The sequence below is a fragment of the Clostridium sp. AF20-7 genome (assembly GCF_003479275.1).
Lineage (GTDB): Bacteria > Bacillota > Clostridia > Lachnospirales > Lachnospiraceae > Otoolea > Otoolea fessa.
This window is the reverse complement of record NZ_QUGF01000011.1, coordinates 1-57,671: the sequence shown is the minus strand read 5'-3', so window position 1 is coordinate 57,671 and position 57,671 is coordinate 1. Positions and strand designations below refer to the sequence as shown.

General features: G+C 47.6%; 55 protein-coding genes and 1 tRNA gene (1 of these 56 running past the window's edge). 40 read left to right on the top strand and 16 right to left on the bottom strand.

The window, feature by feature from the left end:
- The 6 genes from DWX68_RS12370 to DWX68_RS12345 all read left to right on the top strand — a co-directional run.
- Positions 1–684, top strand: partial view of a tripartite tricarboxylate transporter substrate binding protein gene (locus DWX68_RS12370; RefSeq protein WP_118467039.1) — the 3' portion only. It extends 321 nt beyond the left edge of the window; the window shows 684 of its 1,005 coding nt (coding positions 322–1,005); the start codon falls outside the window, past its left edge; it ends in the stop codon at positions 682–684.
- A gap of 9 nt (positions 685–693) precedes the next feature.
- The gene (locus DWX68_RS12365) at positions 694–1,143 is read left to right on the top strand and encodes a tripartite tricarboxylate transporter TctB family protein (RefSeq protein ID WP_118467041.1); all 450 of its coding nucleotides are present in this window, start codon (positions 694–696) and stop codon (positions 1,141–1,143) included.
- Positions 1,144–1,154: 11 nt separating this feature from the next.
- Positions 1,155–2,657: a tripartite tricarboxylate transporter permease gene (locus DWX68_RS12360; protein WP_118467043.1), complete on the top strand. Its 1,503-nt coding sequence runs from the start codon at positions 1,155–1,157 to the stop codon at positions 2,655–2,657.
- A gap of 309 nt (positions 2,658–2,966) precedes the next feature.
- Complete coding sequence (locus DWX68_RS12355) at positions 2,967–3,797, top strand: RraA family protein (RefSeq protein ID WP_118629689.1); 831 nt, start codon at positions 2,967–2,969, stop codon at positions 3,795–3,797.
- Positions 3,798–3,838: 41 nt separating this feature from the next.
- Positions 3,839–4,630, top strand: coding sequence for an RraA family protein (locus DWX68_RS12350; RefSeq protein WP_118467048.1), 792 nt, complete (start codon positions 3,839–3,841; stop codon positions 4,628–4,630).
- Positions 4,631–4,880: 250 nt separating this feature from the next.
- Positions 4,881–6,263 carry an MATE family efflux transporter gene (locus tag DWX68_RS12345; RefSeq protein ID WP_118629687.1) on the top strand — a complete coding sequence of 461 codons (1,383 nt, stop codon included), beginning with the start codon at positions 4,881–4,883 and terminating at the stop codon, positions 6,261–6,263.
- Here DWX68_RS12345 and DWX68_RS12340 read toward each other — a convergent pair.
- The 4 genes from DWX68_RS12340 to DWX68_RS12320 form a co-directional block, all read right to left on the bottom strand.
- Complete coding sequence (locus DWX68_RS12340) at positions 6,238–6,516, bottom strand: DUF4160 domain-containing protein (RefSeq protein ID WP_118467052.1); 279 nt, start codon at positions 6,514–6,516, stop codon at positions 6,238–6,240. The genes DWX68_RS12345 and DWX68_RS12340 overlap by 26 nt on opposite strands.
- Positions 6,500–6,790 (bottom strand): hypothetical protein, encoded by a 291-nt coding sequence (locus DWX68_RS12335; protein WP_118467054.1) that lies wholly within the window; start codon positions 6,788–6,790, stop codon positions 6,500–6,502. The genes DWX68_RS12340 and DWX68_RS12335 overlap by 17 nt, the downstream gene beginning before the upstream one ends.
- Positions 6,791–7,270: 480 nt before the next feature.
- Positions 7,271–8,119, bottom strand: a complete 849-nt coding sequence (locus tag DWX68_RS12325) for an aminotransferase class IV (protein ID WP_118467058.1) — start codon at positions 8,117–8,119, stop codon at positions 7,271–7,273.
- A gap of 117 nt (positions 8,120–8,236) precedes the next feature.
- Positions 8,237–9,379: a hypothetical protein gene (locus tag DWX68_RS12320; RefSeq protein WP_117795991.1), complete on the bottom strand. Its 1,143-nt coding sequence runs from the start codon at positions 9,377–9,379 to the stop codon at positions 8,237–8,239.
- Between the two features lie 212 nt (positions 9,380–9,591).
- Between DWX68_RS12320 and DWX68_RS12315 the strand changes: the two genes are divergently transcribed.
- Positions 9,592–10,503 carry a LysR family transcriptional regulator gene (locus DWX68_RS12315; protein ID WP_118467060.1) on the top strand — a complete coding sequence of 304 codons (912 nt, stop codon included), beginning with the start codon at positions 9,592–9,594 and terminating at the stop codon, positions 10,501–10,503.
- Positions 10,504–10,713: 210 nt separating this feature from the next.
- Here DWX68_RS12315 and DWX68_RS12310 read toward each other — a convergent pair whose 3' ends face one another.
- Entirely contained in the window at positions 10,714–11,058 is a 345-nt protein-coding gene (locus DWX68_RS12310; protein WP_107001261.1) for a cupin domain-containing protein, read from the bottom strand.
- 143 nt (positions 11,059–11,201) lie between these two features.
- Positions 11,202–11,999, bottom strand: a complete 798-nt coding sequence (locus DWX68_RS12305) for a 4Fe-4S binding protein (RefSeq protein WP_118524002.1) — start codon at positions 11,997–11,999, stop codon at positions 11,202–11,204.
- A gap of 354 nt (positions 12,000–12,353) precedes the next feature.
- Between DWX68_RS12305 and DWX68_RS12300 the strand changes: the two genes are divergently transcribed.
- The 8 genes from DWX68_RS12300 (at position 12,354) to holA (ending at position 21,257) form a co-directional block, all read left to right on the top strand.
- Positions 12,354–13,529, top strand: a complete 1,176-nt coding sequence (locus DWX68_RS12300) for an aminotransferase class I/II-fold pyridoxal phosphate-dependent enzyme (RefSeq protein WP_118523986.1) — start codon at positions 12,354–12,356, stop codon at positions 13,527–13,529.
- Positions 13,530–13,574: 45 nt separating this feature from the next.
- Entirely contained in the window at positions 13,575–14,153 is a 579-nt protein-coding gene (locus DWX68_RS12295; RefSeq protein ID WP_243022830.1) for a VanZ family protein, read from the top strand.
- Between the two features lie 3 nt (positions 14,154–14,156).
- Positions 14,157–14,924, top strand: a complete 768-nt coding sequence (gene truA, locus DWX68_RS12290; RefSeq protein ID WP_243027758.1) for a tRNA pseudouridine(38-40) synthase TruA — start codon at positions 14,157–14,159, stop codon at positions 14,922–14,924.
- Positions 14,925–15,044: 120 nt separating this feature from the next.
- A complete protein-coding gene (locus DWX68_RS12285) occupies positions 15,045–15,635 on the top strand; it encodes a sigma-70 family RNA polymerase sigma factor (RefSeq protein ID WP_117795989.1) in 591 nt (196 codons plus the stop codon).
- Positions 15,632–17,086, top strand: a complete 1,455-nt coding sequence (locus DWX68_RS12280; protein ID WP_117795988.1) for a hypothetical protein — start codon at positions 15,632–15,634, stop codon at positions 17,084–17,086. The genes DWX68_RS12285 and DWX68_RS12280 overlap by 4 nt, the downstream gene beginning before the upstream one ends.
- A gap of 286 nt (positions 17,087–17,372) precedes the next feature.
- Positions 17,373–17,445, top strand: a tRNA-Gln gene (locus tag DWX68_RS12275).
- A gap of 255 nt (positions 17,446–17,700) precedes the next feature.
- Positions 17,701–20,061, top strand: coding sequence for a ferrous iron transport protein B (feoB, locus tag DWX68_RS12270; protein WP_117795987.1), 2,361 nt, complete (start codon positions 17,701–17,703; stop codon positions 20,059–20,061).
- 212 nt (positions 20,062–20,273) lie between these two features.
- Entirely contained in the window at positions 20,274–21,257 is a 984-nt protein-coding gene (gene holA, locus DWX68_RS12265; RefSeq protein WP_107001255.1) for a DNA polymerase III subunit delta, read from the top strand.
- A gap of 160 nt (positions 21,258–21,417) precedes the next feature.
- On the opposite strand, the gene rpsT is transcribed toward holA, so the two are convergent.
- On the bottom strand, positions 21,418–21,681 hold the full coding sequence (gene rpsT / locus DWX68_RS12260; protein WP_022358531.1) for a 30S ribosomal protein S20: 264 nt from the start codon (positions 21,679–21,681) through the stop codon (positions 21,418–21,420).
- 517 nt (positions 21,682–22,198) lie between these two features.
- On the opposite strand from rpsT, the gene DWX68_RS12255 reads away from it, so the two are divergent.
- Complete coding sequence (locus DWX68_RS12255) at positions 22,199–22,693, top strand: DUF2798 domain-containing protein (RefSeq protein ID WP_118629683.1); 495 nt, start codon at positions 22,199–22,201, stop codon at positions 22,691–22,693.
- Positions 22,694–22,748: 55 nt separating this feature from the next.
- On the opposite strand, the gene DWX68_RS12250 is transcribed toward DWX68_RS12255, so the two are convergent.
- A complete protein-coding gene (locus DWX68_RS12250) occupies positions 22,749–23,225 on the bottom strand; it encodes a GHKL domain-containing protein (RefSeq protein ID WP_182431258.1) in 477 nt (158 codons plus the stop codon).
- 495 nt (positions 23,226–23,720) lie between these two features.
- On the opposite strand from DWX68_RS12250, the gene DWX68_RS12245 reads away from it, so the two are divergent.
- The 8 genes from DWX68_RS12245 to ytvI all read left to right on the top strand — a co-directional run bounded on the left by DWX68_RS12245 (position 23,721) and on the right by ytvI (position 31,642).
- Entirely contained in the window at positions 23,721–24,236 is a 516-nt protein-coding gene (locus DWX68_RS12245) for a hypothetical protein (protein ID WP_243023758.1), read from the top strand.
- Positions 24,233–25,168, top strand: a complete 936-nt coding sequence (locus tag DWX68_RS12240) for an ABC transporter permease (RefSeq protein ID WP_117795983.1) — start codon at positions 24,233–24,235, stop codon at positions 25,166–25,168. Before DWX68_RS12245 ends, DWX68_RS12240 begins: the two co-directional genes overlap by 4 nt.
- A 98-nt stretch (positions 25,169–25,266) precedes the next feature.
- Positions 25,267–26,142 carry a diadenylate cyclase CdaA gene (gene cdaA, locus DWX68_RS12235; protein WP_107001251.1) on the top strand — a complete coding sequence of 292 codons (876 nt, stop codon included), beginning with the start codon at positions 25,267–25,269 and terminating at the stop codon, positions 26,140–26,142.
- A complete protein-coding gene (locus DWX68_RS12230) occupies positions 26,120–27,496 on the top strand; it encodes a CdaR family protein (RefSeq protein ID WP_118570472.1) in 1,377 nt (458 codons plus the stop codon). Before cdaA ends, DWX68_RS12230 begins: the two co-directional genes overlap by 23 nt.
- A gap of 43 nt (positions 27,497–27,539) precedes the next feature.
- Complete coding sequence (locus DWX68_RS12225) at positions 27,540–27,803, top strand: HPr family phosphocarrier protein (RefSeq protein ID WP_107001249.1); 264 nt, start codon at positions 27,540–27,542, stop codon at positions 27,801–27,803.
- A gap of 53 nt (positions 27,804–27,856) precedes the next feature.
- Entirely contained in the window at positions 27,857–29,158 is a 1,302-nt protein-coding gene (locus DWX68_RS12220) for an O-antigen polymerase (protein ID WP_118629681.1), read from the top strand.
- 139 nt (positions 29,159–29,297) lie between these two features.
- A complete protein-coding gene (locus tag DWX68_RS12215; protein WP_107001247.1) occupies positions 29,298–30,488 on the top strand; it encodes a pyridoxal phosphate-dependent aminotransferase in 1,191 nt (396 codons plus the stop codon).
- A 56-nt stretch (positions 30,489–30,544) separates the two neighbouring features.
- Positions 30,545–31,642: a sporulation integral membrane protein YtvI gene (ytvI, locus tag DWX68_RS12210; RefSeq protein ID WP_243027755.1), complete on the top strand. Its 1,098-nt coding sequence runs from the start codon at positions 30,545–30,547 to the stop codon at positions 31,640–31,642.
- A 19-nt stretch (positions 31,643–31,661) separates the two neighbouring features.
- Here the strand turns inward: ytvI and DWX68_RS12205 are convergent, their stop codons facing one another.
- Positions 31,662–32,603, bottom strand: coding sequence for an AraC family transcriptional regulator (locus DWX68_RS12205; RefSeq protein WP_118629677.1), 942 nt, complete (start codon positions 32,601–32,603; stop codon positions 31,662–31,664).
- 304 nt (positions 32,604–32,907) lie between these two features.
- Between DWX68_RS12205 and dapF (DWX68_RS12200) the strand changes: the two genes are divergently transcribed.
- The 8 genes from dapF (DWX68_RS12200) to rlmD all read left to right on the top strand — a co-directional run bounded on the left by dapF (DWX68_RS12200) (position 32,908) and on the right by rlmD (position 41,643).
- Positions 32,908–33,768 (top strand): diaminopimelate epimerase, encoded by an 861-nt coding sequence (gene dapF, locus DWX68_RS12200; protein ID WP_022358537.1) that lies wholly within the window; start codon positions 32,908–32,910, stop codon positions 33,766–33,768.
- A 220-nt stretch (positions 33,769–33,988) separates the two neighbouring features.
- Positions 33,989–35,308, top strand: a complete 1,320-nt coding sequence (locus DWX68_RS12195) for a glutamine synthetase family protein (RefSeq protein ID WP_118629675.1) — start codon at positions 33,989–33,991, stop codon at positions 35,306–35,308.
- Positions 35,309–35,339: 31 nt separating this feature from the next.
- On the top strand, positions 35,340–35,894 hold the full coding sequence (locus DWX68_RS12190; RefSeq protein ID WP_118471876.1) for an ANTAR domain-containing protein: 555 nt from the start codon (positions 35,340–35,342) through the stop codon (positions 35,892–35,894).
- A 46-nt stretch (positions 35,895–35,940) separates the two neighbouring features.
- Positions 35,941–36,741 carry a diaminopimelate epimerase gene (gene dapF / locus DWX68_RS12185; RefSeq protein WP_107001241.1) on the top strand — a complete coding sequence of 267 codons (801 nt, stop codon included), beginning with the start codon at positions 35,941–35,943 and terminating at the stop codon, positions 36,739–36,741.
- Between the two features lie 72 nt (positions 36,742–36,813).
- Positions 36,814–37,614, top strand: a complete 801-nt coding sequence (locus DWX68_RS12180) for an N-acetylmuramoyl-L-alanine amidase (RefSeq protein WP_118629673.1) — start codon at positions 36,814–36,816, stop codon at positions 37,612–37,614.
- Between the two features lie 170 nt (positions 37,615–37,784).
- Positions 37,785–38,417 (top strand): cytidylate kinase-like family protein, encoded by a 633-nt coding sequence (locus DWX68_RS12175; RefSeq protein WP_022358543.1) that lies wholly within the window; start codon positions 37,785–37,787, stop codon positions 38,415–38,417.
- A gap of 131 nt (positions 38,418–38,548) precedes the next feature.
- Complete coding sequence (locus DWX68_RS12170; protein WP_118629671.1) at positions 38,549–39,925, top strand: MATE family efflux transporter; 1,377 nt, start codon at positions 38,549–38,551, stop codon at positions 39,923–39,925.
- Positions 39,926–39,963: 38 nt separating this feature from the next.
- Positions 39,964–41,643, top strand: coding sequence for a 23S rRNA (uracil(1939)-C(5))-methyltransferase RlmD (gene rlmD, locus DWX68_RS12165; protein WP_118629669.1), 1,680 nt, complete (start codon positions 39,964–39,966; stop codon positions 41,641–41,643).
- 89 nt (positions 41,644–41,732) lie between these two features.
- Here the strand turns inward: rlmD and DWX68_RS12160 are convergent, their stop codons facing one another.
- From DWX68_RS12160 to DWX68_RS12130, 7 genes are all read right to left on the bottom strand, one after another.
- Positions 41,733–44,378 (bottom strand): ABC transporter permease, encoded by a 2,646-nt coding sequence (locus DWX68_RS12160; RefSeq protein WP_118629667.1) that lies wholly within the window; start codon positions 44,376–44,378, stop codon positions 41,733–41,735.
- Between the two features lie 15 nt (positions 44,379–44,393).
- Positions 44,394–45,065, bottom strand: a complete 672-nt coding sequence (locus DWX68_RS12155; RefSeq protein WP_118629665.1) for an ABC transporter ATP-binding protein — start codon at positions 45,063–45,065, stop codon at positions 44,394–44,396.
- A 135-nt stretch (positions 45,066–45,200) separates the two neighbouring features.
- Complete coding sequence (locus DWX68_RS12150; protein WP_118629663.1) at positions 45,201–46,100, bottom strand: HAMP domain-containing sensor histidine kinase; 900 nt, start codon at positions 46,098–46,100, stop codon at positions 45,201–45,203.
- Positions 46,093–46,770 carry a response regulator transcription factor gene (locus DWX68_RS12145; RefSeq protein WP_118629661.1) on the bottom strand — a complete coding sequence of 226 codons (678 nt, stop codon included), beginning with the start codon at positions 46,768–46,770 and terminating at the stop codon, positions 46,093–46,095. Before DWX68_RS12145 ends, DWX68_RS12150 begins: the two co-directional genes overlap by 8 nt.
- 16 nt (positions 46,771–46,786) lie before the next feature.
- Complete coding sequence (locus DWX68_RS12140; protein WP_118629659.1) at positions 46,787–47,959, bottom strand: hypothetical protein; 1,173 nt, start codon at positions 47,957–47,959, stop codon at positions 46,787–46,789.
- Between the two features lie 61 nt (positions 47,960–48,020).
- Positions 48,021–48,497 (bottom strand): NUDIX domain-containing protein, encoded by a 477-nt coding sequence (locus DWX68_RS12135; protein ID WP_118629657.1) that lies wholly within the window; start codon positions 48,495–48,497, stop codon positions 48,021–48,023.
- 20 nt (positions 48,498–48,517) lie between these two features.
- Positions 48,518–49,621 (bottom strand): DUF6076 domain-containing protein, encoded by a 1,104-nt coding sequence (locus DWX68_RS12130; protein ID WP_118629655.1) that lies wholly within the window; start codon positions 49,619–49,621, stop codon positions 48,518–48,520.
- A gap of 222 nt (positions 49,622–49,843) precedes the next feature.
- Between DWX68_RS12130 and DWX68_RS12125 the strand changes: the two genes are divergently transcribed.
- The 8 genes from DWX68_RS12125 to DWX68_RS12090 all read left to right on the top strand — a co-directional run bounded on the left by DWX68_RS12125 (position 49,844) and on the right by DWX68_RS12090 (position 57,256).
- On the top strand, positions 49,844–50,464 hold the full coding sequence (locus DWX68_RS12125) for a CHC2 zinc finger domain-containing protein (protein WP_118629653.1): 621 nt from the start codon (positions 49,844–49,846) through the stop codon (positions 50,462–50,464).
- Entirely contained in the window at positions 50,439–51,830 is a 1,392-nt protein-coding gene (locus DWX68_RS12120; RefSeq protein ID WP_118629651.1) for a phage/plasmid primase, P4 family, read from the top strand. Before DWX68_RS12125 ends, DWX68_RS12120 begins: the two co-directional genes overlap by 26 nt.
- Before the next feature lie 377 nt (positions 51,831–52,207).
- Positions 52,208–53,497, top strand: a complete 1,290-nt coding sequence (locus DWX68_RS12115; protein ID WP_118629649.1) for a plasmid recombination protein — start codon at positions 52,208–52,210, stop codon at positions 53,495–53,497.
- A gap of 15 nt (positions 53,498–53,512) precedes the next feature.
- A complete protein-coding gene (locus DWX68_RS12110) occupies positions 53,513–53,698 on the top strand; it encodes a hypothetical protein (RefSeq protein ID WP_117526568.1) in 186 nt (61 codons plus the stop codon).
- Positions 53,699–53,787: 89 nt separating this feature from the next.
- Positions 53,788–54,018, top strand: coding sequence for a helix-turn-helix transcriptional regulator (locus DWX68_RS12105; protein WP_015540908.1), 231 nt, complete (start codon positions 53,788–53,790; stop codon positions 54,016–54,018).
- Positions 53,999–55,675: a recombinase family protein gene (locus DWX68_RS12100; RefSeq protein ID WP_279220433.1), complete on the top strand. Its 1,677-nt coding sequence runs from the start codon at positions 53,999–54,001 to the stop codon at positions 55,673–55,675. Before DWX68_RS12105 ends, DWX68_RS12100 begins: the two co-directional genes overlap by 20 nt.
- A 150-nt stretch (positions 55,676–55,825) precedes the next feature.
- On the top strand, positions 55,826–56,521 hold the full coding sequence (locus tag DWX68_RS12095; protein WP_107001159.1) for a hypothetical protein: 696 nt from the start codon (positions 55,826–55,828) through the stop codon (positions 56,519–56,521).
- Between the two features lie 21 nt (positions 56,522–56,542).
- Positions 56,543–57,256, top strand: a complete 714-nt coding sequence (locus DWX68_RS12090) for a hypothetical protein (protein WP_118629645.1) — start codon at positions 56,543–56,545, stop codon at positions 57,254–57,256.
- Positions 57,257–57,671 lie beyond the last annotated feature (415 nt).

Sequence of the window (57,671 nt, the reverse complement as noted above, 5' to 3'; positions counted from 1 at the left end):
CTGCCGACACCTACTCTTTACAAACCAGCAGCGGGAGAGACTGAATATACGGTGGAAGATTTACAGCCGGTTTCGGAAGTGTTCAGCGCTCCGATGTACTTAATTGTAAAGAACGATTCGCCGTATGAAAATGCAGAGCAGCTGATTGACTTTATCAAAGAAAATCCGGGCAAGTTTTCGTATGCAAATGCAGGTAACGGAGGAATTGCCCAGCTTGCATTTAGCGTTTTTCTTCATGGCGAGGGGTTAGATGCAACGAGCGTACCGTCTGCAGGCGGTTCGGCTGACAATTACACAGCTGTTATGGGCGGTCATGTAGATTCTTATTCAGGAAATGAGAGCGAACTTTTAGGAAGAGACGATGTGCGCCCGGTTATCAACCTTGGAAGTAAATCCAATAATCCGGAATATGCCGACATACCAACCTTAGAAGAACTGGGATATAAAGGATATTGCACAGATACATATTCAGGCTTCTATTTCAGCAAGGATGTAGCACCGGAAATTGTAGAGACGTTTGATGCGGCAGTTAAGAAAGTATTAGAGGATCCGGAGGTAATTGCAGAAGCAAAAAAGCAGTCCCTGACCTTGTCTTATGCAGATTCGGAAACATTTGCGGCTGAGATCAGCCAGTCAAAAGAAGCGATCATTCCGGTTCTGGAAGAACTTGGCTTTAAGAAATAGGAGGACGCGATGAATCGAAAAAATTGTGTTTCTGGTATTTTTTGGACACTTTTTTTCCTTTTCTTTCTTTATCTGGATGTACAGATGGGAGAAAATGCATCGTATTGGCCGGGGATCATTGCGAAACTTGGCATTGCCCTCTCCCTTTTGTCAACGCTGGTATCAGGAATGAAATGGAAATCGGAAAAAGATGAGAAATTATTTCCGTTCACCGGCGCACAGTTAAAACGTCTGGGGATTGCATTGGCGCTTTTAATTATCTGGGTTGTATGCATCCGTATTCTGGGCTTTTTAACTTCCTCTGTGATTGTGATGGCGGCAACGGGGCTGATATTTGAACTGGCGCTTTCGTCGAAAACAGTGGTGCGTGATTTGATTGTAACAGTTATTTTTGCAGTAGGAATGTACGCACTGTTTACAGCACTTGGTATTACCTTCCCGAAGGGCATATTGATATAGGAGGACGGAAGATGGCAGATATTCTTACATATTTTGGAATGGCATTTACCGGGATCAATTTGCTGCTGGCACTTTTGGGAACGGTAATTGGAATCGTAATCGGTGCACTTCCAGGCTTTACTCCGACCATGGGTATTGCGGTGCTGATACCGGTTACATACACATTAGAGCCGACAGCAGGTCTGGTTTTTCTGGGCGCACTGTACTGCGGTTCTATGTTTGGAGGCTCGATCTCGGCGATTCTTATCAATACGCCGGGAACCTCGGCGGCCGCTGCGACAGCGATGGATGGTTATCCGATGACACAGTCTGGCCGGGCACACGAAGCACTGACAGAGGCAGCGGTTGCCTCTTTCTGGGGCGGCTGTATCAGTCTGATTGCACTTATTTTCCTAGCGCCGCCTCTGGCAAAATTTGCGTTTGAGTTTGGTCCACAGGAACGCTTTATGATGGCGGTGTTCGGGCTTACGATTATTGCATCTTTATCCGTAAAAAATGTTCTGAAGGGTCTTATGATGGGCTGCGCGGGACTTCTGGTTGCTTGCATTGGCATGGATCCGGTTCTGGGGCGGGCACGTTTTACCTTTGGACAGACGTTTTTAATGGGTGGAATCAATATGATTCCAGCAGTTATCGGTCTGTTTTCGGTTTCTCAGGTTCTGGGAAATCTGAAGAATCCGATTGAAATCGCGGACAAATCATCGATTGCACAGTTCAAATCAGCGCGGGTACGGCTGCTTGATTTAGTCCGGTATCCGGTTACATATATCCGTTCGGCAGTTCTGGGAATTATTATCGGAATTATTCCGGGTACAGGCGGAGATGTGGCTTCCTATGTTGCACACAATGTTGGTAAAATGTTTACCAAGGAGGAAAACTTCGGAAATGGAGCAAGAGAGGGCGTGGCGTGCTGTGAATCTGCAAATAATGCGGTAACAGGCGGAACCCTGATTCCAACTCTGACGCTGGGCGTACCGGGCAATGCGACAACGGCAATTCTGTTGGGTGCGCTGACAGTTCATGGACTGATTCCAGGATACGGGCTCTTTACAACCCAGAAAAGCATTACATATCCATTTATTGCGGCACTTTTTATTGCTAATGTGATTATGATGCTGATTGGCCTGTTTGGTGCAAAACATTTTGCGCTGGTTACATTGACCCCGAAAAATATACTTTCAGTCTGTGTTTTGATGCTGAGTATTATGGGATCCTACGCAATCCGCGGAAACGTGGGCGACGTCTTCGTAATGCTGGTATTCGGCGTAGCAGGCTTCTTTATGAGGGCATATCAGTATAATGTTGTTCCGATTGTACTGGGACTGATTTTAGGACCGATTGCGGAAGAAGGACTTTCTCAGGCATTGACCCTAAATCAGAATTCATTATCACTGGTTTTAGGTTCCTTGTTTACGAGACCGATTTGTGTCGTATTGATGATATTTATGGTTATTTCCGTTGCATATCCATTTTATACAGAATGGAAAGCGGAGAAGAAAAAAGAAACGAAATAAAGAGATAGAAAAAATGCTGTTGTGCGGGAAAGCTGCATGACAGCATTTTTTTGCAAGAAACAAAAAGAAGTCCAATGACACATAGTTTCTTAATAAGAAATAATAAAGCATAGATAGAAAACAAAATGTACAAAAAGTGAAAAATTATTTGTGCATGACGACAAAACGTGTCGAAATAGAAAAAATGGATTGACAATAAAAGATTGGTGTAGTATTGTTTAATTACAAATTGAGAACAAGGTTTTCTAATGGCGAACAGATAACCGAAACAAAAATAAATCTGGTAAAACCAGTGAAGGGAGAACAAAAATGGATTTAGATCAGGTAAAATCTTACAATGAGGATGTAGCAAAACTTCGCGAGCAGAGAGATGCAGATTATGCAGAATATGAGAAAGCTGGAAGAATCTGGGGACTGGTTCCAAGAGAGAGAATTACCAAGATTAAATTCCCGCGTGTTAAGAAAGAGATTATCGATCGTTATTATGCACTGGAAGATATGTCCACAACCGTTTCGGATATTCTGGATGGATATGGAATCGACGGAGCTATCCCAACTTCCTATTTAAAATCGGTCATCCCGGGTTCCAAGATTGTGGGACCGGCTGTTACGATTCGAAATATTCCGGTTCGTAAGACTCCGACACAGGGCGCACATGACCATGATTTCATTGCAATGTCTACCCGTGATATTTATTATATCGGCGAGCCGGGCGATGTTCTGGTATCTGACTTCGGCGGAAACCTGGAAGTATCCAATATGGGCGGACAGAGTTGTACTGTTGGTAAAAGCTGCGGATTTGCAGGAAACATCGTAAATGGCTGCTGCCGTGATGTAAGCTCCATCCGTGAGATGGGATATCCGGTATTCAGCTGCGGTACAACCCAGGTGACCGGAAAGTATCGTATGGAGTGCGTAGAGATGAATGGACCGATTACCCTGTGCGGCAAATTGGTTGAGCCGGGCGATCTGATGGTTGCAGATGATTCTGGTGTCTGCATTGTACCGGCAGAGCTGGCAGAGGCAGTTATCGAGGAAGCAGAGAAGATTGCAGCATCTGAGGAAAGAATGCGTCAGTTAATCGAGGAGAAGAAACCGATCAGCGAACTTCGCCCACTGTTCAGAGCACGTTACAAATAAATCGAAGCGTGTAGGGCGAAGTAAGAAAAGGAGAAATAGTTATGATGGATCCGAAGGTAGAAGCGGAGTATGAGGAATATAAAGCGGCTGGAAGAATCTGGGGAGTCATTGATAAGGAAAATATCAAAAAAATCAAATTTCCACGGGTTCCAAAAGAAATCGTAGATGGTTTTAAGACACTGGAAGACGATCTGACCGGTACAGTCAGCGATATTCTGGATGCACTGGGATATAATAAAGTGATTCCGGGAAGCTATTTAAAACCGATTGAACCGGGACATATGATTGTCGGAACAGCAGTGACACTTCGCAGTATTCCGATTGAGAAAACAACTACACAGGGTTTGATAGACCATGATTTTATCAAAATGGCATCGAGAGAGGTAAATTATCTGGCAGAGCCGGGTGATGTCCTGGTCGGAGATGCCGGTGGAATGACCGATATGAGCAGCATGGGAGGACAATCCTTCGTATCTGCAAAAGCACGTGGTCTGGAAGGTGTTGTAATCGATGGCGCGGTACGCGATGTGGGTGAAATTCGAAAATATGGCGTTCCTACCTGGTGCCGTGGCGTGACACCAAAGACTGGAAAATGCCGTATCGAAGCGATGGAGATCAATGGACCGGTTGTCCTGAACCGCATTCAAATTAATCCGGGTGATTTGATTATCGCAGATGATTCCGGTATCTGTGCGGTTCCGCCGCAGCACGCAGAATTTGTCCTGAAAAAGTGTCAGGAGATTCTCCCGGATGAGGAAATCATGCGTGAGTTGATTGAAAAAGATGCTCCGATTGCGGAAATCAAAAAATTGTTCCGGAAACGATATGTATAAGTAAGTTTGAATAATCGTGAAAACTATATAGTACGCTTAACAGAAAGTACGACTTCCTCATGCTAGGAAAGATGTTAAGTGTATTATATAGTTTTTTCGTCATTTAAGAAATGTTGCATTTACATACTATTTGGGGACATTTTTTAAATTTTAAATTGAACGTATTTAACATATTTTTCACAAAATACTATCATTATGGTAACGTAGATCTCAGCGTATAGATTTCAGCAAAGGAAAAGGATACAAACGTATGGAACGAGACAGCACACAGGAACAATATGAAGAAATGACGCAGACGCCGGTTCCGAAACTGGTACTGCGGCTGGCGGTTCCCACCACCATCAGTATGCTGGTAACTAGCATTTACAATATGGCAGACACTCTGTTTGTCAGCCAGCTTGGAACGAGTGTCAGCAGTGCGACCGGAGTGGTATTTGCATTAATGGCAGTAATCAATGCGTTTGGATTCATGTTTGGACATGGTGCGGGCAGCAATATCAGCCGGAAATTAGGGGCGCATGATGTGGAGAGTGCCCGTGTGTTTGCTTCCACCAGCTTCTTTTTAGCGTTCTTAGCCGGAGGTTGCATTGGAATATTAGGACTTTTATTTCATGTTCCATTTATGCGGCTTTTGGGAAGCACAGATTCTATTTTGCCTTATGCGCTTGAGTACAGCACATGGATTCTCATTTCTGCACCGGCGATGGCTTCCAGCTGTGTGATGAACAACATTCTTCGTTATGAAGGGAAAGCTTTTTTCGCCATGCTGGGGCTGGCATCCGGCGGTATTCTCAATATTTTTGGTGATATGTTTCTGATTTTTGAACTAAATCTGGGAGTGCGCGGTGCCGGTATCTCTACGGCTGTTTCGCAGTACATCAGCATGGCAATCTTGATCAGCCCGTTCTTTAGAAAAAAGGTACAGAGCCGGATTCATATCCGCTATATGACCCGGAGACTTTCCGATGTGACCAACATTATCGCAACCGGTTTTCCAAGCCTGATGCGTCAGGGACTTAACAGTATTTCTGTGATGATTTTAAACCAGTGTTCGGCTCCTTACGGTGATGCCGCCATCGCTGCCATGAGCATTGTGACCCGGGTCATCATGTTCCTGTTCTGTATTGCACTTGGCATCGGTCAGGGTTTTCAGCCTGTCAGCGCCTTCAATTACGGCGCGAAAAAATACAGCCGTGTGCGTGAAGCATTCTGGTTCAGCATCCGAAGCAACCTTGCTGTTATGAGTGTTTCTGCTTTGTTTGGAATAGTATTTGCTGCTCCTATTGTAAAAATGTTCCGCGATGATCCGGCGGTTATTTCCATCGGAATCACCGCGCTGCGTATCCAGTGTATTGCCCTGTTTTTCATGCCATTTTCCCTCCGTGGAAATATGCTGTTCCAGAGCATCGGACAGAGTGGAAAAGCAACTTTTTTGTCCATGATTCGAAGCGGTCTCGTCTTTATTCCGGTTTTGTGGATTCTCAGTTATCTGATTGGGCTTTTTGGAATTCAGACGTCACAGACGATTGCGGATGGGATAGCTGCGGCGATTACCATTCCGATGGTGGTGAGGTTCCTTCGGCGGATGCCGGAGGATGGGGAAGAATTTAGCAATAAAAGCGGATTTCTCTAAAAGTTGAATACCACAAATCAATAACCGATTTATTCCGGGCTTCGATGATCTGCATGATGATTCGGAGTTGTTTGTCTGGAATTTTCGAATTATTGTGGCACAAAAGACATTTTCCGGACTTTGTAATCCATATTTTGGTAGCATTGGGAGAAGGAACGCCCTTAGCAATATGAACGTGGACTGGTTCGAGCGGATTGTTTTCATTGACCCAGAAATAAACCGTATATCCAGCAATTTTAAAAACCTGCGGCATGATCAAGACCTCCTTCGATTCCACCTTCTCTTGCCAGCTGCAAAATGATGTGGGCGACGGATTCCAGAAGCTCCTGAAAATAATGGATATCTTCCTGAGAGAATCCCTGAATGTTTTCCCAGCGGTATTCCGGAAGCCAGCAGGTGGCGGAATAAAAGCCGCCCTGAACTGGTTTTTCGATTCGAACTTCGACTTCTTCTTTTCCTGAATTTTCCAGTATTTCGGAATGGACAATTTCTGTATTGTCATTTAAGGTCATAAAAGGGTATAACATTTTAAAAACGCCTCCTATATTTTTATATATTGCAAGTGATTCTATGTTGAGTTTGATTTTGTGAATTTTCAGCTATATGGTTGAACTTCACAGAATTTAAATGTTGCAGATTTTAGTGATTCTTTAACAAATCATTGATTTTGATGCTCAGACCCGGATAGATCCCAACCGGAATATCAGAATCAAACGAGTAAAGACAAGGGTCACTATCACGGTCATAATAGTAAACCACAACTTTTTCCTTTGCAGGATCGATAATCCAGTATTCCCGGACACCTGACTGGGAATAGATTCCATTCTACAGTTCGATTTCTATTACTGTTAAAGTAGCATATGAAAATAAAAATTGCAAGATACTTCGGTAATCTAAGATGAGGCGGCACTAAGATTTCAGACGGACAGCGGGAAAAATATGAAAAGAATTAAAAAAGAGCTGCCACGTTTTGAGTGACAGCCCTTGATTGGCAAATTTATGGATTTTTACCGTACCTTCGTATCTTCCGCATAAAACTCCGCATAAGCATCCTGCAAAGTCTTCAGCGTCTTCGGATCTTTTCCTCCGATTGGTTTTCCATCGAGTTCAACGGCCTGGATGCAGAGCCCACCGGAGCTGCTGACGATGATTTCGTCGGCGTCTGCCAGTTCCTGCATGGTAAATGGTGCCTCGCTGGTCGGGATGCCGTTTTTCTCAGCTAACATCAGCAGGTGTTTTAACGTGATGCCCGGAAGAATCAGATTATCTCTCGGTGGGGTGCAGAGAACGCCGTCCTTGATGATTAAGATATTGCTGTGGGCGCATTCGGTGACGCGTTCGCCGCGGTGGAAGACCGTTTCCTGGCAGCCCTGTTCGATGCAGCGCTGGTAAGCGATGACACTTGGAATCAGGTTCAGCGTCTTGATGTTGCAGTGCAGGAAACGGGTGTCCTCCATCGAGATCAGGCGGAAAGTCTTATCAAATGGAATCAGGTCGCACGGAACAGTAAAAATCATCAGATTTGGTTTTACGGTAGCAGGTGGAAACTGATGTCCACGATAGGTAGTTCCGCGGGAACACTGCCAGTACAGCATACCGTGGTCAATCTCATTGGCATCGATGCATTTCTGCAGCTCGGCACGCAGTTCTTCGCGCGACATTTCAAACGGGATTTCCAGCAGCTTGCAGCTGTTGTAGAAACGGTCGAGGTGGTCGTCTGCGGCAAAAATGTTGTTGTTTGCAAAGGTGGTGGCATCGTAGCAGCCATCTCCAAAATAAACGGCGCGGTCCAACATCGGGATTTTCATTTCCTCGAGGGGGCCGATTTCTCCATTGTAATATCCGACATATTTCATTGCATATACTTCCTTTCTATGTTGATTCGAAAATACCTCGTCAAGTGTTTACATTATACCACATCCGCCTATAAGATGAAATCTCCCACAGGCGGATGTGTTCTTATCATTACATATTTATTTGTCTTTATGTTTAATAATCTTATATCCGCCTACCAGCAGCGTCGGCAGCAGGTAGAAGAGGATAAATCCGTAAGACAGGTACGAATAGCCCTGCTCGATCAAGGTGACAACGCCGACGCGGGATAATACGAGTGCAGCGATCAGCGTGATGACCGTAATCAGACCGCGGTTTGTATCGGACAGCTTGGCAGCGCCCTTTTCCTCCATGGCAACGTCGAAACGGTCGATGATCATGTGGATGCAGCCAGTTGCCGTCTCAACCAGCGTCCAGCCCATAACGAGACTGAACAGTGCCATCAGTGCCGGTCCGCCGTTGACTGCCTTGATCATTTCCATCCACGGGGTTGTGACATCCGCGCCGACGATGGAGGTGTCACCGTAGAAGCACATCATCGCAAAGTAAGACAAAAACCACGGAATAACCATCAGAAGACCGGCGATCAGACCGGAAATAAAGGTTTCTTTCCGTTTGGTCTGGCGTGTCAGGGAGAACATGCCCATCGGGATGGAATTGATGTTGTAGGCAACATACAGGATACCGGTGTAAATGCACAGCGGAACAGTGACAGAGCCGTCGTAGGTGCTGGTGTCCATCGTGCTGAATACATGGGAAATGTTGCTGCCCTTGTTGACGAGTACCAGAATTGTAAACAGAATATAGCCGCCATACAGTAAAATAGTACCGATCGATTCAAATTTCTCGATCACCTTGGAACCCTTAAAGTTCAGGAGTCCGCAGATCAGAACGATCACAACGGAGCCGAGAATATTCGGAAGTCCGACCTGCTCGAAAATACTTCCAGTTGCGGCTGCCATAACGGCAATCAGCAGAATCGCGATGAGGACAGTTAAAATATCCATCATCGGCCAGAGCGGTCCAATGACCTGCTTGATATAGTTTTTATAATCGTAAACCTTGTAGATCCGGCAGATCTCAAAGGTCAGGAAGGCAAACAGGGCAAAACCGATGCCGATCGTCAGTCCGGAGATCCAGCCCATCGCTCCGAATTTTGCACCGTAAGAATAAATCTCACGTCCGGTTGCATAGCCGCCGCCAATCAGAACCGATTGCAGCAGGACGCCCGGCAGAATGTACTTGGCGTATGTGCCTTCGTAGAAATTTTTGAATTGTTTCATACCTTTCACTCACTTTCTTTTGTTGACTATTAAAAATTATAAAGGATGAATGAAAAACTTGCCAATAGAAAGAACAGATATTATAATAAGGGAAACTTATAACAAAACAGGAAAAGCCAGATCGAAAGCCCGTAAATTGGACGGCGTGATTCATTTTTCTGCTCGATCGAAAAGACGCGATTACATATAGGATATAGAAATGGGGAAATGAGATGAATTTAAAACAAATGGAATATTTTGTGGCGGCGGCGGAGCAGCTGAATTTTACGCGGGCGGCGAAAAAATGTTTTATTTCGCAGACAGCGATGACGCTGCAGATTCAGTCGTTGGAGGAGAAGATCGGGGTGCCGCTTTTTGTGCGGGACAAGCACCATGTCGAGCTGACGGCGGCGGGAAAGGTATATCTGAACGAGGCGCGGGCGATTCTGGTCCGCGCCGAGGAGGCGGCGAAGCTCGCGCGGACGGCAGCGGAAGGCGTAGCTGGGGAGCTGACGATCGGATTTATCCGGGGATATGAGCAGAGCCGTTTTTCGGAGACGCTCAGAAGTTTTCATGAGGCGTACCCGAATATTTCGATTCATCTGCTGCGGGAAAATATGAGCGCGCTCTATGAGCTGTTAGATAATGGAACCTGCGATCTTGCTTTTAATCTGTCTTTGTACACGCAGAATTACGAGGATTTAAAGCACCGGTTTCTCAAACGGTTTCCGATGATGGCGGTTCTTTATCCGGGACATACGCTGGCGGGAGAGAGCCATCTGATGTACCGTGACCTGGCGCGGGAAGACTTTATCATCATGCAGCCGCAGGGGCGTTCCAACGATGAGGCGGAAGAAGTATTGATTTGTTACAATAAGGGCGGTTTTATACCGAATATCGTGGCGCGTGAACGGGAGGTACAGACGGTGCTTCTGGAGGTGTCAGCGGGATTTGGCGTGGCGATTCTCCCGGAATATGCCGTCCGCCATTATCGGAATGCGCGGAATCTGGTGGTGGTTCCGCTTCTCCGCGCGGACGGCAGTCCGGAAGAACTTGATTTTGAGATCGCATGGCGTCAGAGCAATCCGAATCCGGCGATTGAAAAACTGCTGCAGTGGGTGGAGACACATGAGTATGTGGAATAATGAAAGCTGGAAGCTGCTGTTCATATCTGTTGAAGGGAGATTAACTGGAAAAATGAACACAACCATGTGCTTATAAAATGAAAAACAGGCATATCGCAGAGAAAAGGATGAAAATCATGCATGGATTCCTGCGGTATGCCTGTTTTGGAATAAATGGATAAGGGCTGCTATCAGTCGGGCTGCATGGTAAAAAGAGTTTGAGCGCAGTCTTTATTTAAATGGGAAAACAACCGTCAACATCCATTTAAATGCTTCCGGTGCATAAACGGCGTGCGGCTTTTTCGCCGGCATGACGAGAACTTCGCCTGCGTGAACCAGGTGCTCGACGCCATCGACCGTGAAGCGGCCGGTGCCTTCCAGAACGGTCACCATCGCATCTCCGGTGGAATCATGGGTGGAGATTTCTTCGCCTTTTGCAAATGCAAACAGAGTAACGCTGACAGCTTCGTTCTGTGCCAGAGTCTTGCTGACGATCTGACCGTCTTCTGCGTTTACCAGGCCGGCTAAAGACTGCACTTTTTCGTGAGTAATGTTTTTGATGTATGGGTATTCCATAATGAACCTCCTTAATAAAATCTCGTTTAGATATATAAATTTTCGTATTCTTTTGAGTCTGATTGAGTCCATTCGGCAGGTGTGTATGGAGAGCGGAACCTGCACGAAATGGTTGGGTAGGTCAATCGGGGGAATGGCAGATATTAATCTAAAATCCGCCCATCGATCGAAATGGTTGTTACCTGCCATGGAATGAATTTTCCGCTTGCCTGCAAGGCATTTTTAACTGCCTGTTCAATGCCTCCGCAGCATGGAACCTCCATGCGGACAACGGTCACGCTCTTGATATCGTTGCTGCGGATAATTTCGGTCAGTTTTTCGGAGTAATCGATGCTGTCCAGTTTCGGACATCCGATCAAGGTTATTTTACCATGGATAAAGTCCTGATGGAAGCGGCTGTATGCGTAAGCGGTGCAGTCGGCAGCGACCAGGAGCTTTGCCCCATCGAAATACGGTGCATGGATCGGAGCTAATTTAATCTGAACCGGCCAGTTTTGAAGGGCGCTCACCCGGATGGATGCTGAATCAGAAGGATTAAAAGTCTCGGCGCTATCTGCATGAGTATCGTCATGTTCAGAAGGAGCGCTTTCAGTGCGCTTCAGGAAACGGCTCATGGATCCTGGACATCCGCTGAATGCAGGGCGGGCGGAAGCGTTTGCAGAAGCAGCAGTATTTGCATTTTCCAGCACCTGTTTTGCCTTGCGGGCAGCCATATGAACCTGGACGGCCGCTTCATCGTAAGCCGCTGCTTCGCGCTCGACAAAAGAGATGGCACCGGTCGGACAGGCTGGCAGGCAGTCTCCCAGACCGTCACAGTAATCATCTTTTAAAAGAGCTGCCTTTCCATCAACCATGCCGATGGCGCCCTCGTGACAGGCAGAAGCGCAGAGCCCGCAGCCGTTGCATTTTTTTTGATCAATTTCAATAATTCTTCGTATCATGATAAAAACCTCGTCTTTCTTAACTTTCATGTATGAATTTCCTGTCCGTGAGGATAAAAGCACGGAACAATTACTGTTTCAATTACGAGATTAAGTATAATTGTTTTGCTGAGAAAAGTCGGTTGTTTTTACAACGTTTTTAGAAAAGCTACGGCAAATTCCGTTGTTGGACACGCCTTTACTTTCCTATATGCTTGTACTATAATTAATACTTATATAGCCAGATAAAAAGAATGGCGGAGAAAGGCTGAGAACCAGAAAAATCAAAGATAGAACGATGGAGAATGACAGAGTCAGGGGCTGTTGACTCAGCTGGTGGATAGAAGAACTTCTGAAAGCGAGGAAAAACATAAGATGAAATTTGCAAATAGAATGGACCGGTTTGGCGAGGGCGTATTCTCCATGCTGGCACAGATGAAGAAGAAAAAGCTGGAAGAGGGAGAGACGATCGTAGATCTGAGTATCGGCGCGCCGAATATTGCACCAGCACCTCATATTTTAAAAGCGCTCAGCGATGCCTGCCTGGTGCCGGAGAATTACCTGTATGCAATTCAGGATCAGCAGGCGCTCTTGCAGGCAGTGTCTGACTGGTATGAGCGCCGCTATGGGGTGAAACTGGATCCGGAGACGGAGATCTGCTCTCTGCTTGGTTCCCAGGAGGGACTGGCGCACATCGCACTTTCGATCGTGGACGAGGGCGATGTGGTTCTGGTGCCGGATCCGTGCTATCCGGTCTTTGCGGATGGTCCGTCGCTGGCGGGGGCAGAGCTTTACTATATGCCGCAGCGGGAAGAAAATCACTACATCATTGATTTGAAAGAAATTCCGGAGGAAGTGGCACAGAGAGCGAAATTTATGATTGTCTCCTACCCGAACAATCCGACGGCAGTGCTGGCACCGGACAGTTTCTATGAAGAATTGATCGCATTTGCAAAGAAATATGATATTATCGTGCTGCATGACAACGCCTACAGTGAACTGGTATTTGATGGAAGAACCTGCGGAAGCTTTCTGCGTTTCCCAGGAGCGAGAGAAGTCGGAGTGGAATTTAATTCCCTGTCAAAGACCTATGGACTGGCGGGGGCACGTGTCGGCTTCTGCGTGGGAAATAAGGAAGTTGTCAGTCATCTGAAAACGTTGAAATCCAATATGGATTACGGTATGTTCCTGCCGATCCAGAAGGCAGCGATCGCGGCGATTACCGGTGACCAGAGCTGTGTGGCTTCGACCAGAGCTGCTTATGAGAGACGGCGTGACTGTCTGTGTGATGGTCTTGCATCGATCGGATGGAAGATGGAGAAACCGGAGGGAACGATGTTTGTCTGGGCACCGATTCCGGCTGGATTTAGCGATTCGATGGAATTTGTAAAAACGTTATTTGAAAAAACAGGAGTTCTGGTGACACCGGGAAGTGCGTTTGGTCCATCGGGAGAAGGACATGTGCGGATGGCGCTGGTGCAGGATGAAGATGCGATCGCGCTGGCGGTACAGCGGATTGACGCGAGCGGAATCTTAAAATCAGAGCAGTAAAGGCGTAAGCGCATAGAAGAGTCAAGCGAATACAGGGATTGATAGATGAATACAGGAAAAAATATCCGGGAAAAACAGAAAGCACTGGGAATGGCATGGATCTGGCATGTGATCTTAATATTATACATTTTATTTATCTACTCCAATTCCATGCGCCCGGCAGTGCAGTCATCGGCGGAGAGCGGACGGGTTCTCCGGCTTTTGCAGAAGCTGGCAGCAGATACCGGAATAGCCGTACCATGGCTGACCGAGCATATTGTGCGCAAATGTGCTCATTTTATTGAGTATACAGGATTGGGGATTTTGCTGCGGCAGAGTGCTCTCTGTGTGCGTGTGAACGGAGCTATTTTGGAAGAAATGTGGACAGAGGATCCGGCTGATGGGAAAGATAGGACTGGGAGAATGCGTGCGATGGCACCGTGCGGGTCTGTATGGCTGGAAATCCACCGCATCGCTATATTTGCGGTTCCATTTCTGGATGAGACGATTCAGTTGTTTACCGAGGGGCGTTCTGGTCAGATCAGCGATGTGTGGCTGGATATGGCAGGAGCGCTGACCGGAACGTTGCTGTATCTGGCGGCGGGACAGATATATTTACGAATAAAAAAGAATGAAAATGGATAACACATGGAGAAAAATATGCCGGATCGAAATATAAAAATCACCCTGCAGTATGACGGAAGCCGCTATGACGGGTGGCAGAAACAGGAAAATACAGACAAGACAATTCAGGGAAAACTAGAACAGATTCTTGAAAAAATGGCAGGTCAGCCGGTTGAAGTACACGGTTCCGGGCGGACCGATGCAGGTGTCCATGCCTGGGGGCAGACGGCAAATTTTCATCTGCCGTCATCCTGTGATGAAATGAGTGCAGAGGAGATAAAGGCGTATATGAACCGCTATCTCCCGGATGATATCGCTGTTTTATCGGCACAGGAGGCGGGAACGCGTTTTCACAGCCGTTTAAATGCTGTTTCCAAGACGTACTGCTACCGGATTGAGACGGCAGCGAAGAAAAATGTATTTGAGCGCCGATATGTGTACGGTCTGGGGGAACCGCTGGACATAGCGTCTATGAGACGGGCGGCTGCGTATCTGACGGGTGAGCACGATTTTAAAGCATTCTGTTCGTTGAAACGGATGAAAAAATCGACGGTGCGGAATCTCACTGCTATTGAGCTGACCATGCAGGAAAGTGTGTGCGAACTGCATTTTCGTGGCAATGGCTTCCTATATAATATGGTAAGAATCCTGACCGGTACACTGATCGAGGTAGGACTTCATAAGCGGACACCGGAATCAGTGGCGGAGGCGCTTTTTTCCTGTGACCGAGCGCTGGCAGGTTTTACGGCGCCGCCGGAGGGGCTTTTTCTGGAACGGGTCGAGTATGAATAAAGCTGCATTGATTTTTGCCAGCTGCCGTGAGGAGCTGGACAGAAATCAGAAAAAATTCATAACAAATGCAATAAGAACTGGTTTCTTTGCATTAAGTTATATAGAAAGGAAATTTCGTCCATGTTTTTGACGGGGCTTTTAACGACCATGGAAGAGCCGGTCGCCTATGATAAGATGAGCGATGAAAAGCTGCTTCTGCGAGTGGCAGAGGGAGATAAGGCGGCATTTCAGCAGCTTTATCAGAATACGGATAAAACTATATACGGTTTTATTCTATCGATTTTGCGGAATCCGCAGGACTCTGAGGAGGTCATGCAGGAGCTTTATTTAAAGGTCTGGACTTCGGCTGGAAGCTATCAGTCGCAGGGCAAACCGCTGGCGTGGATGTTTACGATCGCTAGAAATCTTTGCTATATGCGCTTCCGTGACCAGAAGCATGAAGCGGATATCGGGCTTTCGGATCTTTCTGAGATGGAGACAGGGGAATTCTGTCCCCAGATAGAGGATGCTGCGGATAAGATGGTATTACACGCAGCACTCAAAATATTAAATGAAGAAGAACGGCAGATTGTACTTCTGCGGACATCAGCGGGGTTAAAACATCGTGAGATCGCGGCAGATTTGGAGATGCCGCTGGCAACGGTGCTTTCCAAGTACAACCGTGCTATGAAAAAACTGAAAAAACACCTGAGAGAGGAGGGAGTACATTGACCGATCACTCTGAAACAGCGTGGGAACAGGATGAGATTGAGTCACATCTGCGATCGGCGATGGATGCCCTGACTCCCAACGTATTCGATAAAATCGATCTCTCGACGCCACAGGAGATCTATGTAAAACCATCCCGCCGTGTACGGATGTACCGCCGGATGCGGACCGTGGCGATGGCAGCAGCCGCCTGCCTGTGTGTGGCTGTGTTAGGAGGCGGTGTTTCATTTTACCAGAATCACCGTGTCGATTCGGTGATTGGCATCGATGTCAATCCGAGTATTGAGCTTTCCGTCAACCGGAACGAGAAAGTATTGCAGGCGAATCCGCTTAATGAGGATGCGGAGACGATCCTGGATGATATGAATTTGAAAAATGTAGACCTTGATATTGCGGTCAACGCATTGATCGGTTCGATGGTCCGGAACGGTTATCTGGATGAACTGGACAATGCGATTCTGGTTACCGTGTCCAATGAGAATGAGGAAAAGGCATCATCTTTGCGTCAGGATGTCGTAGGGGATGTAGAGTCTTCCCTGCAGGAACACGCGGTACAGGCGGTTGTCTATGACCAGCGGATGAAGGTAACCGGGGAGATTCAGGATCTGGCGGAGAAATACAATATTTCTTATGGAAAAGCGTATTTTCTGCGAGAGCTGATTCGGGATAACGACCTGACCGAAAATGATATGAAAAAATTTGCCGGTATGACGATGGAAGAGATTGCGCGGGAGATCGCGGATCGTGCTTATACGGTAGGTTATTCGAAGACGGACAGTACCATTGAGACGGATGCGGCTCTGGTTCGTGAGGTGACATTGCCGCAGACCGAGGAAGAAACCTTAGCGGAGACGACCGTGGAAAGCACCGGTCAGCCGGAAAATGAACCGACGCCGGCAGAACAGCCATCGACTGCAGTACGCCCGGTGGAGACAACCGCCGCAGCAGATGAGGACGAGGAAGAAGTCGATTCGGGAGGCAAGAAAGCGAAGATTGACTATGTAGATTACGAGAGCGGTTCGCTGAACATCGTTTTTAAGGAAAAGGTTAAATGGAAAAATCCGACCGTGTCGGTGGTAGATCCGGACGGTCAGAGCTATTCGGCGAGAATCACGGACACAGGCGGAACCTCCTGTGAGATTCACGTCAAAGGGCTTCCAGCCAATACGGAGTGCACGTTTACGCTCGGCGGAGTGGCAGTGCGGGACGGCGGCTCCTTTGGTACGGTAAAAGGCTATTTCGAGACGCCGGATATTGCGGATGATCTGATTGATGAGGATGACGACGATGCGGATGATGAGACAGTGGAGACAAAGCCGTCCGAGACATCCCGCGCGCCGGAGACGCTGACAGAAGCAGTAAAAGAGAGCACGCACTCGGAGACAGAGTACAGTCAGATGGAGACAAAGCCGACGGAAAAAGAAACGAAGACAGATGCGGAGTCAGCTAATTAAAGCGGAGTGTATGAGGATATATGATTCCTGCTGCCTGAACCATGATATGTCTGGAGTTACCAGAAGTTGGATTCGGGCAGCAGGAATTTTAAGAATCATTAGAATTATTTGCAGGAAGCCTCGTGACGGAAAAATATCCGGGGCATTACGAGACTGTAAAATGTTTCGAACTGGTAAATAATTATAATTGTTCAAAAAAACATAAGTGTTTGAAAAAAATACTTGACGAAACAAAAATTTATGATATAATAATAAATGTGGCTGAGACAGCTATGAAATAAAAGATTGGGCTATCGCCAAATGGTAAGGCAACGGACTCTGACTCCGTCATTTTCAAGGTTCGAATCCTTGTAGCCCAGCTATTTTGAGACAGTGAGGATGATTCATCCTTGCTGTTTTTCTATTATCTTTTCTATTTTTTTTCTGATTGGTAGATTCTTAAAGATTCCAACGATTGACAAATTCCCTAAAGTACAATAGACTTATCTGGAAACATAATTGAGAAAAAGTTTCAATAGTATTTTTCTCTCTATGCTTTGCTTCAAAATCAGGCGGATGTAGAAGTCTGATGACATACAATGAGTTTGACTAATGAAGAGAGATGGAGGCAGAGAATGACATTAAAGGATTTACCAATAGGAAAAACTGCAACCGTTCGGACAGTTGGCGGAGAAGGTGCACTGCGGCATCATTTTCTGGATATGGGATTGATTCCGACTGCATCGGTTACGATGGTAAAATATGCGCCGATGGGCGATCCGGTTGAGGTGCGGATTCATAGCTATGAACTGACGTTGCGCCTGGCGGATGCAGAGAAGATAGAGATTGAGAATGTACGCGAGGCAGGAACCGAAGCAGCGGACAAAAAGGAACATGGGATTCCGATGGCGCGCGCGATCGATCACCCTGGACTCGGAGAAGGTGGAAAATACCATACAAAGGCGGAGGAACACCCATTGCCGGATGGCACCGTTCTGACGTTTGCCCTGGCAGGTAATCAGAACTGTGGCAAAACGACGCTTTTTAACCAGCTGACCGGATCCAATCAGCATGTGGGGAATTTCCCGGGTGTGACGGTGGACCGGAAGGATGGCACGATCCGCGGACATGAAAATACGAAAGTGACCGACCTGCCAGGAATCTATTCCTTATCGCCATATTCGAATGAGGAGCTGGTGACGCGTCAGTTTATTTTGCAGGAGCACCCGAAGGGAATCATCAATATCGTGGATGCGACAAACATTGAGCGCAACCTGTATCTGACCATGCAGCTTCTGGAACTGGATATTCCGATGGTTCTGGCGCTTAATATGATGGACGAGGTGCGCCAGAACGGCGGTTCTGTCCGTGTCAACGAACTGGAGGAAGAACTGGGGATTCCGGTTATCCCGATCTCAGCGGCAAAGAATGAAGGAATCGGAGAGCTGATCGATCATGCGCTTCATGTAACGCATTTTCAGGAGAAACCGGGACGGCAGGATTTCTGTGATGCGGATTATCACGGTGGCGCGGTGCACCGCTGCCTGCATGGTATTATGCATCTGATCGAAGATCACGCGCAGAATGCGGGTATTCCGGTGCGCTTTGCTGCATCGAAGCTGGCAGAAGGCGATGAGGAGATTGAGGCGCGTCTGAATCTGGACACGAATGAAAAAGAGACGCTGGAACATATTATCTGCCAGATGGAGAAGGAACGCGGGCTGGATCGGGCAGCTGCGATTGCGGATATGCGGTTTGGTTTTATCGAAAAAGTCTGCAGGCAGACAGTCGTCAAACCGAGGGAAAGCCGGGAACACCAGCGAAGTGTGAAGATTGACCGTCTTCTTACTGGAACCTACACGGCGATTCCGGCATTTATTGCAATCATGGGTCTGGTATTCTGGCTGACATTTAATGTGATTGGCGCGGTCCTTTCAGATGGTCTGGAACTGGTGATTGGATGGCTGACAGAGCGGGCAGACGCAGCGCTGACAGCGGCAGGTATCAATCCGGTGCTCCATTCCCTGCTGATCGATGGTGTGTGCAATGGTGTCGGAAGTGTTTTGAGCTTTCTGCCGATCATTGTGACGCTGTTTTTCTTCCTGTCGCTTTTAGAGGACAGCGGTTATATGGCACGTGTGGCGTTTGTGATGGATAAACTGCTTCGAAAGATCGGTCTTTCCGGACGGAGCATCGTGCCGATGCTGATTGGCTTTGGCTGCACGGTACCAGGAGTCATGGCAAGCCGGACGCTTTCTTCGGAGCGGGATCGAAAAATGACGATCCTGTTGACTCCGTTTATGAGCTGTTCCGCCAAGATTTCGATTTATGCGTTTTTTACCGCTGTCTTTTTCCCGCATCATGGGGCGATTGTTATGATTGCACTTTATCTGTTGGGAATCCTGATGGGAATTTTGATGGCAATGCTTCTTAAAACAACTTTATTTAAGGGTGAAGCCGTTCCGTTCGTCATGGAGCTTCCGAACTACCGGATGCCGGGGGCGCGCAATGTCGCCCAGCTTCTCTGGGAAAAGGCAAGGGATTTCCTGCAGAAAGCATTCACAGTTATTTTTGTGGCGACGATTTTAATCTGGTTCCTTCAGACATTTGATCTGCACCTGAATGTTGTGTCCAATTCCCAGCAGAGTCTTCTGGCGGTTATTTCTGGTGTGATTGCACCACTGTTTGCGCCGATGGGATTAGGCGACTGGCGTGTCTGCACGGCACTTCTGACCGGATTTATGGCAAAAGAGAGTGTTGTATCAACGCTGTCGGTTCTGTTCGGGACGACTCAGAGCCTGCGTGACATTCTGACCCCTCTTTCAGCGGTCAGTCTGCTGGTTTTCTGCCTGCTCTATACGCCGTGCGTGGCAGCGATTTCATCGGTCAGACGCGAACTGGGCGGAAAATGGGCTTGCTTTGTCGTGGTGGCGCAGTGCGTGATTGCGTGGATTGTAGCGTATGCGGTCTATCTTTTGCTAGGGATGGTAATGTAGGTTTTGACTGAAAGTGAACCAAGGAAAAATTTCAAGCAACAAAAGGAGCTGCTGTTTTATTCTTTTTATGGGTTTACAGTAGACAACATTTTAGAAAAATGTTTATAATAGTAGGAAGTGAAAAAATAGACAGGAAAGTAACCGGATGGACAGTCATTCGAAAAAATGGATCTGTTTTTATCGAATAGAACCAGGAGGCGGGGACGGAGTTAATGCAGACGATCAATGAAGACATCAAAAATGGCACATTTAAGCCGGTTTATCTGCTATACGGCGAAGAGGCGTTTTTGAAGCAGAGTTATAAAAAGAAGCTGCGGGCGGCGATCTCGGGCGATGATACGATGAACTACAATTATTTCGAGGGAAAAGGGCTGGATGTGAACGAGCTGATCAGTCTGGCGGACACGATGCCATTTTTCAGCGAGCGGCGTCTGATTCTGATCGAGGACAGCGGATTTTTCAAGACTTCTTCGGAGGCGCTGGCGGAGTATCTGCCGATGATGCCGGACACGACCTGCATCGTATTTGTGGAGGAGGCGGTCGATAAGAGAAACAAACTCTACAAAAAGGTCAAGGATCTGGGTCACATTGCGGAGATGAAGCGGCAGGACAGCGCGCAGCTCGCCAGATGGGCGGCGACGATCCTGGCGCAGAATGGGCGGAAGATCACGCCGTCCACGATGAATCTCTTTTTGGAGCGCGTCGGCGATGATATGGAAAACATCCGGATGGAGCTGGAAAAACTCATTTCCTACACGATGGGCAGTGAGGTAGTGACGGCAGAGGATGTGAAAGTCATCACGACCGTGCAGATCACGAACAAGATCTTCGACATGGTAGCGGCGATCACGGCGGGAAAGACGAAGCGGGCGATGGATCTGTACGAAGACCTGCTGACACTCAGGGAGCCGCCGATGCGGATCCTGTTCCTGATTGCCAGACAGTTTAACCAGCTTTTGCTGGTGCGAGAATTGCAGGCGTCCGGCGCAGACCGGGGGACGGTTGCCTCGAAATTGAAAGTACCTCCGTTCGTAGCCGGAAAGCTCAGCAGCCAGGCGGCGGCATTTACGAAAGAACAGCTCATTTCCTATGTGCAGACCTGCGTGGATGCCGAGGAGGCAGTCAAGACCGGGCGGATGGGCGACCGGCTGGCGGTGGAGCTGCTGATCAGTCAGCCCAGAAGTTCCGTGCGCTGATTCTAAAGGGCAGTGCCAGCATCAGAATCAGCGGTTCTTCGGCCGGACCCGGCTGGAAAAGAAGCAACAAAAAACCATTATTCTGTCACACCCACAGAATAATGGTTTTTTAATTTGGGTTAATTTTTAATATATAATTCGAAAGATCCGCTCTGGATAATTAAGCCAGAGTATTTACAGCCTTGGAAAGACGGGATACTTTGCGGGAAGCTGTATTCTTGTGGTATACGCCCTTGGAAGTAGCCTTGTCGATCTCGCTGGTAGCAGCTAATAATGCAGCCTGTGCAGCAGCCTTATCTTTTGCAGCAACAGCAGCTTCTACTTTCTTAACAGCAGTTTTAACTTTGGATCTGATAGCCTTGTTTCTTGCAGCTCTTGTCTCTGCAACTAAGATTCTTTTTTTTGCGGATTTAATGTTAGCCAATGTAGTGTACCTCCATCATAAATTCTTTTATTTTGATTCGTAATTCATTTTGTATTTGGTTTGCATTAAAGCCTGGACACGGACAGTTCAATGTAAACATACTATTACATTTTATCGAATAAAGGCAGTATTGTCAATATCTATTTGCCTGTTTTTAGGGAAAAATTCGGAAAAAATGAAAGGGGAGCTGAAAAAGCAGCTCTTGTCAAGTTGCATAAGCGGAATAAAAAATAAAAAAAATTGATCGTTCAATATGATGAAATTGTGAAAAAATAAAAAAAGTGCTTACACGAATGGAAAAAAGACGTTATAATAGCGAACCGTAACCCAAATCGAATATAGTTTGAAAAAACGCAGTGAGATTGCATACAGCAGTAGAGATCGAAACGAGTTTCCGATTTCTGCTGCCTTTTATTTTGTGAAATTTATCACGGACAGCATCTTGTGCGTGGGTGTGTCGGACTGATTTGCCGTTGCATCTGGATAGAAGCAATTATTTTATAGGAGGAGAATGAAAATGCCAAGAAATAAGAGAGAAAGTTTTATCTATTCCGTTATCATGTGTTTCACTATGGTACTCTGGATGAGTATGTACAATGTAACCCTTCATATGGGACATTTATCCTGGGAAACGATCCGCGAAGGATGGATCGGATTCCCGTTTGCATTTGTGTATGCGTTCCTGTTTGACTGGTTCATCGTGTCCGGTCCGGCGAAGGGAATTGCATTCCGTTACTTTGTATCGCCGGAGAGCAGCACACTTCGTAAAGTAATCACGATCTCCTGCTGCATGGTCGTCCCGATGGTATTTGTTATGTCCTTATATGGCGGTCTGGAAGCCTGCGTGAAATCCGGTGCGTGGAGCCAGCTGCTCATCATCTGGCTGACCAATATTCCGAAGAACATCATCATGGCGCTTCCGTTCCAGCTCATCGTAGCAGGTCCGCTGGTGCGCCGCGTGTTCCGTACCGCATTCCCGGAGGGAACCGTGCTGCAGGAACCGGTTATGTAGGGAGATAGCAGAAAATTTATATTATATAAAAAGAGGATATCTGGTTTTTGTATCATTATGGGTTCAGCAATACCGAAGCATAAAATACGCCGTCCCGCCATTCAAACCGTGCATCGCCGTGGTACTGTTCGGCGATCATGCGGATCGATTCGGTTCCGATGCCGCTTCCCGCAGGTTTGGTCGATACCAGTTTTTCATTCATCCAGGTAGGGCTGAATGCGCTGGTGTTGTCCGTGGTGATGGACAGGGTGGAGGTACCCGTCTGCACCGCGGAGAGACGGATGAAAGGCGGCGTGTTTTCAGAGCCGGAACACCCGGTCTCCCAGGAGAAAAAGTTGTAGCCGAAGAGCGCCTGACAGATGTAGAAAGCGGCGGCACGCACGACCAACAGATAATCGATGATAAATAAATATAGAAATAAAATCATTCCGCTCTCGGCGTCTACTATCAGCTTAAATAAAACGCCAAAGCAAGGGAGCGCGAGGTATTGCACCCATACACTGGACAAATCATCTACAATCGCGATTTTCAAAACAAAATCCCTCTTTTCTTCTGATTGTCTGGAAAAAGGCTGCTTACGCATGTTTCGAACCTTTTGATCCTAATATCATAAAGATGTTGGGGTCAAAAGGCATTTTGCCCCCTCTGATACCAGATTGCTCCGCACTATATGCTCCCGCAATCTTCAAAAACATTCGTAATTCGCTCATTTTTCTTGGAAAAATGGCTACTTACTCATGTTTTTGGCGGGTCCCAAGGTCAAAAATTCTCCTGCAAGCAAGCTTGCGTCGAACTTCTGACCTTTTGACCCTGGTATCATCATAAAAGTATCATAACATAAAAAGAAGCAAAAAAGGCATAGTTTTTACATCTTATGAAACAGACTTGATACGCTCTGCTGATCATGCGAAAATGTGTGATCGGCAGAGCTCTTTTTTGATGTCTGACAATCCCTTACAAATTTATGAAAAACCTATGAAAAATCCCCCCGCCCCCTCGCCAAGAGAAAAAAGTTATGTTATAATTTATGGAAGAATGCGTTTTTGGCGCAGCGGTTTCAGAAACGGGACGTATTGAACCGGAAGCCGCGGCATATATAAAAAAGGAACCATGTATGCTCAACGAAGACAAGATAAAATTAATGACCGAACTGGCACTGTTTGAGAAGAAGCATGCTTCCCAGATGAAAACAGTCAATCAGTATTTTAAAAGCGACTATATCAGCCGCAATCTGCTCCGGGGATTTATAAGCTATACATTGTGCAGCATACTTCTCTTTGGAATGTGGATATTATTTAATGTAGAAGTAGTTCTGAGTTCGATAGGAATGGATGAACTGAAGGGACTGGCTTTTCGAGGAGGAGCTTTATACCTCGGGGGGCTTTTTCTGTATGTCGTGCTGACGATCATCGTGTATGGCGGGCGGTATGAGTACGAGGAAAAGATGAACCGGATCTACATAGCGAAACTGAAACATCTGGATAAGCGCTACGATATACACCGGCGCGCCAGAAAAATGGAGAGAGAGAGGAGAGGCAGATGAGAGGACTCCTTGCAGGGAAAGAAGCACTCAAGGCTTTCTATGCGAGATACAGTGCATTTGTGAATGCATTCCTGCGTTTTATAACTGCCTTTGCGGCGGTGTTTCTGATTAACCAGAACATCGGACTGATGCCGAAACTGAGCGGCGGTCTGGTGCCGCTGTTTGCGGGAATTATATGTGCATTTCTCCCATTTGGAGCCATTGCGTTTCTGATTGGGATTTTTTTGCTGGCACAGCTCTTTGCAGCATCGATGGAAGTGGCGCTCATTACCTTGGTGTTCCTTCTGATCGTGGTGCTGCTGTATTACGGATTTCAGCCGGGTGACAGCGCGTACCTGATTGTAACGCCGATCTTGTTTTTTCTGAAGGTGCCGTTTGCAGTCCCGATGATTCTTGGACTGACTGGAAGCCTCGTATCGGTGATTCCGATGAGCTGCGGGATTTTTCTGTACTACGTGATTCTGTATGTGAAGCAGAACGGAAGCTTCCTGGCAGGCAGTGAGCAGACTGAGATCACGCAGATGCTGGCGCAGGTCATCAAAAACCTGCTGGCAAACCCGGCGATGCTTGTCATGATTGCGGCATGCTGCCTGGGGGCGCTGACGGTCTGTGTGCTCAAGAAACTGTCGATCAACTACTCCTGGGGGATCGCGATCGGAGCTGGCCTTATTTTACAGATTCTGGTTGTGTTTATCGGCGATTTCCGCTTTGGCGTTCCGGTGTCCGTGCCGGAGCTGATTGTAGGAATGATTGGTGCGGTTATTGCATCGCTGATCTATCAGCTGTTTGTTTTTTCGGTCGATTACAGCCGGACTGAGTACACGCAGTTTGAGGATGACGATTATTATTACTATGTGAAAGCGGTTCCAAAGATTGCGATCTCGAGGACGGATGTAAAGGTACAGGAAATCAATAAAGTAAAGAGAAGATAGACTATTTTATAAAAGAAACTTGTTGTTAAAAGAAATGCGTGACGGGTCATATGTACGTGACTGGTAACAGAAACGCAGCCCGAAAGGGAGGGAAAAGAATGGCAGAGATACTGGCGGAGATTTATTCGTGGATCTCGTTCGTACCGAAGATAACCTTTAAAAATTTAATAGAGATCGCGATTATAGCAATTCTGGTATATGAAATGCTGATCTGGATCAAAAATACGCGGGCGTGGACGCTTCTGAAGGGTATTGTTTTTATTCTTGCATTCTTTCTGGCAGCTGCGATCCTGGAACTGGATACGATTCTGTGGCTTCTGGAAAAGACGTCGTACATTGCGGTAACGGCGATCATCGTTATTTTCCAGCCGGAGCTGCGGAAAGCACTGGAGCAGATCGGAAGCCAGAACGTGCTGACGACGCTATTTTCAACGGATGATACGAAGAAAAATGAGGATTTCAGCGAAAAGACGATTGCAGAGCTGGTGCGTGCTTGTTTTGAGATGGGAAAAGTCAAGACGGGCGCCCTGATCGTCATCGAGAGGGGCACGCCGCTCGGAGAGATCGAGCGGACGGGCATCGAGGTCGATGGTATCGTGACGAGCCAGCTTCTGATCAATATTTTTGAGCACAACACACCGCTGCACGACGGCGCGGTCGTGATTCGCGGTAACCGTGTGACGGCGGCGACCTGTTATCTGCCGCTCTCGGACAATATGGATATCAGCAAGGCATTGGGAACCAGACACCGTGCGGCAGTCGGAGTCAGTGAGGCGACCGATAGCGTGACGCTGGTTGTATCGGAAGAGACAGGGCGTGTGTCGGTGGCTGTGTCCGGACGGCTTAAGAGTGTCAAGGATGGAGATGAACTGAGAGATATATTGTCAGTTCTGGTAAAACGGGAAACGGAAAACACAGGTCGTTTCAGAATATGGAAGGGAAGACGCAGAAATGAAAGAAAAGCTGACGAATAATCTTGCGATCAAGCTGATTGCCCTGTTCTGTGCTTTCTTTGTGTGGCTGGCGGTCGTGAATGTGGCGAACCCGATCAAGGTATCGACGAGGGAGGTTCCGGTCACGATCACGAACGATCAGGTGCTGGAGCAGGCGGATCTTGCCTATGATGTGGTAGGCAAAAAAACGGCGACGATCAGTTTCAAGATCCGGACGAAGGATGATTATAAGGTAAAGGCGTCGGATTTCAACGCCTATGCGGATTTATCGGAAATGTATGATGTGACGGGTGCGATCCCGATCCGAGTGGAAGTGGTGAACAATGAGGAACTGCTGGAGTCCACGCCGGTTGTGAAGTCCCCGGAGGTCATCAAGATCACGACCGAGGCGCTGCAGACCAAGGCATTTACGCTGAAAGCGTATCCTCAGGGCAAGGCGGCAGAGGGTTACGAGGCGGGTGAGGTGACAATGGTGCCATCCCAGGTGACGGTTAAAGGACCAACCTCCCTGATCGGACAGATCAGCAGCGTGGGTATCCGTTTTAATATTGACGGTGCTGCGGCGGATGTCGGTGGAACAGCAACACCGGAGTATTTTGACGCCAATGGAAATGTGCTGTCAGATTTGGGAGATTCTGTCAAGACGGTTGGCGGAGATGTCTCTTATACGATGCAGATCCTGAAAGTAAAAGAAGTACCGCTTGATTTTGACGTCAGTGGTGAAGTGGCGGATGGATACCGCTATACGGGTCCGAAGACGGATATCAAGTCGGTGTCTGTGGCGGGGCTTAAGACGGATCTGGCATCGGTCAGCACGCTCACGATTCAGGGACCGTCCCTTAATGTGCAGGGCGCGACGAAGAATGTGGAGTGCGAGATCGATCTGGATGATTATCTGCCGTCCGGGCTTACGATCGTGGGACTGGATAGCACGACGATCAACGTGACACTACAGGTCGAGAAGTTGATAGAGAAGACCTTTACGGTCAAACCGGAGGATGTGACTCTAAACGGAAAGAACAGCAGCTACAGCTATACCGTCGAAGATACGAAGATGGAAGTCAAGGTACAGGGACTTGAGGAGGATTTAAGCAGCCTGTCGGCGGCGAAGATGAATATCCGGGTCGATGTATCAGGCATGGGACTGGGCGAGCACACGGCAGCGGCGCAGTTCCAGCTGGGGGACGCGTATAAGATGCTGTCGGCGCCGGCTGTGACAGTGCGGGTCAGCGAACATGGAAGCTCCAGTGCCCAGACGACGGAAAGCACCGAGAGTGACCGTGGAGACACGGGCAGCCAGAGCAGTTCCAACCGGGAGAGCGGGGCAAGCTCGGCAAAAGAAAATGTGGATGCAGAGAGCGGCAATGCTGCATAAAGTATGGTATGCCATCCACAAATGAGGAGAAAGAAGTTAAACAATGGTAAAAGCAAAAATTAAATTAAAAAACCCGACTGGTCTGCATTTGAGACCGGCGGGAATCCTGTGTAATGAGGCGGTAAAATTCGATTGTTCTGTCCAGTTCCAGTTCCGTGGCACCGTGTCCAATGCAAAGAGTGTCCTGAGCGTGCTTGGGGCGTGCATCAAGAGCGGTGATGAGATCGAGTTTATCTGTGATGGAAAAGACGAGGAGGAAGCTCTGTCGGCGATGCTGAAAATAGTTGATGACGGGCTGGGCGAGTAGGGAAAACCGGTGCGGTAAAAGAATGTGTACAGACGTACAGATAGGATGAAACTATGATCGTTTATTTGGTTTGCTATGCGGCTTCGCTGCTTCTGGCGCTTGGCCGCCATTATCTTTTATCCGGCGCAGGGCTTCTGGCGGCGGCGGTGTATCTGTATGCGTCAGACTATATCCGGAGTGGAAATCTTCTGCATCTGCGGGGGATTTTCGCTCTTTCCTTTGTAGGTGGACAGGGACTGGCGTGTATGAAGCTTAGTTATTTAAGTCAGGCATGGAGTGCGGGAACGTGGCTGGGACTTTTGGCGGCGTTTGCGGGCTTTTATCTGGCTTTTTATTATCTGGAAGCATTTTCCGGTGAGGCGTCCGTCCGCGTGGGCGGTCATTCCGGCGCGGTGCAGCGCCGGGGGTTGGAATCTTATGCCGGAACCGTCTTTTTCTGCGCGGTGGCGCTGGCGGCGCTATCGGCAGGCTGTTTCGCGATCGAGGCGGTCTATATGGGCTATATTCCGCTGCTGCTCCGGGGCGTTCCGCATGCTTATTCCTATTTCCATGTGACCGGGCTTCATTATCTAACGGTGTCCTGTGTGCTGGTTCCGGCGCTCTCTGTGATCTATTTTTGCACCGAGGGCGGTCGCAGCCGGGGACGGCTGGTATGTATGCTTCTGGCAGATGCAGCGGCGGTGGCGATTCCGCTTCTGTGCGTGTCGCGCTCCCAGCTTCTGTTTGCGGTACTGCTGGCATTGATTACCTACATACAGATGGAACACCAGCTGAATCCGATTTATGTTGTTTTTGCGCTGGCAGGGCTGATTGTGCTCTACATTCTGCTGACGATCGCGCGCAGCCATGATACTGCCTACTTGAATACGGTTTTTGAGATGAAACGGCACCTGCCGATTTTTGTGACGCAGCCGTATATCTATATTGCAAACAATTACGATAATTTCGACTGTCTGGTCAAGGGACTTGTGAAGCACAGCTGGGGCATGAAGATGCTGGCACCGTTCTGGACGCTGACGGGACTCAAGTTTCTGGTTCCGTCGTTGACGGCATTTCCGTATTATGTGACGAAGGAAGAGCTGACGACGCTGACGATGTTTTATGATGCGTACTACGATTTCGGCATAATTGGCGTGTTCATCTTTTCTGCCATATTAGGAGCGGCGGCGTATCTGCTGATGCGGATGATGCGCCAGGTGCAGAATCCGATTACCTATCTTCTGTACGCACAGTTTGCACTTTACATGCTGTTATCGTTTTTCACAACCTGGTTCAGCAATCCGTCCACATGGTTTTATTTCGCGGTGACAGCGGTTGTGGCCTTTCTGGTATCGCATAAGGTTGCAGGGCGGTAAAAATATATGGATTAAGATATAAAAATGAAATAAAATCTGCTATAATAACAAAAAGACGACAATTCAGTAAGTTAAAGTGCTGCTTGTATACAGATAGAGTTGCCGCATGGATCAGTTTTACAGAAAAGAGGGCAAGCCAATGATTTCAGAAAAAATGATACCGCTTATGAAAAATAACTCCGCCATCCGTATGATGTTTGAAGAGGGCAATAAGCTGGCGGCGAAATATGGACGTGAGAATGTGTTTGATTTCAGCCTTGGAAATCCGAGCGTACCGGCTCCGGCAGAGGTAAATCAGGCAATTCAGGATATCGTAAAGGAAGAAGATTCCCTGTTTGTACACGGATATATGTCCAACGCAGGCTATGAAGATGTGCGCGAGACGATCGCTCAGTCGTTAAACCGCCGGTTCGGCACCTCCTTTCACGCAGGCAACATCCTGATGACGGTCGGTGCGGCAAGTGGTTTGAATGTCATTTTAAAGACCCTGTTAAATCCAGGAGAGCAGGTCATTACCTTTGCACCATACTTTGTAGAGTATGGTTCCTATGTCCGCAACTATGACGGCGAGCTGGTGGTTGTATCTCCGAATACGGTGGATTTCCAGCCGAATCTCGTTGAATTTGAGGAAAAGATCAACGAAAAGACCAAGGCAGTGATCATCAACACCCCGAACAACCCGACCGGCGTTATTTATTCCGAGGAAACACTGCAGAAGATTGCAGCAATTCTGGAAAAGAAACAGAAGGAATTTGGCACATCGATCGTGCTTCTGTCCGATGAGCCGTATCGTGAGCTGGCTTACGACGGCGCGGTTGTACCGTATGTGACAAAATATTACCGCAATACAGTGGTTTGCTACTCTTACAGTAAGTCTCTGTCCCTTCCGGGCGAGCGTATCGGTTATCTGGTAATCCCGTCTGAGATGGATGAGAGCGCAAACGTATTCCAGGCGGCAACGATTGCGAACCGTGTTCTGGGCTGTGTCAATGCGCCATCCCTGATGCAGAGAGTCATCAAGCGCTGCGTAGATGCGAATGTGAATCTGGAAGCTTACGACCGCAACCGTAACCTGCTTTACAACGGATTGAAAGAGTGCGGATTTTCCTGCATCAAGCCGGAGGGCGCGTTCTACCTGTTTGTGAAATCTCCGGTGGAGAATGAGAAGGAATTCTGCGAGGTATGCAAACAGTACAATGTACTGGTAGTACCGGGAAGTTCATTCGCGTGCCCAGGTTATGTGCGCATTGCATACTGCGTATCATATGGACAGATCGAGAGATCGCTTCCGGCATTCAGAAAGATTGCGGAACACTATAATCTGGTATAGCGAAATTGTATCATCGTCTTGGAAAGGAAAAGGATGAGATGAAACGATGTTTTAGAATGATTCTGAATATTGTGATTCCGCTCCTTGGTTTATGTCTGGTCATCTTTTTAGGTCCCAGACTTCTGCATTTTTTCATGCCGTTTGTGGTCGGATGGATTCTGGCACTTTTAGCAAATCCGCTGGTGCGGTTTCTGGAACGGCGCGTGAAGCTGGTGCGGCGCCACGGCTCGATGCTGATCATTATTGCGGCGCTGGCGATCGTGATCGGTCTTTTTTACGGGGCGGGTCTTCTGGTTTACCGGGAAATGGGAAGTTTTCTGGCGGATGCACCGGAAATATATCAGAGTGTGATCGCTGAGATCGGGGATGCATTGCAGAATGGGCGCAAGCTTGCAGAATATTTTCCGCAGAATTTACAACCGCCGCTGCTGGCATTTTCGGATAATCTGGATGGTCTGTTTGGAAAACTGGTATCGCGGGCGGCGGAACCGACCGTGCAGATCGCCGGACATGTGGCGAAGAGTATTCCGAATCTTCTGGTAAATATGGTCATTATTATCCTGTCTTCGTACCTGTTTCTGGCGGACCGGGAGTCCATCATGCGGTGGCTGAAAGAGCATCTTCCGGCATTTGTATTCCGCTATATCGAGTATATGAAACGGGACGCAAAGGGACTGATTGGTGGATATTTTCTGGCACAATTCCGTATCATGTGTGTGGTGGCGCTGATTCTCGCGGCAGGATTTTTGGTGCTGGGTGTCCGCTACGGTGTCCTGTTGGCGTTTTTGACGGCGATTCTGGATTTTCTGCCGATCTTTGGAACGGGAACGGTGCTGTTCCCATGGGCGGTTGTGAAACTGTTTGCGGGGGAGTATGCGTATGCGACCGGGCTTATCCTGCTCTACATCCTGACGCAGGTCGTCCGTCAGATCATCCAGCCGAAGATCGTCGGGGAGTCGATGGGATTGCCGCCTCTGATGACGCTGTTTCTTTTGTATCTGGGATTTAAGCTGCGCGGGCTGACAGGCATGATTCTGGCGGTGCCGGTGGGGCTTGTCTTTATCAATTTTTATAAATATGGGGCGTTTGATTCGATGATCCGGAATTTCAGGATGCTGATGGAGGCGATTCAGAAATTCCGGAGGGAAGAATAGGGGAGGTTTCCTTCTATTTCTATATAGTAAAATTCTCTTGGTAATTTAATCTGGATAAATTATGTGGCGTATCGCGATATTTTTTCTTATATGCCCGGAGGAACGCAGCATAATTGCGGAATCCGGATTGATAGCAGGCTTCTGTGACGGGGGTGCCCCGGCGCAGGAGCTCGTTTGCGTTTTGGAGGCGTTTTTCGGTCAGGTATTCGGTAATGGTGTAGCCGGTTTCCTGGCGGAAGAGACGCATCATGTGGTATTTGCTTATGTAAAAGCGGGCGGCGAGCTGGTCGATCGTATGGTCTTCTTCCGGGTGTTCAGAGAGGTAGCGCATGAGTTCCAGGATTTTTTCGCCGGAAGGGGAGGTCGGAACGTATTCCCGATGGTTTTCGGAGGCGGCGCGATCAAGATGTACCATAAATTCCAGGAATAATAAACGCAGAAGAAGCCCGGAGCCATAGCTGCTGCCACCAAGGGATTCAAAGTTAGCATTGTCTGTGCCATTGTCATTTGTACCACCTGCCTGATAGGCATTTTCCAGTCTTGACAGCGCCTCTAAGAGCGGCGTCATGGTAAGGGAACCGAGGCGCAGAACATCGGACTGCTGTTCTCTGGCAAGCTGGAAACAGAGGTCCAGCGCACAGTCAGCACAGGAGAATGCATCCAGACATTCCGGCGACAGGTAGAGGATGATGCGCTCATATCGGCTTTTGTATGGCACGACCGGCTTGTGCAGGCAGTGCGCGCCGACGAGGACGATGTCGAGCGGGCGGAGGTGGTAGGAACGGCCTTCCACGATGTAGTCCGCTTCGCCGTTTAACAGGATCAGGACTTTGTGGAAATCATGATAGTGGTAGGCAACCGGTGTATCCATCTGCCCGCGCAGGTGGAAGAGGCGGAATTCGTGGTTGAGGTAGCCGCGTTTTTCGTAGGCGGGGGATTCGTGGGTGGTATTTTCTGACATAAGGGGACTCCTTTTTTGAGTGTATTGCAGGTTGATTGTTGCGTGAAATTATATCTTGTATAAATGCATTGAGTTTGTTGTTTTCCTCTGAGATAAATATGTTTTGAAACACAGATATTTCATTTCTTAGTTCATATTATATAGCATTATATGCAATATTTAAAGCATGATTCTTCTATTAAAAGCTGCTATATTTTCCTAAAATTGAAATTAAAGAAAGAGTGGTTTCCAGAACGGAAGTAGAATAGAAATCATTGATGAAAGAATTTTATGGTATTGATTAAAATAGGCAGGAGGTATCGCGATGAAACAGGTTGTGCTTGAAAAATATCACTGTATGGGAAATGATTACCTGGTGTTTGATCCAAATAAGAATGATCTGGAATTGAATGCGGAGAATATCAAGAAGATGTGCAGCCGTCATTTTGGCATCGGCGCGGATGGCATTCTGGCGGGTCCATATCTGGGGGAGAATGATTTTTATGTACGCATCTACAACGCGGACGGAAGCGAGGCGGAGAAGAGCGGAAACGGCATGGGTATTTTTGCAAAATATCTGCGGGACGCGGGATATGTGCAGAAAACGACGATCTCCTGGAAAACGCTGGGAGGCGAGGAGACAGTCTTTTATCTCAACGAGGATGCGACCCGTGTGAAAATTTCGATGGGACATCCGACGTTCTGGAGCGATGAGATTCCGGTGACCGGCGAGCGGCGGGAGATGGTAAACCAGACGATGGTATTTGGAAAGATTCCGTATGTCACGACTTGTCTTTCAATGGGAAATCCGCACTGCGTCATCTGGATGAATGAGATTTCGAAGGAAATGGTGTGCCGGATCGGCGAGCATTCGGAAACATCCGAATATTTCCCGGAAAAGGTCAATACGCAGATTTTAAATGTCCTTGACCGGACGAATATCCAGATTGAGATCTACGAGAGAGGCGTTGGATATACGCTGGCGTCCGGAAGCTGTGCCTGCGCGGCGGCGAGTGCGGCATACCGCCTGGGACTTGCCGATCCGCATATGTACGTCCATATGCCGGGCGGCACGCTGGAAGTGGAAATCAAGGAGGACGGCATGGTTTATATGGTCGGAGAGGTCGGCTATGTGGGACATATCCAGTTGGGAAATGAATTGAGCGAACAGCTGCGGATTAAATAAAAAAGTATTTGACAGAAAAATATCGGACTGCTATATTTTATTTATAAAAATTGTGAAAAGAATGACAGGGGCATTCTCACACAGCAAAACGATCATAAACGTATGCTTGAAATTTTGGGGGCTGTATAGGCAGGAAAATTCTGGGCGTATATGAAAAGAGGGCGAGGGGGCTGACTGGAAACAGGGACAGCTGCCTCGTTTTTTATAGGAGGAAATGGCGATGGGAGAGAATACGAACCGATCCGAACCTTTTTTTGATGAAGATGTTGATTTGGTAAAGCTGCAGTTTACCGATATTTTTGGACAGTGCAAAATGGTCCAGATGACGCGGAGGCAGGCGGAAAAAGCGATGAAAGAGGGGTATGCAATCAACCGGTTTGCGCTCGGCGGCTTACAGAAAGCTGGGATCGAGGGCGCGGCGGCGCCGGAGTATCTGACGGACCAGAGCGAGAGTGTGGAATTGTACTTGAAGCCGGATGCATCAACGTATCAGGTTCTTCCGTGGGATTCCGGGCAGGAAAATGTAGCGCGCGTGATCTGCCAGGTCTGCAATGCGGATGGGACGCCGTCCTGGACGGATTCGCGTCATATTTTACAGGAAGCGGTAAAACGCGCCGAGAAGATGGGACTGGACTTTGATTTTGATTTCCAGTGTGAGTTTTATCTGTTTCACACGGATGATGATGGGAGACCGACGACGGTGACGCATGAGGTTGCCGGGTATTATGACGCGGGGCCGATCGATCTGGCAGAGGGCGTCCGCCGGGACATGGTTCTGAGCCTGGAGGAAGCAGGATTTGCGGTCGAGAGCACGCATCATGGTCTGACTGCCGGACAGCACAGCTTCGTCCTTCCGGCGCGCCGGGGCATTGAGGCAGCAGATTATTTACAGACGTTCAAGGCGGCGGTCAAACGGATTGCGAAACGCCACGGTCTGCATGCGACTTTTATGCCGAAGCCAAACATGAGCGGCGACGGCTCGGGGCTTCATGTGGGCGTGTCGATCTCTTCCAGACGGGGCGCCGAGGCGATGGCGCAGGCGAAGCAGTTTGCGGCAGGCGTGCTTAAAAATCTGAGCGATATGATGATTTTCACGAATCCGACCGTCAATTCATACAAACGTCTGGCGGCGGAGCGGAGCACGGTGTTCCAGCCGGAGTTCCCGGCGGCTGTGTGGGAAAAAGGAAGTGAAAAGGCAGTTCATGTGAAGGAAGACCGGAACGGACGTATTTCCGTGGAAGTGCAGTTCCCGGATCCGTCTGCGAATCCGTATCTGGCGCTGACGGCGATTCTGGCAGCAGGACTGGAAGGAATCGAGAAGGCGCTGGTGCTGGATGAAGAAGCGGGCGATGAGGATGCGCCGCGGTTCACGGAGACATTGGGGATATTGCTCCAGAAGCTGGATCAGAATGAATTTGCACACCGTGTATTTGGGGAAAAGTTCTGCCGGATGTACGGCGAGGGCAAGAAAGAGGAGTGGGAACGCTTCTGTGCCTATGTGACGGATTGGGAAACAGCGGAATATCTGTATCGTTGTTAGGGGGTACGAAATCGCAGTGAGGTGAGACCACGTGGGAAACATCATAGTAGCATTTTCGAAGCCGCAGGACGGACGAAATATTAGAAATATACTCGTAAAACATGGAATACAGGTCACAGCCTCCTGCACATCGGGCGCGCAGGTTTTAGCGTTAACTGATGATTTGCGAAGCGGGATTGTGGTGAGCGGCTACCGGTTTGGTGATATGACCTGCCGGCAGCTTGCCGACCAGCTGCCGCCGGGATTTGATTTGCTTCTCATTGCTTCCCCAAGCCGGTGGAGCGGCGAAGCGATGGGAAAGATTGTCTGCCTGCCGGCGCCGTTTAAAATGGGAGATTTAGTTTCAACGGTCCGCATGATTGAGCAGACGCAGGCGGAAAAAAGACGGCGGATGCGTCGCCAGCCGCCGCAGAAGCGCAGGGAAGAGGATCAGAAAGCGATCGACACCGCAAAGGCGATTTTGATGGAGAGGAACCGGATGACGGAGCCAGAGGCGCACAAATATCTGCAGAAATGCAGCATGGACAGCCAGGTCAGCCTTATTGAGGCGGCACAAATGGTAATCAGTCTTTACAAAATGGCGTAAGATCCTTTAAAATAGGATCAAAAAGGCAGAAGGAGCAGTAAAAACGATGAAATTTACAAAAATGCAAGGACTTGGCAATGATTATGTCTATGTCAACTGTTTTGAAGAAACGGTAAACGATCCGGAGAAGTTGGCGATTGCCGTCAGTGACCGCCATTTTGGAATTGGTTCCGACGGATTGATTCTGATTACTCCATCCGAGGTGGCAGACTGCCGCATGGATATGTACAATCTGGACGGTTCCCGCGGCGCGATGTGCGGCAACGGCATCCGCTGTGTGGGAAAATATGCGTATGACCACCATATCGTAGACAAGCCGCAGATTTCTGTTGAGACATTGTCCGGGATTAAATATCTGGATATGAAGGTCGAAAATGGCAAAGTAACGGCGGTCACCGTCGATATGGGCGAGCCGGAGCAGACTTCCGAGCTTCCGGAGAAGATCGAGGTAGATGGAACGGAATACGAATTTACCGGAATTTCCATGGGAAATCCTCACGCCGTTCTGTTTATGGATGAGATTGATTCCCTGGATCTGGAGACGATCGGACCGAAATTCGAGTTCCATAAGCGTTTCCCGGATCGTACCAACACCGAGTTTGTCAAGGTCATTGACCGCACACATGTAAAAATGCGTGTCTGGGAGCGCGGATCCGGCGAAACGATGGCATGTGGAACGGGTGCCTGCGCGGTTGCCGTTGCATCCATTCTGGCAGGACATACGGAGGATGAGGTTGAGGTCGAGCTGCTGGGCGGCTGCCTGCAGATCCGCTGGGATCGCGAGAAAAACCGCGTGTTCATGACTGGACCGGCGGTGGAAGTGTTTAGCGGGGAGTATGAGGAATAATTAAACAGGAAACTTTGGGACTTCTTTCACATATGGTAGTAGTACAACGATATGTGAGAGGAGTCTTTTCTTTTGGAAGAAAAAAAGAAAGTGATGATAGATGCCGGGCACGGCGGAACGAAAGATCCGGGAGCAGTATTTGAGGATCGGATGGAAAAGGACGATACCCTGCGTCTGGCGCTGGCAGTAGGGAGGATTCTCGAGGAAAATGGGGTGAATGCCGTCTACACGCGGTCAACGGACGTCTATGACACGCCCTACCAGAAAGCAGAGATGGGAAATGAGGCGGGCGCGGATTATTTTGTTTCCCTGCACCGCAATGCGGCGAGTGAGCCGGGAAAAGGTTCGGGCGTCATGACGCTGGTGTACAAGACAGGCAGGGAATCAGAACAGCTGGCGGATTCAATACAGAGAGAGCTGGCGCGCACCGGATATGTGGATCTCGGCGTGATCGAGCGCCCGGATTTGATTGTGCTGCGGAAAACGCAGATGCCGGCGGTTCTGGTTGAAGCCGGATTTATCGACAATCCGGAGGATAACAAGCGGTTTGACGCGCAGTTTGACGAAATTGCGGCGGCGGTTGCATCTGGGATTCTAAATGTAATCGATGACGACATGGATCGCCGTCCGGTGGAAGAGAGCGACTATTATTACCAGATCCAGACGGGGGCGTACCGCATCCGATCGCTGGCAGAGCAGCAGTTAGAAGAACTGCGCCGTATGGGATTCCCTGCATTTCTGGTGTACGATGGGACGTATTTCAAGCTTCGGGTCGGTGCGTTTAAAAATCTCGACAACGCCGTGCGGATGGAACGGGAACTGCGGAAGGCGGGATTTCCGACGGTGCTTTTGTATGAGAGGGAGGTGAAGTAGGGGAGAAAAGCTGAAAAACAGGCACTATCTGAAAATAAGAATAGAATGACTTATTTGATTGATTTTTGCTGTGTTTTTTGTAAAAATGAATGGAAAAAATCCCCTCATTATGGTATGCTGAAGATAGAAAGCAACATGCATTTTCTTGTAGATAAAGGGAGGGGTTTGGTATGTCAGAGAAGAAAAAAATTATCATCACGATTGCGAGGCAGTATGGAAGCGGCGGTGCGGATACGGGCAAAAAGTTGGCGGAAGATCTGGGGATCAGTTTTTATGATAAGAACATTCTCCGTATGAACTCAGATGAGAGCGGTATCAAAGAGAGCTATTTCCATCTGGCAGACGAGAAGGCGGGCAACCGGCTTTTATACAAGATTATCAATACATTGACGCCGGAAAAGGGCGCACCGTCGTTCGGTTCCGATCTCATTTCAGCTGACAATCTGTTCCGCTTCCAGTCGGAAGTGATCCGGAAGCTGGCGGCGGAGGAATCCTGCGTCATCATCGGTCGCTGCGCGGATTACGTGCTGGATGGCACCGAGGGACTGATCCGCGTGTTCCTCTACGCGGATATTAAAGTGCGTGAGGAGCGCGTGCGTGAGCGGAATCTCTACGCGGACAAAGATGTCCTCAAAAATATCCACCGGATCGACCGGGAACGCCGCGATTATAATCGTTATTATGCAGGGCGCGACTGGGAGAAGCCGGAGAATTACGACCTTTTGATTAATACGACGCAGATTGGTGTGGACGGGGCGGTTCAGTTGATTAAGGATTATTTAAAAATGAGGGGGCTTTTGTAAGGGAAAAAGAATGACTTCCACTTGCAATTCAATATAGTATCGTGTAAAATGGCACATACAGCCGGGCGAATACGAGAGTGTTTGGACGGCTGTATGTGCTGTTTTGCTATTATTACAAGTAAGGGGAAAATATGAAATATCAAAATGATATTGACAAAATGAATACGAACCGGAATTTATTTCTGATGTCGCTGCCGATCTTCGTGGAGCTGTTATTGCAGCTTTTGGTCGGAAACGTTGATCAGATGATGGTAAGCCGGGTATCGCAGCCCTCGGTGGCAGCGATTGTCAATGCGAACCAGATCATGAACCTGGTGATTATCGTGCTGAGCATGGCATCGACGGCGGTTACTGTGATTTTGTCCCAGTATCTGGGCGCGCAGGATGAAAAAAATGCATCCCGGACCTGCATGGTCTCGATCGTGCTGATCGGCGGCGTCAGTCTTGCGGCAACGATTCTGGTTTTTGCCGGGCACACGCCGCTTTACCGGGCGATCCATGTGCCGGAGGAGGTTTTTGATGAGGCGTCGCTGTATCTGCTGATTGTCGGCGCATTTATTCTGGTGCAGGGACTTTATCTGACCTTCTCAGCGATGATCCGCGCATTTGCCATGGTAAAGGAAGTCATGATTATATCAGTTATCATGAATGCCATGAATATTGTGGGAAATGCGATTTTAATCAACGGCTGGTTCGGAATGCCGCAGCTTGGGGCGGTCGGGGCGGCGATCTCGACGGATATCAGTAAGTTAGTTGGTCTGGCATTGATGATCGGAATGTTTTTCAAGAGCCACCGCGTCAAAATGGGAATGAGTTATCTGCGTCCATTTCCGGTGCAGATTTTAAAAAATCTCTGCCTGTTGGCAATTCCGACGGGGGTCGAAAGTTTTTCGTACAATCTCTCCCAGATGATGATTCTGGGAATTGTTAATTCCTTTGGCACGCTGGTTACTGTAACCAAGGGATATTGTACGATTTTTGCCAATATTGATTATGTTTATGCGATGGCGATCGCGACGGCAACCCAGATTGTGCTGGGCTACCTGATCGGAGCGCGCCGTCTGAATGATATACAGAAACGAGTGAATGCGACATTGAAGGTTGCGATTGCGGCGTGTGTCGGGATGGCGGTGCTGATGTGCCTGGGAGGTAAATACATTTTCCTGATTTTCACAGACAACCCGGAGATCATTGCGCTTGGACGGCGGATTCTGGTGATTGAGATTGTGCTGGAGATCGGGCGCGCAGTCAACATTGTTATGACCAAATGCCTGATTGCGGTTGGCGATGTCCTGACCCCGACCACGGTCGGAATCACCTTCCAGTGGGTCGTAGCTGCCGCCGGTTCCTGGTTGCTCGGCAGCAAGCTCGGCTGGGGGCTGGAAGGCGTCTGGATCGCAATGGCAGCCGATGAATGCGTGCGCGGACTCATTTACGCGGTGCATTTTAAGAAAGAACGTTGGAAGAAGAATTTTAAGGGCGTGAAGACAGAAGCGGAGTTGGAATAGGCGTAGAAGATAAGCGAAGAAAGAAAGTGTGAGAAAAAATGAAAGAAACAGGATGGAAAAAGACAGCAGGGAATGGTTCTGATGGAAAAAGAACGGAAGGAAAGAAATCGTTTGGCCGGGGGGAGAAAACAACTGGATTTTCCAAGAATAGTGCAAAAGTGGGAGTCAATGGGGAAAAACAGGGAAAATCTGCTCGTAAAGTGTCTGGAGTTGAGGATAAATGGGGCACACATGGGGACAGGAAACGAAATGTAGGGGAAAAAGACGGTCAGAAAACGGTTCGTGGTGGACAGCGTGGAAAAACAAAATGTCCGATTTACCGTGAGTGCGGTGGCTGTCAGTATCTCCATTTAACCTATGATCAGCAGTTAAAAGAAAAACAGAAGCGCATGGAAGAACTGCTGGGCGGTGTCTGTCCGGTTCGTCCGATCATTGGAATGGAAGAGCCGTATCATTACCGCAATAAAGTTCATGCGGTATTTGGATTGGATCGGAAAAATAATCCAATTTCTGGCATTTACAAAGAGGGGACACATCGGATTCTTCCGGTGGATTCCTGTCTGATTGAGGATCAGAAAGCAGACGAGATCATCGTGACGATCCGGAGTATGCTTCGTTCGTTCAAGATTCGTGTTTTTGATGAGGACACCGGATACGGTCTGCTGCGTCATGTATTGATTCGCCGCGGCTTCACAACCGGCGAGATTCTGGTCGTTTTGGTGACAGCATCCCCGGTATTCCCGTCGAAGAACAATTTCGTCAAGGCGCTTCGTGAAAAGCACCCGGAAATTACTACGATTGTCCAGAATATCAACGGCAGAAGCACCAGTATGGTACTGGGGGACAAAGAACATGTACTGTATGGAAAAGGATATATCGAAGATGAACTCTGCGGACTCCGGTTCCGTATTTCGTCCCGTTCCTTCTATCAGATTAACTCAGTTCAGACTGAGAAGCTGTACGGAAAAGCGATGGAACTGGCAGGACTTACAGGCAAGGAGACGGTACTGGATGCTTATTGCGGTATTGGTACGATCGGTCTCATTGCCAGCAAACACGCGGGCAAAGTTATCGGCGTAGAGTTAAATCAGGATGCAGTGCGGGATGCAGTGCAGAATGCGAAGAAGAACGGCATCACCAATGCACAGTTCTTCTGCAATGATGCAGGCCGGTTCATGACCCATATGGCAGCCCGCAGCGAGAGCGCCGATGTCGTTTTCATGGATCCGCCGAGAAGCGGAAGTACCGAGGAATTTATCGATTCGGTAGCACTTATGCAGCCGAAACGGGTGGTATACATCTCCTGCGGTCCGGATACATTGGCACGCGATTTGAAAGTATTCGCAAAGCACGGTTATCGGGCGAAAGAAGCATGGCCGGTGGATTTGTTTGGGTGGACGGAGCATGTGGAGACGGTAGTCTTGCTTTCCAAGGGTGAGGTCGACTCGAAAAAGATTCGGGTTGAGTTCTCTTTGGAAGATATGGATATGTCCGAATTTCAAGATGGGGCAACCTACACCCAGATTAAGGACTATGTGCTGGAGCATAGCGGGTTAAAGGTATCCAACCTGTATATCTCACAAATTAAGCGAAAATGTGGGATTGGGGTTGGTAAGAACTATAATTTGCCGAAGTCCGAGGATTCCAGACAGCCACAGTGCCCACTGGAAAAAGAGAAAGCAATCCGAGAAGCATTCAAATATTTTGGGATGATCTAACATCCCGCAGAATGGAGGAATATAAACCCTTAGATTAAATTTCAGCCCTCTGCCTTTTCATTGGCAGAGGGCCGTTTTTTGCTTAACAGTTATTGAGCATCCCTTAATTGCTCTACAACACTGCATTTCGCTGCGTTGTCATACATCATGCAAGGAATCAGCCACCCCAGCAGAAGAAATACCGGAATTGTCAGCAGGACAGGCAGAATGGTGAATCGATACTCAAAGAACCAGAACATACTGCCCAGCATTTTTCCTGCAAGAGGTCCCACCGCCAGCGACAGAATAAAAGCCACCGCTACGGAGGACATTGCGTAAAACAATCCCTCATAGATCAGCATGGTTTTGAGCTGCCGGTTCGTCATTCCTACAGCCTGAAGCACAGCAAATTCACGGCGGCGGGAAAGAATACCGGTCATCATGGCGTTGAAGAAATTTAAGAGTCCCACCAGTCCGATGATAGCACAGAGGATACCACCTATCAGAAGGAACATCTGCCGGAACTGAGCAAACTCAGAGCGAACCGTGGCCTTGCTTTCATACATCAAGGGCGAAAACTCACCGGCAGTGAGCTTCGATAGATATTGCTCTGCTTCGGTCTCGTCAGCTTCGTCTGCTGTGTCGAACAGGTAGAGCATCGGAATGGCCGCACCACCGCTGTCCCTCTGTGCGGTATCCACAGACAAAACTGTCTCATATCCAATACCACCATAACGATAACTCATGGAATACGGAAGCTCTACCAAGGCGCAGACCGTGTACGCTACATCTCTGGCTCCATACAGTTTTTCCTGAAGGTACTCCTCCGGTGTATCTTCGGTGCAGAGTTCCCCGGTGCGGCTGTCGATATATTTCACATCGTCCGCATAGGTGGCGGTGATCGTGTCTCCCACCTTGGGGTAGTATTCAGGATTGGGCAGATTACCGTAGTCATCTAAGGAAACCGCAATGGCAATAGCGTTATTGTTTGGCTCCAGCATAGGAGAAATATCTCCGTCGAACACTTGCAGCTTGTCAAACAGGCTGTTATCCAGAGCCTCGATTCTGGTATCTCCCATCACCATATCGCCCCGGTGCTCCATGCGGCTCATATGGCTGTCCAACTGCTCAGCACTTTCGTACCTTGCATAGTCCTGCCGCAGAGCATCCTCCGTCATCCAAAGATATACGGGTTTTCGCACAGCATATCCCGTGCCGGAAAGACTGGACTTTGTGTTTGCTGCGATCTCTTCGATCTGTTCCGGCGTGATGAATTCATCTGCCGGGTTGTAACGGAAATAGTCGGGCGTGCTGACGATAAAATCGGCGCAGGTCATGAAGGATACATACTTCTCCATGCTGAAGCCGCCCACAAAGGCACACAGTGCATTGAACAGCGTCACCGACAGTGCCAGAGACACCACCACCAGCACCGTCTTTTTTTTGTTTCGTCCCAGATTGGCAAAGGCCATCTGATGGAGCTTCGCTCCCCGGGTGCTGCGCTGTTTTTTCTTGGTCTGCATCGCATCTGTATATTTGGTAGCCTCCACCGGAGAAACCCTGGCTGCCATTTTCCCGGGCTTGGAGCAGGACAAAAGCACCGTCAGCAGGGCAAACAGCACGGAGCCAACAAAGATCACAGGCGAAGTGCTGATGGTGGTGATGCCTGCATCCAACTGGGTGGAGCGCAAGACAACAGGCACCAGAACAGCGCCAATGCCATAGCCCAACAGCAGCCCCGCCGGAATGCCGATCAGACAAAGCAGAAGTGCCTGCTGGCGAATGATGCGTTTGAGCTGCCGGGGCGTTGTGCCAATGGTTTTCAGAAGCCCGTAAAACCGGATATCCCCCGCAACAGAGATCTGGAAAATGTTATAGATGATAAGATACCCGGTGAAAATCACCAGCAGCAAAAAAGCTGCTATGGCGATCACAAGTTCCGGATCGAGCTGCGACTCCAGCTGGGATGAGGTATATCCCCAGTTGACGCCGATTCGAACGCTGTTGGGATCGGTATAGCTGTCCCATGTGTAGCCGAGATCGCTATCCACCTGCTCCATCTGCCCTTGAATGTTTGTACTGGAAGCCATCATGACATTCAGGTCAGTGCGGAAGGGCTGTAGCCCTGTTTTCACTGCCTGCGCTTCGATGTCATCTGCGTAATCACGGCTGATGTTGATGTAATGAACAGGCATTAGTTCATCATAGTCCCAATAGCCCACCAGCGTAAAGGTATCTGTTACAGTAAAGGCGGTTTGATCCTTGTCCGTAATGGAATAGGAAACCGTGACCTCGGCGCCCAGTTCCGGCGTTACGCCAAGCAGCTGCAACGCTGCCGTATCCATGGCTACCTCTTTGCCGCTTTCGGGCATCCGTCCGGTAGTAGGGGTTGCATAGCTCCATTTGGTGCAGTTGGCATCCATGTAGCTGATCTCTGCCGGTATTTTGGCAAAGACCCCCTCCGCAGTGATACCGATTACCTTCCGTGCCCCCGTAGCCTTCACCTTTGGGTGGGCTGCGATACGTTCCGCCTGCTCGGGGGAAACATCCTTAAAGGTGCCATGTGCATAGCCGCCTACCTGTCGAAACTGGTAGGTTTCATAGCTGGCGTTCAGTGACAAGACAATGGTGAACATGGAAGTAAATAGCAGCGTTGTCAGCGCAATGGCAAAAATAGCGATCAGATTGCGGCGACGGTTCGCATAAAGAGATTTTAAGCTGAGCTTTCGAATACATTTTCTGTTTTTGACATTCATCGTAGCCACCTCCCGTTAGTTCTGGGAGACGATCCGACCATCTTCGATACGGATAATGCGGTCTGCCATCTGCGCAATTTCTTCGTTGTGAGTGATCATTACGATTGTCTGGGCGAACTTTTGACTGGTGACTTTCAAAAGGCTCAATACATCCTGACTGGTTTTGGAATCCAGATTACCTGTCGGTTCATCTGCCAGAATGATAGCGGGTGCTGCCGCCAGCGCACGGGCGATTGCCACACGCTGCTGCTGACCGCCGGAGAGCTGATTGGGCAGGGCATCCAGACGCTCATCCAGCCCAAGGGTCTGTACAATCTGCTGTACGAAATCTTTGTTGACCTTGCTACCGTCCAGCTCAATGGGTAGAACGATATTTTCATACACATTCAGCACCGGAACAAGATTATATGCTTGGAACACAAAGCCGATTTTCCTGCGGCGGAAGATGGTCAGGGCTTCATCCTTCAAGGAGAAAATATCCTGTCCGTCCACCATGACTGTGCCGCTTGTAGGGCGATCCAGCCCACCCAGCATGTGCAGCAGGGTAGACTTGCCAGAGCCAGATGTGCCGACGATTGCAACAAATTCGCCCTTCTTTACACTTAAATCAACTCCATCCAACGCATGAACTGCGTTATTGCCGGAGCCATAAATCTTTTTCAGGTCTTTTGCCTGTAAAACATCCATAAATGAGTACCTCCATGAAAAAATCTGTATGTATGCAAAGAAATCATCCTTTGATACATACAGATTATCGCATAGGAATCTTTCCACATTCTTTCCGGCGGAAAATGAAATCTAACAGTTTTGATAGAATTGTTGTTATTTCGGCAGAAATATGGAAAACGTACTTCCTTTTCCCGGAACGGAAGCAACCTTGATATAACCGCCCTCGCCGGATATGATCTGTCGAGCAAGGTATAAGCCGATGCCGACCCCTTCTTGTTTCTGCACACTATTTGAGCGGTAAAAGCGAGCAAATATCTTCGCTTGCTCAGTTTCCGGTATGCCTGAACCGGTATCCGATATATCGATCCTTGCAAACATTTCATAGCTTACGGCAGAAATAGTAATGGTGCCATGCTCTGTATATTTGATGGCGTTGTCTACGATATTAGCCAGCGCTTCCGCTGTCCATTTGAAGTCGAATACAGCAAAAGCATCTGTATCCTGCATTTGCAAAGACAATCCTTTTTCAGAAGCCTTGGCAGTATATTGTTCTACCACACTTTCAAGCAGCGGCTGCAGCGCTGCCGGCTGGGGGGAGAGTGAAATGATCCCGTTTTCCAGTCTGGAAAGCTTTACGAGAGAATCGATCAAAAATCGCAGCTTTTCCGATTGTTTGTACAGCGCCTCCACATTTGCCTTCGCCGATGCAGGCAGAGTTTCCTCCTTCAGAAGCTCGCTGTATAACAGCAGGTTTGCAATCGGCGTTTTTGTCTGGTGCGAGATGTCCGCAATCAAGGTTTTGATTTTGTCTTTTTCCTGCGCTACATTTCGAGAAGATGCTTCTGCTGCGGAAAGATAGTGTGCAAACTTTGTTTCCAAAGCAGACAGCCGGCTTTCATCAAAATTGGTTTCAGAAAAGGAGCCGGTCATGGCAGCGTCCAGCATCCTTTCGATTTCTTCCATCGTTTTTCTGGTCTTTCTCCGCTCCCATAACACAACAGCTGCCGCCGCCAGAAAACACAGCAGTATGATCACAATACCGGTTTTATTCATCTTTTGTCACCCAGCTATAACCGATTCCATAGACGGTTTTAATGTATTTCTGTGCACCAAGCTTATCCCTCAGACGCTTGATCGTAACAGACAAAGCATTTTCATCCACATATTCTGCGCCATCTGTCCAGATCCGGTCGACAAGGTCTCCACGGGTCATGGTTCGACCACGATTTTCAACAAGCAGACGCAGTAATTTTTGTTCTGTTTTGCTCAATTCCACTTTTGAATCTCCCACATAAAAGGTCATAGCCTCAAAGTCAAAGTGGAATAGATCCATATGGAACGGCGCATTTTTATGGTTTGACGCTTGCTTTCGCAGTTGGGTATTCACCCTTGCCCGCAAAACCGAAAGAGAAAAGGGTTTGGTAATGTAATCATCAGCGCCCCGCTCCAGTCCGTCTACGATGTCCAGATCGGTGTCATTGGCAGTCAGCAAAATAACAGGAACTCCGGGCATGTTTTCCTTGACCTCCCGGAGCAGCTCAAGCCCGCTGCCATCCGGCAGATTGATATCCAACAGGATCAGGGATACACTGCCGCAAAGCAATTGCTCTCTTGCCGCTTTTAGATCATGGCAGGATATAATCTGGCGGTCATCTGCTTTCAGCGCTTTGCATAAGCCTTGATTCAACCCGATATCATCTTCAATAATCAATAATTGTTCCATGTATCTCACTCCCTCGTTATTCAAATGCCACCATTATTTCCTTGGGCAATTTTTCGTTCTCACAGTTCAGAAGATAGGCGATTGCTCTGCTTGCAAATTTGTTTGTTTTCACTGTATCCCAATCGGCAAGCAAAATGACCTCTGCCTTGCCGTCCTCAAAATCTAATGATATTTCGCCCCATTCGCCGTCGCAGTCTGCCTGATATTTGTAGATTGCGGCGGCGATTTTCTTTTTTCGCTTGATCTTGGATTTCTGTTTTAGCCGGACTGCATGGATTGCGCCCTCGGCAACCAACAATTCCGTCAACTTGTCCACTGCTTTTCGGTAGGCTCGTTCTGCACCGCTGGCTGTACTGCCCTCAAACATAACCGCCAGTTCTTCAAAGGTGGGGCGGTCTTTCCATGAGCTGACACGCCCACAGGTCATGCAAATTGCTAACCGTTTTTCGAGCAAGGTCTGTTCCCGGTAATTCAGTTTCTCAAATGCCCGCTGCACCTTTTCTGCCTGTATGCCGTTCCAGAGGATATCGGTATAGTTCCAGCTATCGTCAAGGGCTACATCCTCGCCTGTTTCCTCGCCATTCTCGTCCGTTATATAGAACGGCTGCTGGTTGCGGATTCCACGGACAACTTTCAGATATTCTTCCGCAAGAGCAAGGTCGCAGTTATACTTCTTGGAAAACTGGTTGACCGCATCTTTGGTGTTATGGTACAGCCACGCCATTGATCGCACCATTTTGTAATTGGTCAGAGAGGATACCGACCATTTTTCTTCGCCCATGCGGAAACGGAGCATAGAATCCCAGATGAACGGATAGATGTATGTAGCATACTCCGCACCCTTGGCAGGAGTATAGTCCATCAGCTTTTGGAGCATTTGCTCCCGGCAGGAGAGCTTTATATCTATAAATCGGTCTGTGTCGTACAGATCGCCGCCATCCACACCGAGAAAGTCTTTGATGCGCTTGTTGAGCTGCGGTTCGTAGTGGTGTAGGAAGAATGAGAAATATATCAAATTCTTTTCCTGCAATGCAGACAGAATATATTCGTTCAGACTGCCCACCTTTGGCGGCTCAGGTTCCAGTTGGAAGATGCGCTCTGCCACATAGGGAATGATACCATCACCGTGCGGATTGACTTGGTGTTTCGGTATGTATCCGGTCATATTCCATAAAAAATCATCCAGCATAGCGCACCTCCCTTCGCCTTAGTGATTTTTGTAAGTGTTCAGAAAACTGGAAGTTGCATGATTATTCATATTCTGTCCTGATAGTGAATTGTTTGGGAAGATTGTAAATGTTTGTTTTCAGAAATATAGGATAGAAATATTCATCCTGTAACCGTTCAAATGCAAGCCATTCAAAGTCATGTATATGGTGACCTTCATGGAGTGTAAACCGTTCTCCTTTTTCCAATAATCCTGTTTCGGAAATGTCCATCAGATAATAGATACAGATTTCATGGTAATTCAGCTTATCAACATCTTCAGTGAAAAAACTTTGGTTCAGCCATAAAGGACGAATAATTTTAGGTGTGATATTCAGTTCTTCCTCTACTTCTCTAACAACTGCGTGTTCGGCAGTTTCTCCCATCTGAACTCTGCCACCAGGCAAATAAAAGTATGGGGAACGTTCATCGTGCATTGCCAGGATTTTGTTGTTAGAAATAATGATAGCACAAACCCTATAATTAAACTTTTTCCGGTTAGAAACATAAGTAATGTCCATCCATCTTTCCTCCGTCAAATTCAAAGTTTACTCACAGCTTCTTTCTTCAAAGCAGCCTGTCCCATTTCTCTTTCATAATCACCCTTGGCATAGACAACATTGCTGAGTGCCCGGAGCATCTTATCTTTTGCCAATTTTTTCATAATCTCTGCAAGATCAGCGTCCAGAGTGCCACGCTTCACGTAGCGGTTTATGGTGTTCAGTCGCTTTTCATAAATCTGTTTCAGCGGATGATCGTCCGCAAGCTCCCGCTGTTCTCTGCCTTTCAGGTTACCGATCTGCCGGCAGGTGCGGTGCAGCTTGTCCCCCGGTGCATAGCCGCCGCAGTATTTGGTGTGCCTTGCGTTGGTGGTGAGGAACCACTTGCCGCAGATTTTGCATTTTTTCGGGGCATGACCAACACATAAGCCCTCAAAAAGATCAGACCGGAACATCCCTACAAAGGATACATAGTGCATCCGCTTGACCAGCTTCGCAACTTTTTCGCCGGGACGGATGACGGATACATACTGAACGGAATTGTTCAGGGTAGACATCCAGGCATTGCCTTCCGTGATGGAAAACTCCGGCGGGAAATAGCTGCCGAACATTTTTGCAAAACCCTCTGCGGTGCGGTCTGCTTCGTTGCCGTCTGTTTTTTCTGCAAAATCAAGCATGGCCGTTTGGTATTCCCCAAGGGAGTATGCCAGATGCCCGAAAACTGCGGTATAGCGTTGGAGCATCATCGCATCGGTAAAGTTCTGGATTTCTTCAAATTGCAAAGAATTGGTTGCGGCTTTTATGGCAAACTCCACATATTTCAGCGCATTGTCCACAGTAAAGACTTTTTCAATCAGTTCTCTGTGCTTTGAGATATTCATATAGGAGAACGGCGGTGTTTGACTGAGAATATCAAGCATCGTCAGAGCAGCTTCCTTTGCAATAGGACAGAGTGCAGAAGCATCCTGTCCGGCGTTTAATATTCCAAGCAGCAGATTGATTTTCTCGCATTGCTCGTTTATTTTTGCAATGGTATTCACAGGAACATTCAGTGCATCACAGGCAAGCGTACCGACAGGAAATGTTTTGCTCTCATATATGACCGTATCCTGCCAGAAATCCAATGTCATCAATTCTTGATTCATGCTTGCCCTCCTGTCCTGTTTTTTCATTTTTCTAATTATATCATGTAAATGTGAAGAAATCTACGTCCTCAGATAAGTTGTCCTGTTTTTTGAAACAGGATTGTCCTGTCATTAGCCTGTTTTTTGAAAAATCCGTCATAACCATAATAGAAGGAGCGAAGCACCTGCCAATCACGGCGGGTGCTTCGTGCTTTCCAGAATATTATGAACGGAGGGTTTTCTATGACAATCTATGAAACCATCAAGGCGGCAATCAGCGTCAAGCAAGCCGCCGAACACTACGGGCTGAAAGTGAGCCACAATGGCATGGCTTGCTGCCCGTTCCACAACGACAGGCATCCGAGCTTGAAGCTGAATGAGGACTATTTTTTCTGCTTCGGCTGCGGAGCCAAAGGGGATGTGATCGACCTTGTGGCAAGGCTGTTCAATCTGAGCAGTTATGAAGCAGCGCAAAAGCTGGCTGCGGACTTTGGACTTGACCCAAAACCGCCCACTGCCGCAGCTATGGTCAAGCCGAAGCGTCCCTATATCCGTCAGTTCCGGGAGGATGAAATGCTGTGCTTCCGGGTGCTGACGGATTATTTGCATCTGTTGGAAGATTGGAAAGTGCGCTATGCTCCCAAGACACCGGAAGATGCTCTGGATGACCGTTTTGTGGAAGCCTGCCAGATGCACTGCCATATCGAATATATGGCAGATGTGCTGACGGTGGGTGATCTGGAAGAACGGGTGGCATTGGTGGACAAGCTGATGCAGGACGGCAAAATTGCTTTTCTGCAAGAGTACATCACACGAAAGAAAAAGGAGGTGGCGCACCATGGCGAAGAACCGGAAAACGCCTGATATGAATTTGCCTGTCTGGTTTGACGGGCAGAACATCAACGAAGCTCTGTTTTGTGAAGAATTTCTGCAAGAGCGCAGGATCATCTTCGCAAACGGAGCTTTTTTCACACCCGATGGTCGAGTGACGGACGATCTTCCTCTGCGTGGGGAGATTTACGACAAGCTGAAATTCTGTGCCGTGAACAACATCCCCCGGAAGATCACCAACATTCTGGAAGTGCTGAAACTGGAAGCGCAAGTGCCTGACTTCCCACCGGAGCAGGATCGCATCCATGTGTTCAACGGTACGCTGCTATTGAACGGCACATTTACCGAGGGCAGACCGGCTATCGTGCGGAGCCGTTTGCCGGTTGCTTACAATCCCGATGCTACTGCGCCGGTGATCTGGCTGAACTTTCTGGATGGGTTGCTTTACGCCGAGGACATTCCAACTTTGCAGGAGTTTATCGGCTATTGCCTGATTCCCTCCAACAAGGGGCAGCGCATGATGGTGATTAAAGGCAACGGCGGCGAGGGTAAATCTCAAATCGGTGCGGTACTGTCTACCATCTTTGGCACGAATATGAAAGACGGCAGCATCGGCAAGATTTCTGAAAACCGCTTCGCCCGTGCCGATTTGGAACACATTCTCCTGTGCGTGGATGATGATATGCGGATGGAAGCTCTGCGCCAGACCAACTATGTAAAATCCATTGTCACCGCACAGGGCAAGATGGATTTGGAACGCAAAGGCAAGCAGAGTTATCAGGGTTGGATGTTCGCCCGATTGCTGGCATTCAGCAACGGTGATCTGCAAGCCTTGTATGACCGCAGTGACGGATTTTATCGCAGACAGCTTGTGCTGACCACCAAGGAAAAGCCAGTGGACAGAGCTGACGATCCCGACCTTGCGGAGAAGATGAAAGCTGAAGCCGAGGGTATCTTCCTGTGGGCATTTGAAGGCTTACAGCGGCTTGTTGCCAACAACTTTAAGTTTACGGAGAGTGAGCGTATCCGGGAAAACCGGGAAGCGGTCAAGCGTGACAACAACAATATCTTTGATTTCATGGATTCCGAGGGATACATCCAGCGTAAAGCGGATGCGTCCATCAGTTCCAAGGATTTCTATGAAATCTACCGGATGTGGTGCGAAGAAAATTCCCTTGCACCGCTGAAAGCCCGCAGCTTCAGCGACGCCATGATTGCCAATGCCAAGAAATTTAATCTGGAACATTGCAACAATATCACCAACTCTGCCGGACGGCGGGTTTGGGGATTCATGGGAGTGGAAGCCATTGCACGACCTCATATAAATGGGTTTTACGGAGATTCGCCGTGTACGTACGTACCGGAGGACATTCCGGAGGAATGGCGGCAGGTCGAGTAAATCCCATTGGCTGGTACGTATGTACGCAGCAAAAGAGCGTGAAACGCTTGTGATAGAAACAGCTCATTTCCTTTATTTGGGCTGTTTCATGTCCACAGGCTTTTGAAAAAGTGTCTGTGGACACCGGCTGCAAGAGGAAGTTGACACAGAACAGCTTCATGCAGACGGGCTGACCATGGGAAAAGGTGCAGACATTTTCGCCTTGGTCAGCAGAGGTCACCGCAGTGACCGCATTCCCCCTCGGGAGAGCCCTCGGAGAGCCCACGGCACTTTGCAGCCAGTATGGATGAAAGTGTCATAGTGGGTTATTACACTTTGAAAAAGTGCCGTTCTCCAGCCTTCCGCTGTCTGCAAATCTCAAAGAAAGGAAAAATCCAATGGCAAGAAATGATGGAATAGACCGTACCGTAGCCAGAAATCAGGACTTGGAAACACCGGCTGATGTGGCGAAGGTACAGGAACACAATGAGCGTGAAAAGGACAGCTACAGCAATCAGGACATCGTGCCGGAACGTACTGCGCTGAATGTTCACTTCAAGTCTCCCACTGACGATTATGTAAAAATGTTCGAGCAGATGGAACAGGATGGCGTGATCTCCACCAGAGGTCTGAAACCGGATGCCGTCAAATACGGTGAGTTGATCTTTGATGTGAACTCTGCTTACTTCTACAATCACGGCGGCTATGAATTTGCAAAACAGTTTTATGCCGATGCCTATAAAGCCGCCGTGGAGATCGTAGGCGGTGAGCAGTATATCCTATCCGCTGTGATGCACGCCGACGAGCGCAACCGGGCAATGTCCGAAGCTCTGGGCGAAGATGTGTACCACTACCACCTTCATGTGGTTTATATCCCGGTGGTGGAAAAGCAGATCCTTTGGTCGAAGCGATGTAAGGATGAATCCCTCCGGGGAACGGTAAAGGAAACGATCACGCAGGTCAGCCGCAGTAAAAAATGGGAGTCCAAGCCGGTGCTTGACAAGGATGGTAATCCAATGTTGAACGCAAAAGGAAAAAAGATTTTGAAGTCGTCCTACAGTGTGTTGCAGGATGACTTTTTTCATTTCATGCGAAATGCCGGATATACCGATGTGGAGCGTGGAGAGCGTGGCAGTACCGAGGAACATCTGACTGTGACCCAGTTCAAGGTGCAGGCAGAACAGCAGCGGCTGGAAACTGTGGCCGGACAGGTGGCACAGGCGGAGCGGGGGTTGGAGAATGCCAAAGCTGCCACGGAGAAACAGAAAAAGAAACTGGAAGCTCTGCAAAAGGAAACCAAAACAGCAAAGACCGTTGCTCTGACGGTGCAGGAGATTGAAACGATGGGAAAGAAAGCCACATTCGGAAATAATATCACGCTGACACCGGATGAATGCGACACGCTCAAACGCTATGCGGTCAACGGCATTATCGCCAATGCTGACAACAAGCGCTTGAAGGAGAAACTGGCTTCCGCAGAAAAGACGGTTTCCATCTGGAAGCAGCGGTATGAAGCGGTAAGCGAAAAATATATGGAACTCAAACAGAAAGCCCAACCCTTTCTGGATGCACTGGAAATCGCATCCGAAAAGGTTCGGGCTTTTATCAATTCTATCCTCATCAGAGGAAAGGAAACACAGGAACACGAACACCCTGCCCGGAAGCGTGGACAGGATATGGAACTTTGATGGAGGAATCGCCTATTGAAGAAATATTATGAAGAAGCGAAATATAATGCGGCATTTGACCGCTGTGTGGATGTTATGAGCCAGATGCTCCAGAAATATGGACATCAGGTTTTGGATAAATTGGAACAGGACGCTCCGCAGGAAGTGGAGTATTCCGAGGAAAGTAATCAAGCGCAGCTTCTGACGGATAAGGCTGCGTAAAATTTGCAATTTACACGTTGCGTATTCACTATGGCTATGCTATAATGATTACGCAATGTGTATTTTTTGCTTTTGTGGAGAAAAGACGGATGGATTGTAAAAACAGAATTATAAAGTTGCGGGAAAGCACAGGACTGAATCGGAAAGATTTTTGCAAGCTCGTCCATATTCCTTACCGGACTATGACTGAATGGGAATTGGACAACCGCCATGCACCGGATTATGTGCTGTGGCTTTTGGAGTATTATATCCGCAACGAGGGACTTATGGTAAAAGGAAGGAATGAGGGAGGTGGAGATTCTGAAAAAGAAACAACTTAAATGCTATCTTTATACAAGAGTGTCCACCTCGATGCAGGTTGACGGATACAGCTTGGATGCCCAGCGTGACAAGCTGCGGAAGTATGCGGCATACGAGGATATGATCGTTGCCGGGGAGTATTCTGACGAGGGCTTTTCTGGAAAGAACATTCAAGGGCGGCAGGAGTTTCAACGGATGCTGAATGACATCCAGGACGGCAAAGATGATGTTTCTTATGTGTTGGTCTTTAAGCTGTCCCGATTTGGCAGAAATGCAGCGGACGTTCTGAACTCTTTGCAACTCATGCAGGATTTCGGTGTCAATCTGATCTGCGTGGAGGATGGCATTGACAGCTCCAAGGATGCAGGAAAGCTGATGATCTCTGTGCTGTCTGCGGTGGCAGAAATCGAGCGAGAGAATATCCGCACACAAACAATGGCAGGACGGGAACAAAAGGCTCGTGAGGGCAAATGGAACGGCGGATTTGCACCTTATGGATATAAACTGGATAATGGTGAACTTGTTATTGCCGAAGATGAAGCAGAAGTTATCCGAGTAATCTATGATCGTTATATTCATACAAACGAGGGTGTTGCAGGAGTTGCAAAATATCTGAACCGCAATGGTTATACTAAGAAACTAAGACAGAATAATACCATTCCGGGATTTTCAAGAGATTTTGTGAAAAATGTATTGTACAATCCTGTTTATATGGGAAAGATTGCTTACGGCAGACGAAGAACAGAAAAGAAACAGGGTACAAGAAACGAGATGCACGTGGTTGAGCAGTCGGAGTTCCCGGTTTATGAAGGACAGCACGAAGCTATCATTTCCGAAGAAGATTGGTATCTGGCACAGGAAAAGCGCAAGGTCAATTCCTTTAAGCGGGAAAAGGTCAATAATCCAGACCACGCCCACATCCTGTCCGGTATCTTGAAATGCCCATGCTGCGGCAAGAGTATGTACGGCAATATCGCCAAGGCGCACAGTAAGGATAAGAAAACCCGGTATTATTACTACTGCAAAAATACGGTTACACCTACCGGGCATGAGTGCAGCTTCCGTCTGAATATTGAGCAGACGGAAATCAACAAATTTGTGGCGAAGGTTATCTCCGCTATGGTCAATAATCCACGGTTTGTAGAAGCGATTCAGGCGAAAATCGGAACAGCAGTTGATACAGAAGATATGGAAAAGCAGATTGCTGTCCTACAAGGGCGGCTAAAGCAAGCCTTTGGAACGAAAAGCCGCTTGGAGCGTCAGATGGATACCTTGGACCTCAATGATGCCCACTATGACAGAAAGATTTTGGACTTGCAGCGCCGCTATGATGAGCAGTATGATATCATAGAGGAAATTGAAGTTCAGATTGCCGAACTGCAAGGACAGATACGCAGCATCCAGCAGGAGAAAATCTCTGGCGATAACATTTATCGGCTCTTACTGGCATTTGATGAAGTCTACCATTCCGCAACAGAAGCGGAGCAGAAAGAGTTTATGAAAGCCTTTATTGAGCGAATTGAGATGTTCCCGGAAAAGAGAAAAGACGGTAGTTGGATAAAGAAGATCGTATTCAATTTTCCTGTGCCTGTTGATGGTGAGGAAGTGAAAGAACTTCCCTTGGAAACTGAAACAACTGTTGAGACAGTCACTCTTCTGACGAGAAAAGCCCGGTAAATCAAAGGGTTGCGCCGATTTGTGGCAAAAATGGTTGTGTGTTTCAGTTTCCGCAGAAGACACATGCGGAAACTGATTTACCCCAGGGGTAAGATTTTCGGAATTGTTGATATACATTTTGGCAAAAGGCAAAGTGTAGGGAGGATACATATGAATTTAAGTATTTTATTAACTGACTTTATTGATACGAAAGGAATGCTTAAAACATATAGGTTTATACCCATTAATCAATATAATAGAATAGTGGTTGATAGATTATCTGATATTTGTACAGATGTAAAGGAAAATACAGATAAGGATGTGGGATTGCTAAGAGTATATAATTCTGACAAATGTCAGTTGCTTTCTACTACTTGTAAAATTAAAGATTTTACAGACAGTTATGGTAAGATTTTTTTCTGTTTTGAGCATATGTTTATACCTGTTGAGAGTTCTAGATATGGAAGCTGTGGTATTTATAATTTTATTTTACCTGTAGACTATAGATTGACAGAATTACATATTGTAGATCCTTTTGATAATAATAAAAATTTAAAAAAGAAAAAGCACTTTAAATATGATGTTTTTTATGATTGCGAAAGCCATATTCAAGTTGTACAAATGCAGTTACGTTCGGCAAGAGGTAATTTTTCTTTTATTCTTACAGGAGAAGCATGTATTGATGATGGTAAGAACAAATTTATAGACTGTAAAGAGCAAAACATATACTTAGATGAGGATATTCGAGAATTCTTTTTTGATGATGGTATAAAGAAGTCATTTTGGAAAAATTTGAAAGAATCAATATTATTAGAGCCTAATTTTAATGGGATCGGGATAGATTTAAAGAAATTATTTCAAAAATAGTATAAGATTGGAGGGTAAAGATTGAGAACAGCGAATGAATATGAGATTGCAATTTTTAAGAAAGAATATTGTAAAAATGGAGAGGATAGAATCAGTATAGGAAAAGATTTTGAAGTTGATGTAGAGTCTTTTGAAGAATTATTGCCTGGGAAAATTGTCAGCAGTTATGCAACGGGTAATCGTGATATTGAAAATTCTTTCATAATGTTTAGAGTTTGTGACGTAATCAAGGATATCCAATATTTCCCGGTTTTTTCAGAGACAATTGGAAGGAAAATGCTTAAGAGTTGGAATAAACCAGTACCAAAGAAGCGAAGTATCTTCATAGAAGATAACAATGGTGTAGGAAGAGGTAATGGTGGAACTGGAAATGGGAATAAAAACAATGTAGAAAATTCTAAATTAAGAAGTTTGATTTTGTTTGCACGTTCATTAATGATTTTACATATTAATGATCCGCAACCAATGAATGGAATGCTAAAAGAAATATATGAAAAATTAGAATTACATCCATATTGGAATGTGAGAAATTATGAGGTCAAAGCTGTAAATACTGCGATAGGAAGTTTTTTACGGAAAGATATTAATGTTCAAAATGAAAATTTTCAAAACTTGCAGGACTATATACTTTATTTGCAAACAAATGTAACTGGAAGGCGTTTAAGAAATACTAATTTCGATACGTTACGAAATATTATGGGAACAGAATACCCGGCAGAACAAGTATATTTTTGAGTTAAAAAATATGTGAAGAAATATCAAAAAAGTAAAACACTACCCCAATCCTGAATATACATTGCATACTTTCGCTATGCAGTATAAAATCAAAGTTCAGGGGAATATTGAAACCGTCTGTCTGCTTTCAAGGAAACCTTGATTTTCTGCGGTTTGTGGGATATTAAGGAGCAAAAATGGATGTGTGTTTTGTAGCCTTATGAATGAATCATTTGAATATCGTAGCAGAGGGGTGTTTTGAGACTCTGCTGAATAATAGGCTTTTGCTAAAAGGTATCATTTTTGCGAAAATGTATGATACCTCCTGGCAGGAGCCTTTTTGTATAAAGATAACTTGACTTATAAATCTTACTGATGTAATATTTAGACCTATAGGACAAAATGTGTTGATAGAAACCGCCTTCAGCCCTTGAAT

Excerpts from the sequence above, each read along its gene's own strand:
- DWX68_RS12365 (WP_118467041.1), top strand. The coding sequence starts at position 694 with ATGAATCGAAAAAATTGTGTTTCTGGTATTTTTTGGACACTTTTTTTC.
- DWX68_RS12360 (WP_118467043.1), top strand. The coding sequence starts at position 1,155 with ATGGCAGATATTCTTACATATTTTGGAATGGCATTTACCGGGATCAAT.
- DWX68_RS12355 (WP_118629689.1), top strand. The coding sequence starts at position 2,967 with ATGGATTTAGATCAGGTAAAATCTTACAATGAGGATGTAGCAAAACTT.
- DWX68_RS12350 (WP_118467048.1), top strand. The coding sequence starts at position 3,839 with ATGATGGATCCGAAGGTAGAAGCGGAGTATGAGGAATATAAAGCGGCT.
- DWX68_RS12345 (WP_118629687.1), top strand. The coding sequence starts at position 4,881 with ATGGAACGAGACAGCACACAGGAACAATATGAAGAAATGACGCAGACG.
- DWX68_RS12340 (WP_118467052.1), bottom strand. The coding sequence starts at position 6,516 with ATGCCGCAGGTTTTTAAAATTGCTGGATATACGGTTTATTTCTGGGTC.
- DWX68_RS12335 (WP_118467054.1), bottom strand. The coding sequence starts at position 6,790 with ATGTTATACCCTTTTATGACCTTAAATGACAATACAGAAATTGTCCAT.
- DWX68_RS12325 (WP_118467058.1), bottom strand. The coding sequence starts at position 8,119 with ATGAAATATGTCGGATATTACAATGGAGAAATCGGCCCCCTCGAGGAA.
- DWX68_RS12320 (WP_117795991.1), bottom strand. The coding sequence starts at position 9,379 with ATGAAACAATTCAAAAATTTCTACGAAGGCACATACGCCAAGTACATT.
- DWX68_RS12315 (WP_118467060.1), top strand. The coding sequence starts at position 9,592 with ATGAATTTAAAACAAATGGAATATTTTGTGGCGGCGGCGGAGCAGCTG.
- DWX68_RS12310 (WP_107001261.1), bottom strand. The coding sequence starts at position 11,058 with ATGGAATACCCATACATCAAAAACATTACTCACGAAAAAGTGCAGTCT.
- DWX68_RS12305 (WP_118524002.1), bottom strand. The coding sequence starts at position 11,999 with ATGATACGAAGAATTATTGAAATTGATCAAAAAAAATGCAACGGCTGC.
- DWX68_RS12300 (WP_118523986.1), top strand. The coding sequence starts at position 12,354 with ATGAAATTTGCAAATAGAATGGACCGGTTTGGCGAGGGCGTATTCTCC.
- DWX68_RS12295 (WP_243022830.1), top strand. The coding sequence starts at position 13,575 with ATGAATACAGGAAAAAATATCCGGGAAAAACAGAAAGCACTGGGAATG.
- truA (WP_243027758.1), top strand. The coding sequence starts at position 14,157 with ATGGAGAAAAATATGCCGGATCGAAATATAAAAATCACCCTGCAGTAT.
- DWX68_RS12285 (WP_117795989.1), top strand. The coding sequence starts at position 15,045 with ATGTTTTTGACGGGGCTTTTAACGACCATGGAAGAGCCGGTCGCCTAT.
- feoB (WP_117795987.1), top strand. The coding sequence starts at position 17,701 with ATGACATTAAAGGATTTACCAATAGGAAAAACTGCAACCGTTCGGACA.
- holA (WP_107001255.1), top strand. The coding sequence starts at position 20,274 with ATGCAGACGATCAATGAAGACATCAAAAATGGCACATTTAAGCCGGTT.
- DWX68_RS12255 (WP_118629683.1), top strand. The coding sequence starts at position 22,199 with ATGCCAAGAAATAAGAGAGAAAGTTTTATCTATTCCGTTATCATGTGT.
- DWX68_RS12245 (WP_243023758.1), top strand. The coding sequence starts at position 23,721 with ATGGAAGAATGCGTTTTTGGCGCAGCGGTTTCAGAAACGGGACGTATT.
- DWX68_RS12240 (WP_117795983.1), top strand. The coding sequence starts at position 24,233 with ATGAGAGGACTCCTTGCAGGGAAAGAAGCACTCAAGGCTTTCTATGCG.
- cdaA (WP_107001251.1), top strand. The coding sequence starts at position 25,267 with ATGGCAGAGATACTGGCGGAGATTTATTCGTGGATCTCGTTCGTACCG.
- DWX68_RS12230 (WP_118570472.1), top strand. The coding sequence starts at position 26,120 with ATGAAAGAAAAGCTGACGAATAATCTTGCGATCAAGCTGATTGCCCTG.
- DWX68_RS12225 (WP_107001249.1), top strand. The coding sequence starts at position 27,540 with ATGGTAAAAGCAAAAATTAAATTAAAAAACCCGACTGGTCTGCATTTG.
- DWX68_RS12220 (WP_118629681.1), top strand. The coding sequence starts at position 27,857 with ATGATCGTTTATTTGGTTTGCTATGCGGCTTCGCTGCTTCTGGCGCTT.
- DWX68_RS12215 (WP_107001247.1), top strand. The coding sequence starts at position 29,298 with ATGATTTCAGAAAAAATGATACCGCTTATGAAAAATAACTCCGCCATC.
- ytvI (WP_243027755.1), top strand. The coding sequence starts at position 30,545 with ATGATTCTGAATATTGTGATTCCGCTCCTTGGTTTATGTCTGGTCATC.
- DWX68_RS12205 (WP_118629677.1), bottom strand. The coding sequence starts at position 32,603 with ATGTCAGAAAATACCACCCACGAATCCCCCGCCTACGAAAAACGCGGC.
- dapF (WP_022358537.1), top strand. The coding sequence starts at position 32,908 with ATGAAACAGGTTGTGCTTGAAAAATATCACTGTATGGGAAATGATTAC.
- DWX68_RS12195 (WP_118629675.1), top strand. The coding sequence starts at position 33,989 with ATGGGAGAGAATACGAACCGATCCGAACCTTTTTTTGATGAAGATGTT.
- dapF (WP_107001241.1), top strand. The coding sequence starts at position 35,941 with ATGAAATTTACAAAAATGCAAGGACTTGGCAATGATTATGTCTATGTC.
- DWX68_RS12175 (WP_022358543.1), top strand. The coding sequence starts at position 37,785 with ATGTCAGAGAAGAAAAAAATTATCATCACGATTGCGAGGCAGTATGGA.
- DWX68_RS12170 (WP_118629671.1), top strand. The coding sequence starts at position 38,549 with ATGAAATATCAAAATGATATTGACAAAATGAATACGAACCGGAATTTA.
- rlmD (WP_118629669.1), top strand. The coding sequence starts at position 39,964 with ATGAAAGAAACAGGATGGAAAAAGACAGCAGGGAATGGTTCTGATGGA.
- DWX68_RS12160 (WP_118629667.1), bottom strand. The coding sequence starts at position 44,378 with ATGAATGTCAAAAACAGAAAATGTATTCGAAAGCTCAGCTTAAAATCT.
- DWX68_RS12155 (WP_118629665.1), bottom strand. The coding sequence starts at position 45,065 with ATGGATGTTTTACAGGCAAAAGACCTGAAAAAGATTTATGGCTCCGGC.
- DWX68_RS12150 (WP_118629663.1), bottom strand. The coding sequence starts at position 46,100 with ATGAATAAAACCGGTATTGTGATCATACTGCTGTGTTTTCTGGCGGCG.
- DWX68_RS12145 (WP_118629661.1), bottom strand. The coding sequence starts at position 46,770 with ATGGAACAATTATTGATTATTGAAGATGATATCGGGTTGAATCAAGGC.
- DWX68_RS12140 (WP_118629659.1), bottom strand. The coding sequence starts at position 47,959 with ATGCTGGATGATTTTTTATGGAATATGACCGGATACATACCGAAACAC.
- DWX68_RS12135 (WP_118629657.1), bottom strand. The coding sequence starts at position 48,497 with ATGGACATTACTTATGTTTCTAACCGGAAAAAGTTTAATTATAGGGTT.
- DWX68_RS12130 (WP_118629655.1), bottom strand. The coding sequence starts at position 49,621 with ATGAATCAAGAATTGATGACATTGGATTTCTGGCAGGATACGGTCATA.
- DWX68_RS12125 (WP_118629653.1), top strand. The coding sequence starts at position 49,844 with ATGACAATCTATGAAACCATCAAGGCGGCAATCAGCGTCAAGCAAGCC.
- DWX68_RS12120 (WP_118629651.1), top strand. The coding sequence starts at position 50,439 with ATGGCGAAGAACCGGAAAACGCCTGATATGAATTTGCCTGTCTGGTTT.
- DWX68_RS12115 (WP_118629649.1), top strand. The coding sequence starts at position 52,208 with ATGGCAAGAAATGATGGAATAGACCGTACCGTAGCCAGAAATCAGGAC.
- DWX68_RS12105 (WP_015540908.1), top strand. The coding sequence starts at position 53,788 with ATGGATTGTAAAAACAGAATTATAAAGTTGCGGGAAAGCACAGGACTG.
- DWX68_RS12095 (WP_107001159.1), top strand. The coding sequence starts at position 55,826 with ATGAATTTAAGTATTTTATTAACTGACTTTATTGATACGAAAGGAATG.